Genomic DNA, 55,852 nt, shown 5'->3' on the forward strand with positions numbered 1-55,852 from the left:
GAAAACGAAAGCCTCCCTGAAAAGGGAGGCTTTTTTGTTTTTACCATTCAGCTCATCGAGATCTGTCTGGCATCGAGATAGAAGCGGGCCTGCCCGGAAGCCTCTATCTGAATGGCTGCGACCAGCTGTTCGTTCCGTCTGTACTCCCACTGTTCGTCGATCATGGTCAATGGGGGCTTGTTGATGCCCAGCGTCTGCAGATACTCGTGAAACAAGCCTGCGCTGCCGATCTCGGTCAATCCTGCACTCATCCCGGTCCACTCCCTTTATCGTTGCTCTCCTTCAATGATGTCAGTCTCATCTGCATTCTGTGTGAACGCTTTTCTATTAAATTGATCCGAGCTAAGTTGTGGATTGGCAAAGGCAATCAGCGTCTCTAAGGGGAAAGGTACATGTTGATAAAGAATGTGCGTCTGAGTGGCAGGGAGGGGCTGTGGCAGATCCTGTGTCAGGATGGTCTGATCAGGACCATAGCCCCCATGAGCCAGATCCTCCTCTCCACCCGGGAACTGGATGGGGAGGAGGGGATGGCGATGCCCCCCTTTATCGAGCCCCACATTCACCTCGATACTACCCAGACCGCCGGTGAGCCGAGCTGGAACCTCTCCGGTACCCTGTTCGAGGGGATAGAGCGCTGGGCCGAACGCAAGGCGCTGCTGACCCATGAAGATGTGAATCGGCGGGCCATACAGACGCTGAAGTGGCAGATCGCCAACGGCATCCAGTTCGTTCGCACCCATGTGGATGTCTCCGACCCCAACCTGGTGGCCCTGAAAGCCATGCTGGAGGTGCGGGAGGAGATGAAGGCGTGGGTCGAGCTGCAGATAGTGGCCTTCCCGCAGGAGGGGATCTTCTCCTATCCCAACGGCAAGGCCTTGCTGGAAGAGGCGCTCAGGTTGGGCGCCGACGTAATAGGCGCCATTCCCCATTTCGAGTTCACCAGGGAGTATGGGGTCGAAAGTCTGCATTACGTCTTCGATCTTGCCGAGAAGTATCAGGTTCTGGTGGATGTGCACTGCGACGAGATCGATGACGAGCAGTCCCGCTTCATCGAGACCCTGGCGACGCTCGCCTACGAGCGTGGTATCGGCCATCGCGTCACCGCCAGCCACACCACCGCCATGCACTCCTACAACGGGGCCTATGCCTCTCGCCTGTTCCGATTGCTCAAGATGGCGGACATCAACTTCGTCGCCAATCCGCTGGTGAACATTCACCTGCAGGGACGTTTCGATACCTACCCCAAGCGCCGTGGCATCACCCGGGTGAAGGAGATGCTGGAAGCGAACATCAACGTCTGCTTCGGCCACGACGATGTGTTCGATCCCTGGTATCCCATGGGAACGGCCAACATGTTGCAGGTGCTGCACATGGGGCTGCATGTCTGCCAGATCATGGGCTACGAGCAGATCAACGACGGCTTGAAGCTCATCAGCAGCCACAGTGCCCGCACCCTGAACGTGCAGGATCGCTATGGCGTCGAGGTGGGAAAACCGGCCAACCTGCTGATCCTGCCCGCCGAGAGCGGCTTCGATGCGGTGCGTCGTCAGGTGCCGGTGCGCTACTCCATCCGCCATGGCCGCGTGATTGCCGAGACCCGGCCAGCGCAGACCTCCCTGCATCTGGATCAGACAGAGCCGGTGGATTTTCGCCGATGAGGCGGCCAATCCCGCAGATTAATTGCCCCGCTATCCCCGCTTGCCGGCATTTTGCATAATGTCGGCCTGACACTTATGGAGCCCCCTCATGCAAACCTGGTTATTTGTCGCGGCCGGTGGTGCCATCGGCGCCTGCCTTCGTTTTGGTATCGCCGAGTTGATGGCGCTGCTGCTGGGACGCCACTTCCCCTACGGCACTCTGGTGGTCAACGTGGTGGGCTCCTTCATCATGGGCATCGCCTTTGCGCTGATCAGCCATGGCCATGTGGTGGAACACCCCATGAAGCCGCTGCTGATGGTGGGTATCCTCGGTGCCCTGACCACCTTCTCCTCTTTCGCCCTGGATACCGTGGTGCTGGCACAGCAAGGCGCCTATCTGAAGGCACTGCTCAACATAGGTCTCAATCTCTTCCTCTGTATGGCCATGGTGATGCTGGGGATGCAGTTGGTTGCCAGCCGGGTTTAAGGTGTCCGCAGGTCACCGGCTCTGGTAAACTGGCGGCCATTCTTTGCTCTATGGGTGTTTGAGGGATGTCGGAACAGACTAATACTACGCATTTTGGCTATAAAACCGTGGCGGCGACCGAGAAGGAAACTCTGGTGGCTGGCGTCTTCCATTCGGTGGCGGCCAAGTATGATCTGATGAACGATCTGATGTCATTCGGCATTCACCGCCTGTGGAAGCGCTTCACCATCGACTGTTCCGGTGTGCGCAAGGGTCAGAAGGTGCTGGATCTGGCCGGTGGCACCGGGGATCTGACCGCCAAGTTCTCCCGCATCGTCGGCGAGACGGGTCAGGTGGTGCTGGCGGACATCAACGACTCCATGCTCAAGGTGGGCCGCGACAAGCTGCGCAACCTGGGGGTGGCGAACAACGTCTCCTACGTGCAGGCCAATGCCGAGGCGCTCCCCTTCCCGGACAATCACTTCGACGTCATCACCATAGGCTTCGGCCTGCGCAACGTGACCGACAAGGACAAGGCGCTGGCCTCCATGTTCCGGGTGCTCAAGCCGGGTGGCCGTCTGCTGGTGCTGGAGTTCTCCAAGCCTTCGACCGAGGTGATCGCCAAGCTCTACGATCTCTACTCCTTCAAGCTGCTGCCGAAAATGGGCGAAATCGTCGCGAACGACGGGGAAAGCTACAAGTACCTGGCCGAATCCATTCGCATGCACCCGGATCAGCAGACCCTGGCGGGCATGATGGAGCAGGTCGGCTTCGAGCAGGTGGAGTTCTACAACCTGACTCAGGGTGTGGTCGCCCTGCACCGTGGTTACAAGTTTTAAGGTCGCCTATGCCGATGGATGCCATGGTCACCGCGGTGATCGAAACCAGCCTCAACCAGTTGCTGAGCCTCGACAAGCAGAGCCCGGCGCGGCTGCGCAAGCTCGTGGGCAAGGTGCTCAAGCTGGAGCTGCGCGAGCTCAAACCGCTCTGGTTTGTCTTCTCCGAGCGTCGACTTGACGTGCTGGCCCGCTATGAAGGGGAGCCAGACGCCGTGCTGAGCCTGTCGTTGACGGCGATCGGCCTGCTGAAGGATCCTTCCGCCCTGACTCGCTATATCCGCGAGGAGAAGCTGGACTTGAGCGGCGATCCCCAGCTGGTGCAGGCCTTCAGCGCCCTGCTGGGGGAGCTGGACATCGACTGGGAGGAGGAGCTGTCGCGCTATACCGGCGACGTGCTGGCTCATACCCTGTGTGGCGGCGCCCGTCAGGCCCGTCGCGTGGTGGGCCGCGAGTTGTGCCGCTCCCAGCGCCAGCTGGCCGAGTACCTCACCGAGGAGGCCCGCCTCGCCCCCGGCCCGCTGGAAGTGGCGAGCTTCAACGACGACGTCGAGCTGCTGGCACAGCACATGAAGGCGGTCGAGTTGCGGCTCGCCCGCCTCGAGCAGCAGGTGAGCTGATGACCCCCAAGGAGTTCAAACGCCTCTATCGCATCGTCAGCATCCTGCTGGAGCAGGGTATCGACGAGCTGGTTCCCGCCCGCTATCAACCCTGGCCCGGACGCCTGGTGCGCCGCAGCCTGTTCTGGCTCAAGAACAAACAGCCGGAGCTGTGCCGGGGCGCCCGCATTCGCCTCGCCTTCGAGGCCCTGGGCCCCATCTTCATCAAGTTCGGCCAGATGCTGTCGACCCGCCGGGATCTGCTGCCACCGGACATCGCCGAAGAGCTGGCTCTGCTGCAGGACAGGGTGCCCCCCTTCTGCGGGCAGGAGGCCAGGCGCCAGATAGAGGCGAGCCTGGGTTGCCCCATCGAGACGCTGTTCGATGACTTCGACGAGACGCCGCTGGCATCCGCCTCCATTGCCCAGGTCCATACCGCCCGCTTGAAGGAGAATGGCCGGGAGATCGTCATCAAGGTGATCCGTCCCGACATAGAGCCCGTCATCGAGGCCGATCTGCGGCTGATGCAGGCGCTGGCCCGTCTGGTGGCCCGTTTCGTGCCCCAGAGCGCACGGCTGCGCCCCGTCGAGGTGGTGGAGGAGTACCGCAAGACCATACTCGACGAGTTGAATCTCATGCGCGAAGCCGCCAACGCCATCCAGCTGAGGCGCAACTTCACCGGCTCGGAGGCGCTCTATGTGCCCGAGGTCTACACGGATCACTGCCGCGAGCAGGTGCTGGTGATGGAGCGCATCTACGGCATTCCCGTCTCCGACATCGCCGCGCTGGAGGCCAACGGCACCAACATGAAGCTGCTGGCGGAGCGCGGGGTCGAGGTCTTCTTCACCCAGGTGTTCCGTGACAGCTTCTTCCATGCGGACATGCACCCGGGCAACATCTTCGTCTCCTACGAGCATCCGGAGAATCCGCTCTGGATCGGCATCGACTGCGGCATAGTCGGCACCCTGAACCGGGAAGACAAGCGCTACCTGGCGGAGAACTTCCTCGCCTTCTTCAACCGCGACTATCAACGGGTGGCGCAGCTGCACGTGGAGTCCGGCTGGGTACCGCCCGACACCAAGGTGGACGAGTTCGAGTTCGCCATCCGTACCGTGCTGGAGCCCATCTTCGAGAAGCCGCTCTCCGAAATTTCGTTCGGCCACGTGCTGCTCAACCTGTTCAACACCGCCCGTCGCTTCAACATGCAGGTGCAGCCCCAGCTGGTGTTGCTGCAGAAGACCCTGCTCTATGTGGAAGGGCTGGGGCGCCAGCTCTATCCCCAGCTGGACCTGTGGCAGACCGCCAAGCCCTACCTGGAAAGCTGGATGCACGAGCAGGTGGGCCCCAAGGCGGTGCTCAACGCGATCCGCGAGAAGGCCCCCTTCTGGGCGGAGAAGCTGCCGGAGCTGCCGGAGCTGGTCTATGAGACCCTGCGCCAGGCGCGGCATCAGCAGCACCACTTCGAGCAGATGTTCGCCGATTTTCGCCTGCACAGCCGCCGTCAGGGACAGGCCCGCTACCTCTTAGGGGTGGGAGCCAGCCTACTGTTGGTGGGTGTATTCTTGCTGACCCAGAAACAACATATTGAGTGGGGACAAATCAGTCTCGCCGGCGCCGGGTTATGCTGGCTGCTGGGCTGGTTGAAGACCCGCATTCATTAATTAAACTGCGCCATCAGGCGCCTATCCTGGAGAGAAAGTCATGGGTGGTATCAGTATTTGGCAATTGTTGATCATCGCAGTCATCGTCGTGCTGCTGTTCGGTACCAAGAAGCTGCGCGGTATCGGCGGCGATCTGGGTGCCGCCGTGAAGGGGTTCAAGAAGGCGCTGTCGGATGATCCGGCCGATGCCAAGCCCGAGCAGAAGGATGCGGAGTTTCCGGCCAAGCAGCTGAACGAGACGGCCAGCAGTGCCGAGACCGCCAAGCAGAAAGACAAAGATCAGGCCTAAGCCATGTTCGACATCGGTTTTTGGGAGCTGGTCGTCATCGGTGTCGTCGCCCTGGTGGTGCTGGGTCCCGAGCGGTTGCCGGTCGCCATCCGTACCGCCAGCCACTGGATCAGGCTGATCCGCAGTACCGCCAACTCGGTCAAGACAGAGCTGGAGCAGGAGCTGAAGTTGCAAGAGCTGCACAATGATCTGAAGAAGGCCGAGCAGTTGCAGATGAACAACCTGAGCCCAGAGCTGCAGGAGTCCATCGAGCAGTTGAAGGCGGCGGCCCAGTCGGTGAACCGTCCCTACCAGCCACAGCAGGAAACGCAGAACGAGATCCGCCCGCCACGCTCCGAGCCGGTCGCCCAGGCTGAACCCGTCGCCCCGGTGGAGCCTGCCGTGCAGCTGACCGAGGTGCCGCCGGTCAACAGCCAGCGCGAGCCCGTCAGCGAGTCTGCCGGCAAGGGGGAGGTGAAGCCATGAGTCAGGCCGAACAACCCCTTATCAGCCACCTGGTGGAGCTGAGAACCCGTCTGCTGCGCTCCATCTCCGCCATCCTGCTGGCGTTTGTCGCGCTCATCTATTTCTCCAACGACATCTACGATTTCGTGGCCCGGCCGCTGCTCAGCCAGCTGCCTGAAGGGACCAGCATGATAGCGACGGACGTGGCGACTCCCTTCATCACGCCCATCAAGCTGACCCTGGTGGTCTCCTTCTTCGTGGCCATCCCCTATCTGCTCTATCAGGCCTGGGCCTTCATCGCCCCCGGCCTGTACCAGCACGAGCGGCGTCTCGTCATGCCGTTGGTGGCCTCCAGTGCCGTGCTCTTCTATGCCGGCATGGCGTTCGCCTACTACGTGGTGTTCCCCCTGGTGTTCGGCTTCTTCACCAGCACGGCCCCCGCCGGGGTGACGGTGGCGACCGACATTGCCAGCTATCTGGACTTCGTGCTGACCCTGTTCTTCGCGTTCGGGGTGGCGTTCGAGATACCTGTGGCCACCATATTGCTCTGCTGGACCGGGGTCACCACCCCCAAGAGCCTGAAGGAGAAGCGCCCCTACGTCATCGTCGGGGTCTTCGTGGTCGGCATGCTGCTGACCCCGCCCGATGTCTTCTCCCAGACCCTGCTGGCGATCCCCATGTGGGCCCTGTGGGAGATAGGTCTCTTCTTCGCCCGCTTCTATGTGAAGAAAGAGGACGAGGAAGAGCAGGAACAACCGGATGTGGAGAGCTGAGGCTCTGTTCGTCATCTGTTTGCCGGACGGTGAGAGGATGACGAAGTCCGCAGGAATAGCAGAACGAGGGGAGCTGAGGCTCCCTTCCTCTTTTCATGCATCCGTTCGAGGCGTATGGTGATGGCCCATCGAGTAGATGGTTTTCAAATACCTGATATGCATTCCTTTTGTTCGGAACCTCTGATCCCATGATCGACATTGGTCTCAACCTCACCAGCCCCCAGTTTGCCGGCGAACAGCCAGCACTGGTGGCCCGCGCCCGCGCCGCCGGGGTGGAGGCGCTGATCCTGACCGGTACCGATCTGGCCGGCAGCCGCGAGAGTGCGGCACTGGCCGCCGAGTGGCCCGGTTACTGCTTCTCCACCGCCGGGGTGCATCCCCACGATGCCAAGAGCGTGGATGAGCAGACCCTGCCCGCCTTGCGCGCGCTGGCGGCGCTGCCCCAGGTGGTGGCCATCGGCGAGTGCGGCCTCGACTACAACCGCGACTTCTCCCCCCGTCCGGTGCAGGATGCGGTGTTCGACACCCAGCTGGCGCTGGCCGCCGAGCTGGGGATGCCGGTGTTTCTCCACTGCCGCGATGCCCACACCCGCTTTGTCGAGATCCTGCGGCCCTGGTTGCCCAGATTGACGGGGGCCGTGCTGCACTGCTTCACAGGCTCCGACGAGGAGCTGGACGAGTGCCTGGCGCTGGGGCTGCATATCGGGGTGACCGGCTGGCTGTGCGACGAGCGGCGCGGCCAGTTGCTGCGCGAGCAGGTGGCGCGCATTCCCGCCGGTCGCCTGATGATCGAGACCGATGCTCCCTATCTGGTGCCGCGGGATTTGAAACCGCGTCCGAAACGCAACGAACCCGCTTTTTTGCCGCACATCGCCCAGGTGGTGGCGGCCTGCCGTGGTGAAGCGCCCGAGGCCTTGCTGGCCCATACCCGGGCCACCTCCGCCGCATTTTTCCAACTTCCTCTTCTGGAGTGATTCATGGCCATAACTCTTCCGGGCGCCTTTCCGGGTCGCCGCCTGCGCCGGGTGCGCAAACATGATTTCAGCCGTCGTCTGGTGCGCGAGAACCAGCTGACCGTCAACGATCTCATCTATCCGGTGTTCGTGCTGGAGGGGGAGGGTCAGCGTGAGGCCGTCGCCTCCATGCCGGGGGTGGACAGGCTCTCCATCGATCTGCTGCTGGCGGAGGCCGAAGAGCTGGTGGCCCTCGGCGTGCCCGCCATCGCCCTGTTCCCGGTGACGCCGCTGGCGCAGAAGAGCCTGCTGGCGGAAGAGGCCTACAACCCGGACGGGCTGGCCCAGCGGGCGACCCGTGCTCTCAAGGCCCGCTTCCCGGAGCTCGGTGTCATCACAGACGTGGCGCTGGACCCCTTCACCACCCACGGTCAGGACGGCATCATCGATGACGAAGGCTATGTGCAAAACGACATCACCACCGGGATCCTGGTGAAGCAGGCGCTCTCCCACGCCGCCGCCGGGGCCGACATAGTGGCGCCGTCCGACATGATGGATGGCCGCATCGGAGCGATTCGCGCCGCGCTGGAAGAGAACGGCTTCGTCAACGTCCAGATCATGGCCTACTCCGCCAAGTACGCCTCCAGCTACTACGGCCCGTTCCGTGATGCGGTGGGCTCCGCCGCCAACCTCGGCAAGAGCAACAAGGCCACTTATCAGATGGATCCGGCCAACGGCAACGAGGCCCTGCACGAGGTGGCGCTGGACATCGCCGAAGGGGCTGACAGCGTCATGGTCAAGCCGGGTATGCCCTATCTGGATGTGATCCGCCAGGTGAAGGATCAGTTCGGGGTGCCGACCTTCGCCTACCAGGTGAGCGGCGAGTACGCCATGCACATGGCGGCGATCCAGAACGGCTGGCTGAAGGAGAAAGAGTGCGTGCTGGAGTCCCTGCTCTGCTTCAAGCGGGCCGGTGCCGACGGCATCCTCACCTACTTCGCCAAACGGGTCGCCCAGTGGTTGAAAGAGGACGGCCAACGCTGAGACGGGTAGCGTCGATGCCCTCACAATGCCGGCCCTTTGGCCGGCATTGTCGTCTCTGGATGCAGGATCGCTGCATTAATGAGCAGCTTTTGGCGAAATCTGGGCAGCAGACCCGGCTCTGGGCGGCAAAGGCTTGATAAATGGGGTTTCTGCCTACATCTTAGATGGTCCAAGCAAGCTTCTGGACGGCAGGGGCTGCAGAGCATTTAGAGGTACCGCAGATGACTAACCCTTTGCTGACGATGGACTCGCTGCCCCCCTTCAGCCAGATCCAGCCCGATCAGGTGCAGCCTGCCGTGACGCAGGCCATCGCCGATTGCAAACAGAAGATTGCCGATGTGCTGGCGCAGAAGGAGCACCACACCTGGGACAGCCTGATCGCCCCGCTGGAAGAGGTCAATGACCGCCTGTCCCGGATCTGGTCGCCGGTCAGCCACCTCAACGCCGTACAGAACAGCGAGGCGCTGCGCGCGGCCCATGACGCCTGCCTGCCGCTGCTCTCCGAATTCCAGACCTATGTGGGCCAGCATGAAGGCCTCTATCAAGCCTATCTGGCCCTCTCCGAGAGCGACGACTTCCTCCTGCTGAGCGGCGCCCAGCGCAAGGAGATCCAGAATACCCTGCGCGACTTCCGCCTCTCCGGTATCGGTCTGCCCGCCGAGGCGCAGCAGCGCTATGGCGAGATCCAGTCTCGCCTCTCGGAGCTGGCCTCCCGCTTCAGCAACAACGTGCTGGATGCGACCCAGGGCTGGAGCAAGCTGGTGACCGACGAGGCTGAATTGGCCGGTCTGCCCGCGAGCGCGCAGGCGGCCGCCCGCCAGATGGCCGAACTCAAGGGCAAGGAGGGGTGGCTGTTCACCCTGGATATCCCCTCCTACCTGCCGGTGATGATGTATGCGGACAACCGTGCCCTGCGGGCCGAGCTGTATGAGGCCTTCACCACCCGTGCCTCCGACCAGGGCCCCAATGCGGGCAAGTGGGACAACTCCGCCATCATGAGCGAGCTGCTCACCCTGCGCCGCGAGCTGGCCCAGCTGCTGGGCTTTGCCAACTACGCCGAGCTCTCCCTGGCCACCAAGATGGCGGACAAGCCCGAGCAGGTGGTGAGTTTCCTCACCGATCTGGCGGCCAAGTCCCTGCCCCAAGGCAAGGCCGAGCTGGAGGAGATCCGCACCTTTGCCGCCGAGCAGCACGGCCAGAGCGAGCTGGCGGCCTGGGATCTCGCCTACTACGCCGAGAAGCTCAAGCAGCACAAGTTCTCCATCTCCGACGAGCAGCTGCGCCCCTACTTCCCCGCCAGCAAGGTGGTGAAGGGGCTGTTCGAGGTGGTGAAGCGGGTATTCGGCATGAAGGTGCGCGAGCGCCTCGGCATCGACACCTGGCACCCGGACGTGCGCTTCTACGACATCTTCGATGCCGAGGACGAGCTGCGCGGCAGCTTCTACCTCGATCTCTATGCCCGGGAACACAAGCAGGGCGGCGCCTGGATGGATGTCTGCCTCGGTCGTCGCTACCGTCAGGACGGCTCGCTGCAAAAGCCGGTGGCCTACCTGACCTGCAACTTCAACGGCCCGGTGGATGGCAAGCCGGCCCTGTTCACCCACAACGAAGTGGTCACCCTGTTCCACGAGTTCGGCCACGGCATTCACCACATGCTGACCCGGATCGACGTGGCCGGCGTGGCCGGCATCAATGGCGTGGCCTGGGATGCGGTGGAGCTGCCGAGCCAGTTCCTCGAGAACTGGTGCTGGGAGTCCGAGGCGCTGGCCTTCATCTCCGGCCATCATGAAACCGGCGAGCCGCTGCCCGCGGATCTGCTGGAGAAGATGCTGACCGCCCGCAACTTCCAGGCGGCGATGCAGATGCTGCGTCAGCTGGAGTTCGCCCTGTTCGACTTCCGTCTGCACCAGGAGTTTGACCCGGCCAATCCGGATCAGATCCCGGCCCTGCTGGCGGAGGTGCGCAGCCAGGTGGCCGTGATGACGCCGCCGGCGTTCAACCGCTTCCAGCACAGCTTCTCCCACATCTTCGCGGGTGGCTATGCGGCGGGCTACTACAGCTACAAGTGGGCCGAGGTGCTCTCCGCCGATGCCTTCTCCCGTTTCGAGGAGGAGGGGATCTTCAACCCGGCCACCGGCCAATCCTTCCTGCAGCACATTCTGGAGAAGGGGGGATCCAAGGAGCCGATGGAGCTGTTCCGCGCCTTCCGTGGTCGCGAGCCCAAGGTGGATGCCCTGCTACGTCACAGCGGGATAGCCGCCTGAGGCCCGGCGCCTTCGCCGGCGTGAGCTTCAAGCAGGTACAGATTTGCGACATAGTGGGATCACAGCGTGATTTTTGAGAGAAAAAGGGACCTTTTGGTCCCTTTTTCCAAGGCTTTTTAATATCTTGCGGAGTGCATGTTTGCACTGGCCCCGCCTCTTCAGTAGAGTCGGGTTCTACCTTCCAAGGAGAGAAAGAACCTTGCCATGAGGCGAGCACTCGAGTCTGTCTATCAAATCATCTCCAGCCTGTCTCATTCGAGTGGTCAGGGATATTTTGATACCTTTGTGAGTGAAATCGCCAACGCGGTCGGGGCTGACTTCGTCCTGGTTTCAGGCAAGGATCAGGCCGGGCTCTTCTTCACCGTGCATGCCGCCTATCCGGCCTCTCTCGACATCAATTCCTACAGCTTCCCCCTCGCGGACACCCCGGGCGAGATCGCCATGCAGCAGGGAGAAGCCTGGTTCAGCGATCGTACCCGGGAGCTGTTTCCCCATGCGGCCGTGCTGGAACGCTGCCAGGTCAGGGCCTATGCCGGCGTCGCACTGAAGAGTGCCGAGGGGGAGACCCTGGGGCTGTGCAGTGTCATGTTCAAGCGGGCCACCCCCAGAATGGACAAGATCATGGGGCTGCTGCGGCTGCTGGCGCCGCTCGCCGGCCGTGAACTGGCCCTGATGTATCAGCAGCAGCGTCAGTCGCCCCCAACCCAGCCGGAATGCCCCGACTTCCTGGACACCATGATGTCCCATGCACCGGTCGGCATCGGCAAGCTCGATCTCAACGGCACCATCCTCTGGGTCAACCCGGCCATCGAGAAGATGCTGGGCTACAGCCAGCAGGAGCTGCTGCGGCTCACCGTCGCCGAGCTCAACCACCCAGACGACTGGCTGACCAGCATCCCGCTCTACGACGCCCTCAAGCGGGGAGAGCGCCCCGCCTTCACCCAGGAGAAGCGCTACCTGCACCGGGACGGCTCTGTGCTGTGGGGCCGGTTGACTGTGACCCTGATCCGCAACGAGCAGATGCATCCGGACTACCTCATGGTGGTGCTGGAGAACATAGATCCCATGAAGCGCCATGCGGAGCAGCTCAAGCTCTCCCACCGGGTCTATGACAACCTCTCCGAGGCCATCCTGGTGTGCGATGCCGACAGTCGCATCATCTCGGTGAACCCGGCGTTCGAGAAGATCACCGGCTACAGCGAGGAGGAGGCCCGCGGCCAGCGTCCCAGCCTGCTCAAGTCCGGGCTGCACGATCAGACCTTCTACGCCGACATGTACCACGCCCTGGAGCGGGTGGGGATCTGGCGCGGCGAGGTGTGGAACAAGCGCAAGAACGGCAAGCTCTATCCCCAGCAGCTGATGATCAGCGCCCTGCGGGAAGGGGGCAGGATCAGCCAGTACATCGCTATCTTCAGCGATCTCTCCCAGACCAAGCTGGCGGAGCAGAAGATCGCCGCCCAGGCCAACTACGACAACCTCACCGGGCTGCCGAACCGCTGGCTGTTCGGCCGCTGTCTCGCCCGCTTCTGCGAGCGGGGGGAGCGCTTCGCGCTGATGGTGCTCGACCTCAACAACTTCAAGGCGGTCAACAACAGCATGGATCACCATGTGGGCGATGCCCTGCTGCGAGAGGTGTCGGATCGGCTGGTGAGCCGGGTGCGCACCGAGGATCTGGTGGCCCGCATCGGTGGCGACGAGTTCGCCTTCCTGGTGCCCGGCATCGTCAACCGCCGCCAGGCCGAGGTGTTTGCCAAGCAGGTGATCGGCGGCTTCGCCCGCCCCTTCATGCTGGCCAATCAGCACCTCTATGTGACCGCGACCCTCGGCATCACCCTCTGCCCCAACGACGGCGGCGACAGCGACGAGCTGCTGCGCAATGCGGAGCAGGCGCTGTTCGTCGCCAAGCGGCAGGGACGCTCCCTCGGTACCTACAGCGCCTCCATGCGCGAAGAGGTGAGCCAGCGCCACCAGATGCAGCAGGATCTGGCGGAGGCCATCAAGCTGGCGCAGCTGACCATGGCCTATCAGCCCATCTGGGACAATCGCAGCGGCCGGGTCGCCAAGCTGGAGGCTCTGGTGCGCTGGTATCACCCCCACTGGGGTCAGGTCTCGCCGGCAGACTTCATCCCGCTGGCGGAAGAGGCGGGGCTCATCCAGGGGCTGGGTGCCCTGGTACTCTGGCAGTCGTGCCGGGATCTGGCGAGGCTGCAGAAGTCCGGTTTCCCGGAGTTGCAGATGTCCATCAACCGCTCCACCCTGGAGTTCCAGACCATAGATCCCGAGGCGAACGAGTGGCTCAGGGTGATCCGCCACTTCGACCTGGACCCGGCGGACATCATCATAGAGATCACCGAGTCCCTGCTGATGGAGAGCAGCGATCAGCACAGGGTGCGGATCGATGCCCTGCGCGAGGCCGGCTGCAAGCTGGCCATCGACGACTTCGGCACCGGCTACTCGGCCCTCAACTACCTGCGCACCTTCCCGGTGGATCTGGTCAAGATAGACAGATCCTTCGTGCGCCACATCCCCTTCAACGAGCAGGACAGGCTGCTGCTGGACGGCATCATCAACATAGTGCACAACCTCGGCATGCAGGTGGTGATCGAGGGGGTGGAGACCCGGGAGCAGCTCAACTTCCTCTGCCAGAAGGGCTGTGCCTTCACCCAGGGCTATCTGCTCAGCCGCCCGCTGCCCTATGACGATCTGGTGGAATACCTGACCCTCAATCGCCAGGGGATGAACCTGGCCAACCTGACCACAGTGAGCTGATCCCCCGCTTCTGCTATCATGCTCGCTTCCGTGCCGCCATGAGTCTTCGTTATGCCCCATATCCAGGTTTTCAGTGAAGTGCCCGCCCGCGACGGCGAGCTGGACGCCCTGCGACTGCGTCTGGCCGAGGTGGAGTTTCCCGCCCCCTTTGCGCTGGTGCTGACTGACACCAGGCTGGAGCTGCGCAAGCTGGACGAACCCAAGCTGGGTGCTGTCTATGTGGACTTCGTGGAAGGGGCCGTGGCCCACAGGCGCAAGTTCGGTGGCGGCCGCGGCCAGTCCATCGCCAAGGCGGTGGGGTTGAAGTCCGGGGCCATGCCGACCGTGGTGGATGCCACCGCCGGGCTCGGCCGCGACGCCTTCGTGCTCGCCTCCCTCGGCTGCAAGGTGACCCTGATAGAGCGCAGCCCCGTGGTGGGGGCCCTGTTGCAGGACGGCCTGGTGCGGGCGGCGCAGGATCCCGAGATAGGCCCCTGGGTCAGCGAGCGCATGCATCTCCTGCAGGGGCCTGCGGTGGACAACCTGCTGGCGTTGCCGGAGCGGCCCGAGGTGATCTACCTGGACCCCATGTTCCCCCACAAGCAGAAGTCGGCGCTGGTGAAGAAGGAGATGCGGGTGTTCCAGTCCCTGGTGGGGCCGGATCTCGATGCGGATGCCCTGCTGCCGGCGGCGCTGCAGATGGCACAGAAGCGGGTGGTGGTGAAGCGCCCGGACTACGCGGGCTGGCTCAACGAGCACAAACCGAGCATGGCCATAGAGACCAAGAGCAACCGCTTCGACGTCTATGTGATGGCGGCGCTGGCGGGTTAAAGCCAGCCAGGGTAGGCGAGATAAAAAAAGGAGGGCCAACCTGTGTTGGCCCTCCTTTTTGCCTTGAGGTCAGCTGGCAGGGGCGAAGCGGATATGCCGCGCTTCCCCCTGCCAGACGAGATCCAGGGTCGCCAGGTCGGCGAGGCTGAGACGCTCGCCGCCCTCCAGCAGCAGATACTCGACGCCGTCACTGGCCTCTATGGTGCGGACCCTGTCATCCCACCGGCGACCGTCGCGGCTGGCGAGGGTCACAGGCAAGTGCCAATTGGCGGCGATCTCGAGCCAGTCGTAGAGGTCACAGCTGATGGGTTGATAGTCAGTCATGATGCTTCTCGCCCCTGAGCCCCTGGCCCCTTACTGGAAGTTGATGCTGGTGGTGGGGGCCACTACCGCCTGAGCCTTCAGCACCTGCTCCAGTTGCAGCGGGTCGCCGGCCAGTTCCGGATCATCTTCGTCGCCGTTGCAGACCAGCGTCATGTCGTAATTGCCGAGGTTCACGAAGCCCAGCTCGTAGCCGTAGCCACCACCAGCCAGGGGCAGTACGGGGGCGCTGGCATAGAAGCCGTTGTCGAGGTCTGCCATGTCCGGGTAAGCGTCGTCGCCCACCGGGCGCAACTCGTCATAGAAGTAGACGAAGGCCTTGTCGGTCAGCACGCCACCACAGAGCCCGCTGGCCACTGTGCCCTTGACGGTGGCCACCTCGGTGTTGTTCACCAGCCGCACGCCTCTTGGCTTGAGCTTGTAATACTCCTCATGACCCGGCAACACCATGGAGTGGCGCAGGTCGAACTCTGTGGTGAAGGCGCTGAGGCCGTTGGCGGCGATGGTGAAGGCATCCAGCTTGAGCTCGTTGCTGGGTACTTCCAGCGGCTTGATCACACCATCATCCTGCCTGACGTAGGAGTAGGGGGTGCCGTCCAAAAACTGGTTGCCCGCATCCCGGCCATCCAGGACCCGCAGCCGCATCTGGCTGTATTCGCCGGGTACCACGCTCTGGCTGGCCAGCAGGGGTCGGCTGGCGGAGCCCGGGTATTGCAGCAGATCGATGTAGGTGAACAGGGGGTGTCCCGCGCTGTCGAGGGGGATGAGTTCCCCTGCCGGCGTGCAGCCATCGTCCTGGGCCGAGGTCAGGAAGCTGGCGGTGCTCCATGCCTGCTCTGTACCCGAGACGGGATGGATGCTGATGTTGGAAACGGCGATGCAGACCTTGCTGACCGAATCCACCGGGGCGTCGGAGAAGGCCAGGGACATCTGGGCATTCTGTGGGTTGTCATTGCTGTCGCTGCCACCACCACAGGCGGTCAGCAGGGCGGTCAGGCCGATCAGGGTCAAATGTTTCATGGTTTCCGTTCCTATGGGAGAGACAATCCAACTCTAGCCGAGCTGGCGATAGAGGCTAGATGGCAGGAGGGAACGGAGATCCGGAGTTGGATAAAAAGTTAAATCAAATCAAAGGTAAGGCCTTGAATGGTGCCGAACCTGGCTGCGAAAGAGATTGTCGGAACAGATGGGAAAAGGAGCAGAGTGGGCGCGTGGCGCCCAATCAGGCTTCCTGCACCCGGGTGGGCCAGCCCATCTTCTGCTGGCGATCCACCTCGAGCCGCAGCTCGCTGGCGCGCAGGTAGTGTTCGTCCATCCACCCCTTGGGCAGGGTCAGGGTCAGCGACTCCTCCTCGGCCTGCAGGGTGAAGCTGGGCACAGTGCCCTGGGTGCGGCGCATACAGAGGATCAGCGAGATGCGCAGGATGCGGGCCAGCCGGATCGCCTGGCGACCGGTGACGGCGCCCTGCTTCTCCAGGGTGTCCAGCTTGAATTCGTCCCGCTGGTTGAACAGCAGGGCCGACAACAGCTTCTTCTGCGCCGGGGTGAAGCCCGGCATGTCGATGTTGTCGATGATGTAGGCGGCGTGTTGCGGCGCCTTCTTGTACTCGATGCAGAGGCCGATCTCGTGCAGCAGGGCGGCATAACGCAAGATCGGGCGACCGTAACGCTTGGAGAGACGCCAGGCCGGCTGCAGCTGGTTGAACGCCTCGACGGCGGTGTCACGCACCCGCTCGGCGTGCTCCTTGTCCAGCTGATAGCGGCTGATCAGGCTGTCGGCGGTTCTGTCCCGGGCATCACAGTCGTGATTGTTGCCGAGCAGGCCGTAGATCAGGCCCTCTCGCAGGGCGCCACCCGCCAGCGTCATGCTCTCTATGCTCAGGGTCTCGAAGATGGCGATCAGAATGGCGAGGCCGGAGGGGAACACGGTCAGCCGCTCGGCGGCCAGCCCTTCCAGCTGCAGCCGATCCAGCCTGCCACAGGCGATGGCCTGACCCATCAGCTCCTGCAGCTTGGGCAGGGTGACCCGCTCGCTCTTCCCTTGCGCCAGCATGATCTCCTGCAGCGCCTGGACGGTGCCGGAGGCGCCGACACAGGTGCGCCAGCCGAGGGTGCGGTAATCTTCCGCCACCTTCTCCAGCACCGTCCTGGCGGCGACAATGGCCTGCTGGAAACGGGCCTCGGAGAGCTCGCCGTCACCGAAGTGGTTGTTGAGCCAGGTGACGCAGCCCATGTGCAGGCTGTTGAGCAGCTTGGCCTCGCTGTGTTCGCCTATCACCAGCTCTGTGCTGGCGCCGCCGATGTCGATCACCAGCCGATTGCCTTCCCCGGCTGAGGTCCAGGAGACCCCCTCATAGATGGTCTTGGCCTCTTCCTCGCCCGAGATGATCTCGATGCTGTGGTTGAGCACCCGTTCCGCTTCGCTCAGGAATTCATCGACGTTGGTGGCGAGGCGCAAGGTGGCGGTACCCACCACCCGGATGTTGTCGGACGGAATATCCTGCAACTGCTCGGAGAACAGGCGCAGGCAGTCCCAGCCCCGCTCCATGGCGGCACGGTTGAGGCGAAACTCAGGGTCGAGACCGGCGGCGAGGCGAACCTTGCGCTTGACCTTGGTGACGGTGCGCAGGGCACCGGCGACCTCGCGCACCACCAGCATGTGAAAGCTGTTGGAGCCGAGGTCGATGGCGGCATAGAGCGGCGAGTTGTGCAACTGGGCCCGTCCCTCAGTTCTTGCGTGGCGGACGGCGGCGGTTGTTGCTGTTGCCACCACCCTGGCGATCCCGCATGTTGCGGTTCACCGGCTGACGGTTGCGGAACACCCGTTTCGGGGGGGTCACGTCATCCAGCAGGGAGTCGCGATCGTACTTGCTGACCGGGATGGGGTGATGGATGTACTCCTCGATGGCCGGCAGGTTGAAGGCATAGTCTTCACAGGCCAGGCTGATGGAGTGACCGCTCTTGCCGGCACGACCGGTACGACCGATACGGTGGACATAGTCTTCGGCGTCGTCGGGCAGGTCGTAGTTGAAGACGTGGGTCACGTCGGGGATGTGCAGACCACGGGCGGCCACGTCGGTGGCGACCAGGATGTCCAGGGTGCCCTTGGTGAAGTCTTCCAGGATCTTCATCCGTTTCTTCTGCGGCACGTCACCGGTCAGCAGGCCGACGCGGTGGCCGTCGTTCTCCAGCCACGCATGCACGTCTTCGCAGACATGCTTGGTGTTGGCGAAGACGATGGCTTTTTCCGGCCACTCCTCTTCCATCAGGGAGAGCAGCAGCAGCATCTTGTCTTCGTTGGAGGGGTAGAACAGCTCCTCCTTGATGCGCACGCCGGTCATCTGTTCCGGCTCGATCTGCACGTGTTCCGGGTGGTTCATGTGCTCGTACGCCAGCTCCTGCACCCGCAGGGAGAGGGTGGCGGAGAACAGCATGCTCAGACGCTCGGTGGCGGGCGGCATGCGGCGGAACAGGAAGCGGATGTCCTTGATGAAGCCGAGATCGAACATGCGATCCGCTTCGTCCAGCACCACCACCTGGATGTTGCCGAGATCGATGACCTTGGACTTGAAGTAGTCGATGATGCGGCCGGTGGTGCCGATCAGGATGTCGACACCCTGCTCCAGCACGGCCAGCTGCTTGTCATAGCCTTCGCCACCATAGGCGAGACCGAGCTTGAGCCCGGTGGAGGCGGACATGCCTTCTGCATCGTTGTAGATCTGGACCGCCAGCTCCCGGGTCGGGGCCATGATGATGGCGCGGGGCTGATTGACGAGGCGCGGCCTGGTCAGCGGATGGGTCAATAGATAGTTGAAGGTCGCGGCCAGGAAGGCAAGGGTCTTGCCGGTCCCCGTCTGGGCCTGACCGGCGAGGTCATGGCCTTCTACCAGCAGCGGCAGAGACAGTGCCTGGATGGGCGTACAATAGTGAAATCCCTTTGATTCCAGACCAGCCAGAACTTCGGGTTCGAGGCCCATTTGGGCGAATTTTTCGGTCGTTAAATGTGTTTTGCTCATGGCGGTAGGTTATCAGGTTAGGCTTGCAATAATAAACAGGATCATTTCAAATAGGGCAACTATTGCCTTTGTTGAACCATCAATAAAGCCTTAATTACTGACTGGAGTTGGAGATGAGTGACAAGATTGTTCAGCTGAGCGATGCCAGCTTCGAGGCCGATGTAATCAAAGCCGACAGCCCCGTTCTGGTCGATTTCTGGGCTGAATGGTGCGGTCCGTGCAAGATGATTGCCCCGATCCTGAACGAAGTCGCCCAAGAATATGCCGGTCGCGTGACCGTGGCGAAATTGAACATCGATCATAACGCCGACACTCCGCCCAAGTATGGCATTCGCGGTATCCCGACCCTCTTGCTGTTCAAGAATGGCGAAGTGGCAGCGACCAAGGTCGGCGCCCTGTCCAAGACTCAGCTGAAAGAGTTCCTGGACGGTAACCTGTAATAATCAAGAAGGAGCGCATTGCAATAATGCGCTCCTTGTGTTTTATCACCTAGACGCTCATCCCGATTGGTGCTAGTTTATCGCTCGTTTGCTAACCTTTTTGCCTGACTCTTTGCTTAACAGCAGCCTGGCAAGTCAAATCCGATCAGCATCAATCCAGCAGACTGTCTCCTCATTTCAATCCTTGCTTACAGACTTTCACCACTATGAATCTGACTGAATTAAAGAACACTCCTGTGTCCGAGCTGGTACAGCTTGGCGAATCCATGGGGTTGGAAAATCTGGCTCGGGCGCACAAGAAAGACATCATCTTCGCGATCCTCAAGGCGCACGCCAAGGGTGGCGAGGATATCTTTGGCGACGGTGTGCTGGAAATCCTGACCGACGGCTTTGGCTTCCTGCGCAGCGCAGACGGCTCCTATCTGGCAGGCCCGGATGACATCTATGTCTCCCCGAGCCAGATCCGCCGCTTCAACCTGCGTACCGGTGATACCATCTCCGGCAAGATCCGGCCGCCGAAAGAGGGTGAGCGCTACTTCGCCCTGCTCAAGGTCAACGACGTCAACTACGACCGTCCGGAAAACTCCCGCAACAAGATCCTGTTCGAAAACCTGACCCCCCTGCACGCCAACGAGCGCCTGCGCATGGAGCGTGGCAACGGCTCTACCGAAGACATCACCGCCCGCGTGCTGGATCTGGCGTCCCCGATCGGTAAAGGTCAGCGTGGCCTCATCGTCGCACCGCCCAAGGCCGGTAAGACCATGCTGCTGCAGAACATCGCCCAGAGCATCGCCTACAACCACCCGGACTGCGAACTGATCGTTCTGCTGATCGACGAGCGCCCGGAAGAAGTGACCGAGATGCAGCGCATGGTGAAGGGTGAAGTGATCGCTTCCACCTTCGACGAGCCTGCCTCCCGTCACGTCCAGGTTGCCGAGATGGTGATCGAGAAGGCCAAGCGCCTGGTCGAGCACAAGAAGGACGTGGTGATCCTGCTAGACTCCATCACCCGTCTGGCGCGCGCCTACAACACCGTCATCCCGTCATCCGGCAAGGTGCTGACCGGTGGTGTGGATGCCAACGCCCTGCATAGACCTAAGCGCTTCTTCGGTGCGGCCCGTAACGTCGAGGAAGGCGGCAGCCTGACCATCATCGCCACCGCGCTGATCGATACCGGCTCCAAGATGGATGAAGTCATCTACGAAGAGTTCAAGGGTACCGGCAACATGGAACTGCACCTCTCGCGCAAGATTGCCGAGAAGCGCGTCTACCCGGCCATCGACATCACCCGCTCCGGCACCCGCAAGGAAGAGCTGCTGACCGCGCCGGACGAGCTGCAGAAGATGTGGATACTGCGCAAGATCATTCACCCCATGGGCGAGATCGACAGCATCGAGTTCCTCATCGACAAGCTGGCAGCCACCAAGACCAACGACGAATTCTTCGACTCCATGAAGCGTCAGCAGAAATAACTGCATCTTGGAATGACAGAACCGCGGCCCAGGTCGCGGTTTTTGTTTATCTATTTCACGGCTGGCTTAGTAGTATGTAGCCTCGATGTCACAAGGAAAGGGACGTCATGAAGCTGGTATTTCTCATCGGACTCTGCTGGATGCTGGCTGCCCCTGTGCATGCCGATACCCCGCCGCAGCTGCAGGCACCTCTGGTGGCGGACGAGGGGTTGGAGGGGCACCGGGCGTACCTGGATAGCCGTATGGCATTGGGGCAGTTTGATGCCATGGACTCGCTGCTCGAGACCCTGTCGGTAGGGCAGCGGGAGTATTTGCTGCATCAGTTGCTGAGCGGGCTCAAGTCATCGGCCGCCCCCAGCCCCGCCCTGCTGGCCTGGGTACGGGTGCAGGCCGCCAAGGCGCCGCAATGGCTGGTGGAGGGGGAGGTGGACGGTTTCCTAGTGCAGCTGCCCGCCTATGATTTTGCCGCCGAGGCCCGGCTGGTGCTCAACCACTGGCAACAGCTGGCCTGGCAGGACAACTACCGCCAACTGCTGGAGCAGAACAGCTTCGACTACAAGCAGCTCTACTACAGCCGCAACCCTGAGCTGGCCCGGCAGCAACAGGCGCTGCTGGCCGTGCTCGATGACCAGCCCACCCCAGTGCTGCGACGCGAGGCCGACCGGCTCGCCTCCCTCAATATCTTCCTGCCTGACAACCAGTTGCTGCTGCACCTCATCGAACGGACGGGCGACACAGCGCTCTACCTGAAGCTGTGGCGCCAGCCTGTGGATCACGACAGCCTGGCTGCCCTGCACTCCATTTCCCGCTTCCATACCGGCCAGGAGGCGAGCGATCTGCTGATCGCCGCCAGCCGCAACGGGCGGTTGATGATCCCCGCCCTGCAGCAGCTCAGTCAGCTCTCGCCGCTGCCGGACGGTGCCCAGCAGTATCTGCTGGCGGAGCTCGGCAAGCACCAGTATGGCGGCCTGGTGGCCGGTCTCTTGCTGCAGATGGACGAGCCCAGGCTGCTGGGCCAGCTGGCGGACAGGCTCACCCGGCAGGAGCGGCGTCACGCCTCGTCCATCATGCTGCCCGATACGGGTACACCGGATGCGCGGCCAGGGTTATAATGCGGAACCTCCTGACCCCGCTAGGGTACCTGCATGAAATACAAGGACTTGCGTGATTTCATCGCGCAGCTGGAACAAACCGGACAGCTCAAGCGCATCAGCCGCGAGATAGACCCCTATCTGGAGATGACCGAGATCAGCGACCGTACCCTGCGTGCGGGCGGCCCGGCCCTGCTGTTCGAGAATCCCAAAGGCTATGCCATGCCGGTGCTGACCAATCTGTTCGGCACCCCGGATCGGGTCGCCATGGGCATGGGCCAACCCAATGTCGGTGCCCTGCGCCAGGTCGGGGTCTGGCTCTCCTACCTGAAGGAGCCAGAGCCGCCCCGCGGCCTCAAGGAGCTGATGGAGAAGCTGCCCATCTTCAAGCAGGTGCTCAACATGCCGACCAAGCGGCTCTCCTCCGCCCCCTGTCAGCAGGTGGTGCTGGAGGGGGATGCGGTGGATCTGGACCAGATCCCCATCCAGCACTGCTGGCCCGGCGATGTGGCGCCCCTGGTGACCTGGGGGCTGACCATCACCCGTGGCCCCTACAAGAAGCGTCAGAACCTCGGCATCTACCGCCAGCAGAAGATCGGCAAGAACAAGCTGATCATGCGCTGGCTGGATCACCGCGGCGGCGCCATCGATTTTCGCGAGTGGCAGGAGGCCCACCCGGGTGAGCGTTTCCCGGTGGCGGTGGCGCTCGGCGCCGATCCTGCGACCATACTCGGCGCTGTGACGCCGGTGCCGGACAGTCTCTCCGAGTACGCCTTCGCCGGCCTGCTGCGGGGCAGCCGTACCGAGGTGGTGAAGGCCCTGAGCTGCGAGCTGGAGGTGCCCGCCAGCGCCGAAATCGTGCTGGAAGGCTATCTGGAGCCGGGGGAGATGGCGCCCGAGGGCCCCTACGGGGATCACACCGGCTACTACAACGAGGTGGACGAGTTCCCGGTGTTCACCATCACCCACATGACCATGCGCCGTGATGCCATCTATCACAGCACCTACACCGGCCGTCCGCCCGATGAGCCTGCCGTGCTCGGAGTGGCATTGAACGAGGTGTTCGTGCCGCTGCTGCAGAAGCAGTTCCCCGAAATCGTGGACTTCTACCTGCCGCCGGAAGGCTGCTCCTACCGGATGGCGGTGGTGACCATCAAGAAGCGTTATCCCGGCCATGCCAAGCGGGTGATGCTGGGGGTCTGGTCCTTCCTGCGCCAGTTCATGTACACCAAGTTCGTGATCGTCTGCGACGACGACATCAACGCCCGGGACTGGAAGGACGTGATCTGGGCCATCACCACCCGGATGGACCCGGCGCGGGACACCACCCTGATCGAGCACACCCCCATCGACTACCTCGACTTCGCCTCGCCGGTCTCGGGGCTCGGCTCCAAGATGGGGCTGGATGCCACCAACAAGTGGCCGGGGGAGAGCAACCGTGAGTGGGGTCAGCCCATAGTCCAGGACGAGGCGGTGAAGCAGAAGATCGACGGGATCTGGGACGAGTTGAAGATCCTCGACTGAGCGACCCACCCGGGCTGGCGGCCATACCGACGCAAAAGTGCGGTATTGCCGTGCCGAATTGGGTATGCTCGACGGACTTGACCACCAACTGGTCGCCATAAAAACAGTGAAACCATGAGCGAAGCGGGCCGGGCAGGCCCCTCACAAGGACAAGAATGCAACGTATCAAGTGCCGCGTAGAGGAACTGCGCGAATATGTCGACACCATCTGGCACGTGGCCCTGACGCCGCAGCAAGCGGTGAGCTTCAAGCCTGGCCAGTATCTGCTGGTGGTGATGAGCGATTCGGACAAGCGCCCCTTCTCCATCGCCAACTCGCCGACCCGCTCCGGTGTGCTGGAGCTGCAGATCGGTGCCACCCCGGAAAACGCCTACGCCGGTCAGGTGCTGGCCCGCATGCGCGAGCAGGGGGAGATCGAGATCGAGCTGGCGGCGGGCAAGGCCTTCCTGCGCGACGAATCGCCGCGCCCCCTGATCCTGATGGCGGGCGGTACCGGCTTCTCTTACGCCCGTGCCATCCTGGAGTATCTGATCGATACCGGCAGCAAGCGCCCGGTGTTCCTCTACTGGGGCGTGCGCCAGGCGCACTGGCTCTATGAGCAGGGGCAGATGCAGCAGTGGGAGCGCGACTATGCGCCGCTCACCTTCATCCCCGTGGTGCAGGAGCCACAAGCGGACTGGACCGGCAAGACCGGCCTGGTGCACAAGGCCATCATGGATGACTTCGTCAGCCTGCATGACTACGACATCTATGTGGCCGGTCGCTTCGAGATGGCGGGTGCCGCCCGCGAGGAGTTCAAGGTGCTGGGTGCCGAGCCCGAGCGCATCTTCGGCGACGCCTACGAATTTATCTGATCACCGCCTTCCCGAGGAACGCCGATCCGCTCCCTGCTCCTTTCGCGGGAGAAGGGAGGATGAGAGGGTGAGCAACCTGGTTCGCCAGCCCGCATCGGCCCATCCCCCTCGGGCATCAGAAACAACAAACCCCAGCCTGGCTGGGGTTTGTCTTATGTGCCGACGGGACGTCGCGCCGGATTACTCGCCCTTGGCGGCGAGCTGCTGTTCCAGCTGGGCCAGCTTGGCCTCGAGGGCGGTCAGCTTCTCCCGGGTGCGCAGCAGCACCTTGGTCTGCACGTCAAACTCTTCACGGCTCACCAGATCCAGCTTGTTCAGCTGGGCCTGCAGCACCTGACGGGTCTTCTTCTCCACCTCTTCACCCATGCTGCGAATGCCGGGCGGCAGGGCGTTGTGTATCTGTTTGGCGATCTCTTCCAGTTTTTTCGGGTCGATCATGGGGTTCTCCTTAAGCAATGGCGCCATTCTACCGACAAATCCCCCCCTTTGCCGAGATCGGGGTGGCTTTTTGCGCCACTGGCGCGGAAAGGCTCTGGTCGGGTCTGGTGATAAGGGGAAGGCTGCTACCCTCTTTCGCCGGGGATCAATTCCAATTCCTTGATGCTGTACACAAAAAAATCAGATCAGATGACCGACCAGAGGCTTATTAATTGTTGCGTTGCTGTTAATATGACTCGGTCGGGTTTGGACCCTACCCCGTCAGGCTCATCATGGATAACAACATAAAAGAGATAAGGATATGAAAAAGAAGCTAATTTACGCGGCCGTCGTCAGTGCGCTGCTGAGCGGTTGTGGTGGCAGTGACGACAACAAAGGCGATACCTCAAGCTATCTCGATTATCTGCTGAGCGGCACTAATGCGGCGCGCCCCAGCGCCCTGGCCGCCCGTGCCAGTGACGGCACCCTGAAGTTCTCGACCGAAACGGCCGATCTCTCCAATCCAGTCTCCGCCCTCTCCACCCTGGATGGCTGGTCCACGACCCAGGCGATCCAGATAGTGCCCGTGACGGCCTCAGGCATCACGGTCAAAGCGCCGTCCGCCGCCGAATTCGGTGCCTCGGTGGCTCCGCTCTACCTGCTGGAGCTGGAGTTCGACAGCACCGCCCTGCGCCCGAGTGGCGTGAAGAAGGTGCTGGCCTACGGGGTGGACTTCGTGGTCGCCGAGTCGGCGGGCAAGCTGAACCTGGTGCCGCTCAAGCCGCTCAATCCGGCTTCCTACTACATGATAGTGGCGACCGATTCGCTCAAGGACAGCAGCGGCAACCCCCTGCGACCGGGTAGCGACTACAGCAACTACAAGACCAGCACCGGCAGCAATGCCCAGGAGCAGACCATCAGCGGCCTGATCGCGCTGCAGGAAGGGCTGTTCAAGGCTGCCACCGGCATCACCAGCGACCACGTGATCTTCTCCGACTGGTTCGGTACCCAGTCCGGCGCCGACGTGCTGGTGGCGGTGAAGGGTGCGGCCGCTTCCGTGCTCAAGAGCCCGACCCTGGACGCTGCCGCCCTGTGGAAGCAGGATGCCCTGGGCAACACCAGCCTGCCCGGTACCTACACCCTGGGGGTGACGGCAAACGCCGCCTTCCTGACCCAGCTGGAAGCCGAGCCATTCCTGCCCCAGGAGCAGAAGGATGCCATTGCCGCCGCCTTTGGCCCAGGCACCCCGCTCAACGGCCTGGCGCAGGCAGCCAAGGTTTATAGCGGCACCGTCAAGCTGCCCTACTTCCTCTCCTCTCCGGCCACCGCCGGCTCCTGGGACAAGGCCAGGACCCAGTCCTGGCACGGTGCCATCCCCAGCCTCTATGCCATCGCCAATGCGCTGAAGGCCCAGGATGCCGAGGTGATCGGTGGCCTGGTGGGCGCCGGTGTGGATCCGGCCCTGCTGGGCGAACTCATCGCCGATCCGAGCCGTCAGGCCGAGCTGCTGGCGGAAGCGAGCAAGCTGATCGGGGTGACCCTCACCTCCGGCGGCAAGGCGCTGGATCCCGAGCAGAACATAGGCCGCTTCAACCCGCTGCCGGCGCTGGAAGAGGTGCAGTCCGTCCCGATGCGGATCTTCGCCGCCGCGCCGCTGACAGCCATCACCGACGTGATCATCTATCAGCACGGCGTCACCTCGGTGAAGGAGAACGCCTACGCCCTGGCCCTGGGTCAGATCGGCGCCGGTGCCCAGGCGAGCAAGAACGTGGCCGTGGTGGTGATCGACCATCCGCTGCACGGTGAGCGCGGCTTCGCCCTGACCGGCAGCATGGACTCGGTGACCACCTCCGACAACCCGACCCCCTACCTGAACCTGAGCTACCTGACGGTGGCCCGTGACAACCTGAAACAGAGCGTGGCGGATCTGCTGGGTCTGCGTCTGGCGGTGGGGCTGGCCAATGCCAAGGGAGCCATCGGCACCGCTGGCAGCCTCAAGGTGCACTTCCTGGGTCACTCCCTGGGCGCCATCGCGGGGGCCAACCTGCTGGCGGTGGCCAACCAGTCCGTTGGCAATCCCCAGGCCGATGCCCTGTTCAAGTTCGACACCGGCGGCCTGGCCATGCCGGGTGGCGGCATAGCGCCGCTGCTGCTGAACTCGCCGACCTTCGGCCCGACGATCCAGATGAGCGTGCTGACCGCTGGCAGTGCCGCCCTGAAGGCGGCCTTCACCGCCTATGCGCCTAACTGCAAGACGGCGGTGCCGACCTGCTTCGTCAACGAGTTCCTGCCGAGCCAGGACGCCGCCACTCAGGCCACCGCGGCCGGTACCCTGCAGAGCTACAGCTTCGCAGCCCAGTCGGTACTGGACTCGGCTGATCCGATCAACCTGGGTCGCGGCATAGCGGCGGACTTCCCGCTGTTTGCCACTGAAGTCGTCGGCGACGGCGCCCTGAGCCTGTCGGATCGGGTGATCCCGAACAGCATTGCCACCGCCCCTCTGGGTGGCACCGAGCCGCTGTTCAAGGTACTGGCCCTGCAACCCCTGAGCGCGACCGGCGCGGCCAACCACCACGCCACCCGCTTCGTGGCCGGTGGTCACAGCTCGCTGCTGGCACCGGACGAGAACTTCGATCCGACCGGCGCCGTCACCACTGAGATGCAGACCCAGTTCGGCAGCTTCTTCGCAAGCGGTGGCACCGCGGTCAAGGTGACCGACCCCAGCCTGCTCAAGCAGTAAGCCGGCCGACTAATAACAACGCCGCCCCTGGGGGCGGCGTTTTCGTTTCTGGTGATGGTACCTGCGAGGAAGTGCGTCAGGCGGGCTTGTGGTGCCTGTCCAGCCAGCCTTGCGCCAGGCCGACCAGCAGACCCACCAGATGGGCCATGTTGGCGGTGGGGGTGCCTAGCATGTCGAAGAAGCCGAGCACCAGCCAGATCAGCATGAAGCCCATCAGGGCCGGCGGCATGGTGAGGCCGCAGGCGGGCTGCAGTCTGGCACGCATCCAGCTGTAGCCGAGCAGGGCATAGACCACCCCGGAGAGGCCGCCAAAGCGCGGGCCGCTCACGAAAAACTCGGCGATATTGGGCAGCGCGGCCCCGACCAGCAGCAGGATAAACAGCTTGCCGCTGCCGAGCCGCTGCTCGATCTGGCCGCCGAGATACCACCACCACAGCAGGTTGAACACCAGATGCAGCACCGAGAAGTGGATGAAGGCCGGGGTGACGTAGCGCCAGGCCTGCCAGTCGGTGAACTGGGCCAGGGTGGGGTGGAACGCCAGCTCGTCGAAGATGGGCAGGCCAATGGCATCCAGGGCATAGATGGCCAGGCAGGCGATGATGACCACCAGGGTCAGGGGGCCAGCCTGATGGAGGAAGTCGGTGACCGGATCCGTCATCCCCTTGCTGTAGTCGATGCGGGCATCCGCCCGGCCGGATTGCCAGGAGGCCTCCACGTAGCGGGGGTGATTGGGTTCGCTCAGGAAGCGCTTCACCTCCTGCTGGGCCTGGGCGAGGCGCTGCTCGTCCGCCAGCCAGACGGAGACGCCGAGCTCGGACTGGGTCAGCTCGCACGAGATGCCCAGGGTGGCGAGGTAATCCACCAGCGCCTGTGCCATGCGGGCGTCCCCCAGCACCAGCAGCTGGATCATGCCGGCCGGGGAGGAGTGCCCCGCCCCTGTCATGCGTCGCCTGCCTGGATCGGGAACTCCCTGCGCCAGGCCTCGAAGCCGCCGTCCAGGCTGTAGACCTCGTCATAGCCCTGTTGCAGCAGATACTGGGCCGCTCCCTGGCTGCTGTTGCCGTGATAGCACATCACTATGACCGGGGTGTCGAAGTCCACCTCGTTCATGAACCGCACCAGGGAACCGTTGGTGAGGTGGAAGGCGCCGACCGCGTGGGCCGTCTCGAAGGATTGGGGATCGCGAATGTCCACGAGACGGGCTTCGCCTGCGCTCAGCTTCTGGTGGGCATCCTGGGCGCTGATATGGGCAAACTGGTCCATTGAGATGTCCTGAAAATGGAGGATTGAGGGCCAGTTTACCGCAAGCCGTGGCTTGCGCTAAGTCCGCAATGTGCCTTGCCATGTGCCGCAGGATCGCAATTTCCTTCAATATCGGCTTGGGCGGGCCGGATAGGCTGGTGGCTCAATCCTTTGCGTGAGCATCATCCATGGAAATCAGTCTGTTGTTGTCCATGTCCGGGTTTGCCCTGGCCATGTCCATCTCCCCCGGTCCGGTCAACCTGGTCGCCCTCGGCACCGGCGCTCGTTATGGCTTTCCGGCCAGCCTGCGCCACGTGGTGGGGGCGACCCTGGGCTTCATCCTGCTGCTCCTGCTGATGGGGCTGGGTCTCGGCGGTGCCCTGTCCCGCTGGCCGGTGGCGGCGGGCGCCATCCACTGGGGCGGCGTGATCTTTCTCTGTTACATGGCCTGGCAACTGCTGGTGGACAGGGGGCAGCTGGAGCGGGTCGAGGGGGCGCCCCCCGCCTTCTGGTACGGGGCCCTGATGCAGTGGCTCAATCCCAAGGCCTGGCTGGCGGCCAGCATGGGAATGGGAGCCTATGGTGTCGCGGGCGGGGTGGGGCAGGTAGCCCTGTTTACCACTGTCTATCTGGTGATCTGCCTTGGCTCCATCGCCTGCTGGGCCTATGCCGGCAGTTGCATGCAGGGGCTGCTGCTCGTGCCTCGCCGGTTGCGCTGGTTCAACCGGGCCATGGCGCTCTTGTTGCTGCTCAGCGCCGCCTATCTGGTGCGTTCAGCCTGACGGGCGAGCTGGGTCCTGTACTGGCCCGGGGTGGCGGCGACCCGGCGCTTGAACTGGCGCTGGAAGTGGGCCTGATCGGCGAAGCCGCTGGCCAGGGCGACCTCGGCCAGGGGGTGTCCCTGCCTGAGCAGGCTGCGGGCGTGGCGGATCCGTCTATCCAGCAGATAGGCGTGAGGGGTCATGCCGTAGTGGTGGCTGAAGGCGCGCACGAAGTGGGAGGGGGTGAGCCCGGCCACGGCGCTCAGCTGTGACAGGCTGAGGGGGCTGGCGCTGTCGTCCTGCATCAGCTCGGCGGCCCGTTGCAGGTGCCGGGGCGGGCGATCGTCCCACCTGGCCGGGGTGAGCCTGGCCAGCAACTGGCGACTGAACAGGTGGCAGGCCACCTCGCGGGCCAGGGGATCCGGCGCTTCTACCAGCTGGTGATGGAGGTGCCGCAAGCCCTGGTAGAGCAGGGGATCCCGGCTCGCCGTCATGTCGAAGGGCCTGAACTCGCTGCCGAGGCCCGCCTCCTCCTGCTGGCTGCGCAGCCAGTCGGTATCGAGGTAGAACATCAGATAGGACCAGGGCTGGTCGGCGATGGGATTGCAGGCGTGCACCTCTTCCGGGTTCATCAGCACCAGGGAACCCGGGCCGACCTCCTGAAGGCTGCGCTGGTTGAGGTAGTGACTGTGGCCGCCTGTGATGGCGCCGATGGAGAAGTGGGGGTGGCTGTGCTTGTCGTAGCAGACGTGGCGGCCATCCTGCACCGCCCGCGCCTCGATGAAGGGCAGGGCAGGATCGTGCCAGAAGCTGTGTCTGTCCGGCCCTGCCTCTGCCCTGCTCATGATCAGCCGCCGAGATAGGCCTGGCGCACTGCCGGATTGGCGAGCAGGGCCGCCCCCGTGTCCTGCAGCACCACCCGGCCGTTTTCCAGCACATAGCCCCGATCCGCCAGCTTGAGCGCCTGGTTCGCGTTCTGCTCCACCAGGAAGATGGTCATCCCCTTCTGGCGCAGCTGCTCTATGGTGTCGAAGATCTGCTGGATGATGATGGGGGCCAACCCCAGGGAGGGCTCGTCCAGCAGCAGCAGACGCGGCTTGCTCATCAGGGCCCGGCCTATGGCCAGCATCTGCTGTTCGCCGCCGGACATGGTGCCCGCCCGCTGCTCCAGCCGCTCGTGCAGCCGGGGGAACAGGGTGAACACCTGATCCAGCAGGGCGGGTTGCTCGGCCTTGTCGACGAAGAAGGCCCCCATCAGCAGGTTCTCCTGCACCGTCAGGCGGGCGAAGATGCGGCGCCCCTCAGGCACCACTGCGATGTCCTTGCGCATGATGCGGGCCGTGCTGAGGGAGTCTATCTGCTCCCCCTCGAACCAGATGCTGCCGCTGCTGGGCTTGGGTTCGCCGCACAGCGTCATCAGCAATGTGGTCTTGCCGGCGCCGTTGGCGCCGATCAGGGTGACGATTTCCCCCTCTTTTATCTCGACGCTGACGTCGTGCAGCGCCTGGATCTTGCCGTAGTGGGTCGATACATTGCGAAGTTCTAACATCTTGATTTCCTTACGACTCGCCCAGATAGGCCTTGATCACGGCCGGATTGCTGCGGATCTCATCCGGCTTGCCGTGGGCCAGCGGGGTACCCTGGTTCACCACGAAGATGCGGTTGGAGATCTCCATCACCAGCTTCATGTCGTGCTCTATCAACAACACTGACACCCCAAACTCGTCCCTCAGGTTGGAGATGAGGTCGTTGAGCTCGTCGGTCTCGTGCGGGTTGAGGCCGGCGGCCGGCTCATCCAGCATCAGCAGCTCGGGCCGGGTCGCCATGCAGCGGGCGATTTCGAGGCGACGCTGCTGGCCATAGGCCAGGTTGCCGGCGGGGCGGTTGGCGAGATCCTTGAGGCCCACCTTCTCCAGCCAGAAGGCGGACTGCTCCAGCCCCTCTTTCTCGGCACGGCGGAAGGCCGGGGTCTTGAACAGGCCGGCGATGAAGCCGGTGTTGAGATGCCTGTGCTGGGCCACCAGCAGGTTCTCCACCGCCGTCATCTCCTTGAACAGGCGCACGTGCTGGAAGGTGCGCACTATCCCCTTGCGGGCGATGAGGTGGCCGGGCAGTCCCTGGATCTCCTCGCCACGGTAGCGGATGGTGCCGCCGGTCGGGCGGTAGAAACCGGTCAGGCAGTTGAAGATGGTGGTCTTGCCCGCCCCGTTGGGGCCTATGATGGAGATCACCTCCCCCTTGTCCACATCCAGCTTGACGCCGTTGACCGCCAGCAAGCCGCCGAAGCGCATCGACAGATCGGAGACATCGAGCAATTTGTTGTTGGTATCGTTCAGCTTGCTCATTTGCGCAGCTCCATATGGGGTCGGCTCATGGGCAGCAGTCCCTGCGGCCGCCAGATCATCATGAACACCATCAAGAGGCCGAACATCAGCATGCGGTACTCGTTGAACTCACGGGCCAGCTCCGGCAGCACCGTCATGACGATGGCGGCCAGCACCACCCCGATCTGGGAGCCCATGCCGCCCAGCACCACGATGGCGAGGACGATGGCCGACTCGATGAAGACGAAGGACTCCGGGCTGATGAAGCCCTGGCGCGAGGCGAAGAAGCTGCCGGCGAAGCCCGCGAAGCAGGCGCCTATGGTGAAGGCGGTCAGCTTGATGATGGTGGGGTTGAGCCCCAGGGATTTGCAGGCGATCTCGTCTTCCCGCAGCGCCTCCCAGGCACGGCCCAGCGGCATCCGCAGCAGGCGGTTGATGACGAACAGGGTCGCCACCACCAACACCAGGGCCATCAGGTAGAGGAAGATCACCTTGTGGTTGGCGTTGTAGGCGATGCCGAAGAAGTCGTGGAAGGTGCCAAAGCCCCCGTCCTTGACGGTGCGGTTGAACTCCAGGCCGCCCAGGGTCGGCTTGGGAATGCCGGAGATCCCGTTCGGGCCGCCTGTCAGGGTGGTCATGTTGTTGAGCAGGATGCGAATGATCTCGCCAAAGCCCAGGGTGACTATGGCCAGATAGTCACCCCGCAGCCGCAACACCGGGAAGCCGAGCAGGAAGCCGAAGGTGGCCGCCATCAGGCCGGCGATGGGCAGGCACTCCCAGAAGCTCAGGCCGAAGTAGGTGTTGAGCAGGGCGTAGCTGTAGGCGCCGACCGCGTAGAAGCCGACGTAACCGAGATCCAGCAGGCCGGCGAGGCCCACCACCACGTTGAGCCCCAGCCCCAGCATGATGTAGATCAGCGCCAGGGTGGCGAGATCGATGGCACCGCGGGACGCCATGAAGGGCCAGCTGACGGCAAACAACAGCACCAGTATGGCGGTGAGGTTATAGAGCTTGGGCGCCTCCTCCGGGCTCGGCAGCACCAGCTTGGTGAAGCCGACGGAGAAGCCGCTGATGGAGGCCTGGAACAGGCGACTGATCTGGCCGCGCAGCATCTGGAACCAGAAGACGATGGTGGCGCCCCCCAGCAGCCAGGCCAGGGAGACATCGAGCCGGCTCACCACCAGCAGGCTGGAGCCCTCGGTCTCCAGCTTGAAGCCGAGCAGCCAGAAGGAGAGCACCAGCAGCATCAGGCTGGCGATGCAGGCATGGATAAATTGCTTTTTCATACCTTCTCGACCTCCGGACGACCTAGGATGCCGGTGGGCATAAAGAGCAACACGAAGATGAGCAGGGCGAAGGCCATCACATCCTTGTACTCGGTGCTGAGGTAACCGGCGGTGAGCGCCTCGACCACGCCGAGCAGCAGGCCGCCGATCACGGCGCCAGGAATGCTGCCGATGCCGCCCAATACCGCTGCCGTAAACGCCTTGAGACCGGCCATAAAGCCGAGGTAGGGGTTGATGACGCCGTAATACATGCCGAGCAGCACGCCCGCGATGGCGGCCAGGGCGGCCCCCAGCACGAAGGTGATGGAGATGACCACGTGGGTGTCTATGCCCAGCAGGTTGGCCATCTTGATGTCTTCCGAACAGGCGCGACAGGCGCGGCCCATGCGGGAGCGGTTGATGAACTGGGTCAGCGCCAGCATGGTGATGAAGGTCACCACGAAGATGATGAGCTGCATGTAGGAGAGGCTGGCCTGGAAGCCGTCCTCACCGCCCAGGGTCCAGCCCCCGGAGATCAGGGTGGGCATGGCGATGTCGCGCGAGCCCTGTGCCATCCGCATCATGTTCTGCAAGAAGATAGACATGCCGATGGCGGAGATGAGGGGGATGAGGCGATTGCCGCCCCGCAGCGGGCGATAGGCGACCCGCTCTATGGTCCAGCCATAGCTGCCGGTGATGAGGATACTGATCAGAAAGGCGCCGCCCAGCAGCAACACTGTGCTGTCGATGCCCATCATCATGAGCCCCGCCATCACCATGAAGGCGACATAGGAGCCGATCATGTAGACCTCGCCGTGGGCGAAGTTGATCATGCCTATGATGCCGTAGACCATGGTGTAGCCGATGGCGATCAACGCATAGGTGCTGCCTATGGTCAATCCGTTCAGCAACTGCTGAACCAGATAAAGAAGGTGTTCGGACATACTGCGTTCCCTGTACTTGCCCGCAAAGAAAGGAGGGGGTGACGCTTGTCACCCCCGACCGGCAGATTATTTGACTTGGCTGGAGGTACCGTCGGCGTGCCACTGGAAGACACCGAACTCGAAGCCTTTGAGGTCACCGTTCGGTGCCCAGCTCAGGGGGCCCATGACGGTGTCGATCGGTGCGGCCTTCATGGCGGCAGCCACGGCAGCGGGATCATCCTCGCCCGCCTTGGCGATACCGGCTGCCAGAGCCTGCATGGCCGCGTAGGTGGTCCAGACGAAGGGACCGGAGGAGTCCTGACCCTTGGCCTTGAACGCTTCCACGATGGAGGCGTTGGCAGGCAGCAGATCGTACTTGTTCGGCAGGGTGACCAGCAGGCCTTCGGAGGCCGGGCCGCCGATGGCGGAGATGTCCTTGTTACCCACACCTTCCGGACCCATGAACTTGGCCTTCAGGCCCTTCTCGCCAGCCTGACGCAGGATCAGGCCCAGCTCCGGGTGGTAGCCGCCGTAGTAGACGAAGTCCACGTTCTCTTTCTGCAGCTTGGCGATCAGGGCGGAGAAGTCCTTGTCCCCGGCGGTGATGCCTTCAAAGGCCACTACCTTGACGCCCGCCTTGTCCAGGGCTGCCTTGACGCTGGAGGCGATGCCTTCACCGTACTGCTTCTTGTCGTGGATGACGGCCACGCGCTGGGGTTTGACCTGCTCGATGATGTACTTGGCGGCAGTCGGGCCCTGGTCGCTGTCCAGGCCTATGGTACGCATGGTCAGCTGGTAGCCACGCTCGGTGATCTTGGGGTTGGTGGAGGCCGGAGTGACCATCAGCACCCCTTCATCTTCATAGATGTCGGAGGCGGGCAGGGTGTTGTCTGAGCAGAGGTGGCCGACCACGAACTTGACGCCGTCGTTGATCACCTTGTTGGCGATGGCCACGGCCTGCTTGGGATCGCAGGCGTCGTCATAGATGACGGCTTCGATCTGCTTGCCCTTGATGCCGCCGGCCTTGTTGATCTGTTCGACCGCCATCTTGCCACCGGTGAACTGCATGTCACCGTACTGGGCGACCGGGCCGGTCAGGGGGCCGGCGATGCCGATCTTGATGGTATCGGCCGCATTGGCCATGGAGACTGATCCAAACAGAGCCAAAGAAACCGCTGCCCTGACTGCCATTTTGCTCAAGTTATTCATTGATTCGTCCCTTAATCAGTGGATTGTTTCATTTTCCGTGTGTCATTCCGAGCCTGTGTCCCGCCAGCCCGGCAATAGATAAGGTTCTATCATTCCTCACCGTGCAATAACAAGATGTTAAAGATACTATCCGGAACGGGTTGGGTAGGGCTTTTATGAAACAAATGCCCTGCTTAAAATTATATTTTGGAGTTTAATATCGTGTATGTCGATTAACATACTGACAACAAATTGTCACGGTGACAATTTTCAGAGTAAAAAACTGACGATATTTCATTCTGCGTCCGCTCTCATTTTGACCAAATTCCGTTTGCGCAAAAAGAAATGACCGCCTAGATTAGCCAAGATTGACAATTCGCTGGCAGCTCTCGTTAAAACCAAGCCTTTATTCGGGAAATCTGCTACTGTTCCGCCTTTGTTATTCAGGAGACAGAGATGGCCACCATCAAGGATGTCGCCTCCAGGGCAGGCGTATCCATCTCCACCGTCTCACATGTACTCAATCACACCCGTCGGGTCAGCGAAGATGCAACCCAGAAAGTGCTTGAGGCGGTGGCAGAACTCAACTACGCGCCCAATTCGGTAGCGCGCAGCCTCAAGATCAACTCGACCAAGACCATCGGCATGCTGGTCACCACCAGTGCCAACCCCTTCTTCGCGGAAGTGGTGCAAGGGGTGGAAGCCTACTGCTTCGAACAGGGTTACAGCCTGATCCTGTGCAACACCGAGAACCAGCCCCCCCGTCAGCAGCACTATCTGCGCATGCTGATGGAGAAGCGGGTCGACGGCTTGCTGGTGCTGGGGACCGACATCGACACCCCGCTGCGGGACATGCTGCGGATCCACAAGAACGTGCCTCAAGTGGTACTGGACTGGGGAACCGAGTGCGACTTTGCCAACGTGATCAACGACAACGCCCGCATAGGTGCGCGCCTGGCCGTGCGTCATCTGCTGGAGCAGGGTCACACCGAGATCGTCTGCATCACGGGCCAGATCGACAAGCCGACCACCCAGCAGCGGCTGGACGGGGTGCGTGACGCCCTGGGCGAGCATGGCCTGACCCTGAAGGACGAGCAGATCTTCGAAGGGGATTACGAGAGCCAGAGCGGCTACGACGCCATGCAGCGGATCCTGGCCCTGACGCCGCGGCCGACCGCTGTCTTCGCCTTCGACGATCCCATGGCGATCGGCGCCATCTGCGCCGCCTGGGAAGCCGGGGTCAAGGTGCCGGACGATATCTCCATGATCGGCTATGACGACATAGAGATGGCGCGCTTCTCCAGCCCGCCGCTCACCACCATCCGTCACCCCAAGGCCGAGCTGGGTCTGCTGGCGGTGCAGCAGCTGGTGAGCCGGATCCGCAACAAGGAGCTGGAAGTCGAGTCCATGACGGTCCAGCCCGAGCTGATCGTCCGCCGCTCGGTCAAGTCCCTGCGCTGATCGCCCGGCCTCGGGCACCACGAAAAACCCCCTCCCTCGCGAGGGGGTTTTTGTTTTTGGGGTCTCAGGCCTTGAGGCCGAGCCGTCTGGCGAGTCGGTGCAGGTTGCCGCCGTCCAGCTCAAGCGCCCGGGCGGTGGCGGCCCAGTTGCCGTCATGGGCGGCCAGGGTCTGCTCTATCAGCGCGAGCTGGAAGGCGTCGGTGGCGGCGCGCAGGCCGAGGCCAGCGGCGACGGGCGGGGCAGGGGTGGCCGTGCTGGCGGCAGGCGGCGGCGAGACCGCCGCCCCCAGATTGAAGTGATGGGCATCCAGGGCCGGGGACTGGCTGCCCTGCTCGGCCCGGGCCAGCACGGCGGCTCTGTGGATGGCATGCTCGAGTTCCCGCACGTTGCCGGGCCAGTCGTGACCCTCGAGCAGTGCCAGCGCCCCGGGCAGGATGCGCAGCCGCTCCAGCCCCAGGCTGAGCCGGCAGCGTTCGCAAAAATAACCGGCCAGCAGGGGAATGTCCCCGGGACGTTCCCGCAGCGCCGGGGCCTGGATCGGGAAGACGCTCAAGCGGTGGTAGAGATCGGCCCGGAACTGCCCCTCGACCACAGCCTGCTTCAGATCCCGGTTGGTGGCCGCCAGGATGCGCACATTGACCTTGAGCGGGGTGTCGTCGCCGATGCGCTGCAGATCCCCGTATTGCAGCACCCGCAACAGCTTCGCCTGCAGCGCCAGCGACAGCTCGCCAATCTCGTCGAGAAACAATGTGCCCTTGTCCGCCAGTTCGAACTTGCCCGCCCTGTTGTGGATGGCGCCGGTGAAGGCCCCCTTCACGTGGCCGAACAGCTCGCTCTCGGCCACCGATTCCGGCAGGGCGGCGCAGTTGAGGTAGACCAGGGGGGCGCTGGCGCGGGGTGAGCCCTGATGCACCGCCTTGGCGATCAGCTCCTTGCCCACCCCCGTCTCCCCCAGGATCAGCACGTTCAGCTCCGAGCTGGCGACTACCTCTATCTCGTGGCGCAGGCGGGCCATGGCGGGGGAGCGGCCTATCATCTCCGGCTGGCCCTCGGCATGGGGGACTGAGGCGAGCGGCTCGCTGCTCTGGCGGGCGAGCCGCTCCAGCAGCAGGGCGTTGCTGAGGGCGGCGGCGGCCAGGGCCCCCACCAGCCGCAGCTCCTCGTCGCTGATGCCGTCGAACTGGGTGGGGTTCATGCCGTCTATGGTCAGGGCGCCGATCAGCGCCTGATCCGAGAAGAGCGGCAGGCCGACGCAGGCGTGCACCTTGAAGTCGTCGTGATCCGGGATCAGGCCGTCATAAGGGTCAGGCAGGGCGCTGTCGGCAGGGAAGCGCACCACGTCACCGGCGCGGGCGATGGCCTCCATGCGCGGGTGATCCTTGAGGGCGAAGCGGCGCCCCAGCACGTCCTGCATCAGGCCGTCGATGGCCAGCGGGATGAACTGGCCTCCCTCGAAGCGCAGCAGGGCCGAGGCGTCCGAGTGCAGCAGGCTGCGCACGCTCTGGATCAGGCGATGGAATCTGTCCTGATGGGAGATGCCGAGTTGCAGGTCGAGGGCGATGCGCGCCAGGCTGTCGGTCGAGATCACGATGATTGTCCAAATGACAGTGTGTTTGTGATTTTGACTATATTCCGTGATTGTCTTAATGACAACATCTGAGGTTTGCGTCCAATAAAAACAATGAGTTACAAGTTGGCACGTCCGCTGCAATAGCTGGTTCAGTCGAACATACACTATTGCATTCGAGGAACTGCCTGATGAGCATTCACGTCAAGAACAACATCCACTGGGTCGGCCAACGGGACTGGGAGGTGCGCGACTTCCACGGCACCGAGTACAAGACCCACAAGGGCACCAGCTACAACAGCTATCTCATCCGCGAAGGGAAGAACGTGCTGATCGACACCGTCGATCACAAGTTCAGCCGGGAGTTCGTGCAGAACCTGGCGGCCGAGATCGATCTCGCTTCCATCGACTATGTGGTGATCAACCACGCCGAGGAGGATCACGCCGGTGCCCTGACCGAGCTGATGGCCCGCATCCCGGGCACCCCCATCTACTGCACCCACAACGCCATCGACTCCATCACAGGCCACCATCATCACCCGGAGTGGAACTTCCACCCGGTCAAGACCGGTGACAGCCTGGATATCGGCAACGGCAAGCAGCTGGTATTCATCGAGACCCCCATGCTGCACTGGCCCGACAGCATGATGACCTATATGACCGAGGACGCCGTGCTGTTCTCCAACGACGCCTTCGGGCAGCACTACTGCGACGAGCACCTGTTCAACGACGAGGTGGATCAGACCGAGCTGATGGAGCAGTGCCAGCGCTACTACGCCAACATCCTCACCCCCTTCAGCCCGCTGGTGACCGCCAAGATCAAGGAAGTGCTCGGCTTCAACCTGCCGGTAAGCATGGTGGCCACCTCTCACGGCATCGTCTGGCGCGAGGACCCCACCCAGATCATCCTGAAATACCTGGAGTGGGCCGACCACTATCAGGAAGACCGCATCACCTTGTTTTACGACTCCATGTCCAACAACACCCGCATGATGGCCGATGCCATCGCCCAGGGCATCCACGAGGTGGACCCGGGGGTGGCGGTGAAGATCTACAACGTGGCCCGCCACGACAAGAACGAGATCCTGACCCAGGTGTTCCGCTCCAAGGGGATACTGGTGGGCTCCTCCACCATGAACAACGTCATAATGCCCAAGGTGGCGGGCATGCTCGAAGAGATCACCGGCCTGCGTTTTCGCAACAAACGTGCCTCGGCCTTCGGCAGCTACGGCTGGACCGGTGGCGCGGTGGACCGGATCCAGACCCGCCTGATGGATGCGGGCTTCGATATCAGTATCTCTCTCAAGGCCAAGTGGCGCCCGGATGGTTCGGCGCTGGCGGAATGCCGCGAGCATGGCCGCCAGCTCGCCCGCCAGTGGGCGCTGCATCCGCTGGACGCGCCCCGCCCGATCACCACAACCCAGACAACCGTGACACCTGCCCCCCTGATGCCCGCTGCTGAGCCGAAAGCCGCAGCGGCTGCCGCCGAATGGGATGACGACCAGGCCATGCTCTGCACCGTCTGCCAGTGGGTCTACGACCCGGCCCAGGGCGAGCCGGATCAGGGGGTGGCGCCGGGCACCCCCTGGGCCCAGGTACCTGACAGCTTCCTCTGCCCGGGTTGTGGCATCGGCAAGGAGGTATTCGAACCCTGCGCCGTGGAGGCCTGTGTATGAATGCAGCCATGAACCCCACCCCCCATAGCGACGAGATTGTGGTGATCGGCAGCGGCTTCGCCGCCCAGCAGCTGGTCAAGAGCCTGCGCAAGCTGGATGGGGAGCAGCCCATCCGCCTCATCACGGCCGACAGCGGCGACGAGTACAACAAGCCGGACTTGAGCCACGTGGTGAGTAGGGGCTGCCCTGCCGCGGCCATGACCCGCCTTAGCGGCAGCGACTTTGCCGAGCAGCAGCGCATTGCGCTGCTGCCCCACTGCCCGGTGCTCGGCATCGACCCAGCCCGGCGGTTGGTGCTGACCGCCCAGGGGGAATTCCCCTACGGCCAGCTGGTGCTGGCCACCGGTGCCAGTGCGGTACGCCCCGAGCTGCCGGGCAGCGAACATCTGGTGACCCTCAACAGCCAGCAGGAGTACGCCGCCGCCGAGGGGCTAATCCAGCAGGCCCGCCGCATTCTGGTGCTGGGGGCCGGCCTCATCGGCTGCGAGCTGGCGATGGACATGGCGAGCGATGGCCGCGAGGTCACCCTGCTGGATCTGGCCGATAGCCCCCTCAGCGCCCTGCTGCCCGCCACTCTGACCCAGCCGCTGCAACAGGCCCTGCGCAGCCAGGGGGTCAGCCTGCAGTTCGGGACAGGTCTCGCCAGGATAGATGCCCAGCCGGGCGATGGCTGGCGCGTCACCCTGAGTGACGGGCGCGTCAGCGAGCAGGATCTGGTGATCGCCGCGATCGGCCTGCGGCCGAATCTGGCCCTGGCCCGCGGGGCCGGGCTGGCCGTGGAGCGTGGCATCCTGGTCGACGATCGGCTGCAGACCAGCGACCCCCATATCTTCGCGCTGGGGGATTGTGTGCAGTGGCAGGGTCAGCTGCTCCCCTTCCTGCAACCCATTGTGCTGGGGGCCAATGCGCTGGCGCGCACCCTGCTCGGCACGCCGACCCCGCTGGCCCTGCCGCCCATGCTGGTGAAGGTGAAGACGCCGCGCTACCCGCTGCAATTGGCGGGCCGCACCCGGGGTGAAGATCTCGCCTGGCAGTGCCGCTGGAACAGCCACGGTATGGTGGCCGAGGCTTGCGACCAAGCCGGCGAGCTGTGCGGCTTCGTGGTGGGTGGGGATCAGATGAGCGCCGCCTTCCCGCTGCTGCGCCAGTTGCCCCGTTAACCCCTTTCATTGCACTGGCCGGATCGACCCGGCCACTCGAGGAGAACTGATATGGCCATGCAACCGATACCGTCTCACTGGGTAGTGCGTCGCTCCACCCCCTTCTTCACCCGTCAGAACGTGCCCCAGGCCCTGCTCAGCCACCACAACACCGCGGCCGGGGTATTCGGCCAGCTCTGCGTGATGGAGGGCACCGTCACCTACCACGGCTTTGCCGACGAACAGGCCGAGGAGCCTGAGCTGAGCCTGGTGATCCGGGCCGGGGAGTTTGCTACCAGCCCGCCCCAGTACTGGCACAGGGTCGAGCTGTCGGAGGATGCCCGCTTCAATATCCACTTCTGGGCCGAGCAGGCCGAATCCGACCAGCCGCTGTTCAACAGCCGCAAGGCATAAGGTTCAACCATGGGGAGGGGCATTGGGCGCCAATGTCCCCCTCTGCCCATGCAGATCAAAATAATCAACTCAGATGTTCGTTATCCTGCCCCCATATCCGCATGAGTGCTATGAGGGAGATGCATGAGCCTGATCGAAGCGATGACCATGGCCGCCGGCCTGGCCTATCTGGTGCTGCTGGCGTGGCAGGCGCGATCGGGCTGGCAGTGGCGCCTCGCCCTCGGCCTGCTGCTCATGCTCTGGTTGCTGGCGGCAGACAGCCTGCTCTGGCTCGGCTTGGGGCTGGTGGCCGGGGCGCTTGCCCTCTGGCACCAGCGGCGGCCGCTGCCCGCCCTTGAGGCGCTCGACAGCCAGTGGCTGCGGGCCCGCACGCGGCACTTGCTGCTGCTCTGCTGGGGGCTGGTGACGGTGCAGTATGGCCTGCACATCTGGCAGCTGGGGCAGGGGATACCCCCCTGGCTGGTGCGTCCTGACGTGGTGGACGGCTTCCTGCCCATCGCAGGCGGCCTCGGGCTGCGGGCCTGGCTCGGGCAGGGGCTGGTGGATCCGCACCATCCGGCGGCCACCGTCACCGTGCTGGTGCTCTCGCTGTCGGCCCTGCTGCTGGGGCGGGCGTTCTGTGCCTGGTTCTGCCCGCTCGGGCTGGTGGGTGAGTGGCTGCACGGCCTGCGCAGCCGGTGGATAGCGGGGGAGTGGACGCCGCCCCGCTGGCTCGATGTCATGTTGCGCGGCCAGAAGTTTGTGGTGCTCGGCTTCTTGCTCTTCATCATCTTGCTGGCGGTGCCCGCCGCCGCCCTGCCCGGCTACCTCGCCAGCCCCTACCATCAGGCGGCGGACATGAAGATGGGGGCCTTCTTCTTCAACCTGACCCTGATCTCGGGTCTGTGCCTTGGCTGGGTGCTGCTGCTCACCGCCACCTTCCGGCAAGGGTTCTGCCGCTACCTCTGTCCCTATGGCGCCTGGCTGGCCCTGCTCGGCCTGCTGACCCCATGGCGCATTCGCCGTGACCCGGCCCGTTGCCTGCGAAGTGCGGGCCACGACTGCGACAAGTGCAGCCGGGCCTGCCCGTCGCGTATTCAGGTGCACCAGCTCATCGCGGTGCGCAGTCTCGAGTGCACCAGCTGCCTGAGCTGCGTGGCCGCCTGCCCCAAGCGGGCAGATGCGCTGCACCTGGGCACGCAGGGGCGCCGGCTCGCCCCCCGCCAGTTGCTGGGGCTGCTCTGCCTGTTGCTGCTGGTGTTGCCGCTGCTCTCTTACGGCCTGCTGGAGGTCTGGGTCAGCCAGACACCGCTGGCGGATCGCTACGAGTTGCTGCAACGGCTGCCCTGGTTGAGCCATTGAGTCGCCGTGTGCGTCGGGGTGGGACAGTGTCCACCCCGTTGCGACGGCGACCTGTATAAATTTCCCCCGGCAAATTGTTAGCGCCATCCCACTTTGCTCATATTGGAATTGATCATATGCAAGGGCCCACCATAATGGACCCTGTTAATTGGCGTTGTTAATTCCAACCAGATGAGCAACAACATGAATATCAAGGTCAGCTATCCCAAGTGGTTTACCCTGGACCATAAAATCGCGTTCTTCTTCCCGCTGTAATTCCCCGCGGCGGCGCGGCATGCCTGCCATGCCACTAGCCCGCCTCCATTCCTGAACTGAAATAGCTGCACCCGTCTTCGCCTGTTTATTCCGGTGAGGCGATGTTGTGCACCCATTCTCAATATTCCCCACCTGCCGGATATTCTATTTTCGGCGGGGGAAGAGACACATTCTGAATATTTAAATCTGGGGTGTTTATATTATGGAAAACTTCAAGCATCTGCCCGAACCCTTCCGTATTCGTGTCATCGAGCCGGTCAAGCGCACCACCCGCGCCTACCGGGAGGAGGCCATCGTCCGCGCCGGCATGAACCCCTTCCTGCTGGACAGCGAAGATGTCTTCATCGATCTGCTGACCGACAGCGGCACCGGCGCCATCACCCAGGACATGCAGGCCGCCATGCTGCGCGGTGACGAGGCCTACAGCGGCAGCCGCAGCTACTACGCCCTGCAGCAGGCGGTGCAGGAGATCTTCGGCTATTCACTCACCATCCCCACCCACCAGGGGCGCGGCGCCGAGCAGATCTACATCCCTGTGCTGATCAAGAAGCGGGAGCAGAAGAAGGGGCTGGATCGCAAGAAGATGGTGGCGCTCTCCAACTACTTCTTCGACACCACCCAGGGCCACACCCAGATCAACTGCTGCGTGGCGAAGAACGTCTACACCAGGGAGGCGTTCGATACCTCTGTCACCGCCGACTTCAAGGGCAACTTCGATCTGGTGAAGCTGGAGGAGGCCATCCTGGAGGCGGGCCCCGCCAACGTGCCCTACATCGTCAGCACCATCACCTGCAACTCCGCCGGGGGGCAGCCGGTCTCCATTGCCAACCTGAAGGCGGTCTACGAGATCGCCAAAAAGTACGACATCCCCGTCATCATGGACTCCGCCCGCTTCGCCGAGAATGCCTACTTCATTCAGCAGCGGGAGCCCGGCTACGCGAACTGGTCAATAGAAGAGATCACCAAGGAGTCCTACAAGTACGCGGACGGCCTCGCCATGTCGGCGAAGAAGGATGCCATGGTGCAGATGGGAGGCCTGCTCTGCTTCAAGGACGACGGCATGCTGGACGTCTACACCGAGTGCCGCACCCTGTGCGTGGTGCAGGAGGGCTTCCCGACCTATGGCGGTCTGGAAGGGGGCGCCATGGAGCGCCTCGCGGTGGGCTTGCGGGACGGCATGCGCCAGGACTGGCTGGCCTATCGCATCGGCCAGGTGCAGTACCTGGTGGACGGCCTCGAGGCCATCGGCGTGGTGTGCCAGCAGGCGGGTGGTCACGCGGCCTTCGTGGATGCGGGCAAGCTGCTGCCCCACATCCCGGCGGATCAGTTCCCGGCCCACGCCCTGGCGTGCGAGCTCTACAAGGTGGCGGGCATCCGCGCGGTGGAGATAGGCTCATTGCTGCTGGGGCGCGACCCCGCTACCGGCAAGCAGCACCCCTGCCCGGCGGAGCTGCTGCGCCTCACCATACCGCGCGCCACCTATACCCAGACCCACATGGACTTTGTCATCGAGGCCTTCGGCGAGGTGAAGAAGAATGCCAGGAACGTGAAGGGTCTGGACTTCATCTATGAGCCGGCGGTGCTGCGCCACTTCACCGCCAGATTGAAGGAGGTCGAGCCTCAGGGCCAGGTGGTCAGCAAGAAGAGTGACAAATTAATAGAAGCATAACGAGTCAGGGGCACTTAATCAGGTGCCCCATTTTTTTCACAGCTCTGTGAAATTTCGGGAGTGACAACACATGACATCGAAACCATCCGTGACGGGAGGGGCCTGCATCATTGCCAGCGTCTGTGTCGGCGCCGGCATGCTGGGGTTGCCGAGTGCGGGGGCGGGCGCCTGGACCAGCTGGTCCTCGCTCGCCATTATTCTCACCATGATCGTCATGACGGTCTCCGGCTGGATGTTGCTGGAAGCCTTCAAACCCTATGAATTGACCGCCTCCTTCAATTCGGTGACCAAGGATCTGCTCGGTCACAAGATCAATGTCTTCAACAACCTGACCGTCTATTTCGTGGGCGGCATCCTGCTCTATGCCTATATCACCTCCTCCGGTCTGATCCTGAGCGGCCTGCTCGGCATCAACAGCCAGCTGGCCTCCGTGCTGTTCGTGCTGGTCTTCTCCTGCTTCGTCTGGCATTCGACCCGGGCGGTGGATCGCATCTCTGTGGTGCTGATCGCCTTTATGGTGCTGAGCTTCGTGTTCGGGGTGTCGGGCCTTGCCGCCAACATAGACGCGACCATGCTGTTCCACTCCCTCAGCGAGGAGCTGGGTCAGGCCCCCTATGCCCTGGCCATGCTGCCGGTGGCGCTCACCTCCTTCGGCTACCACCACTCGGTGGCGTCGATGCGGGCCTATTACGGCGAGGAGCAGAAGGCGAAGCAGGCGATCCTGGGGGGCACCCTGATCGCCCTGGCGCTCTACCTGCTGTGGCTGCTCAGCATCTTCGGCAACCTGCCTCGCAATGCCTTCGGCCCCATCATCGCCAAGGGGGGCGACGTCGATGTGCTGCTCGGTGCGCTGGCCTCGGTGATCGAGTCGAAGCGGGTATCCAACGCCATCAACCTCTTCTCCATGGCGGCCATCCTCTCCTCCTTCATCGGGGTGGGCCTGGGGGTGTTCGACTATCTGGCGGATCTGTTCAAGTTCGACAACAGCCGTCAGGGCCGCGCCAAGTCCTGGGGCGTCACCTTCCTGCCGCCCCTGCTGCTCTCCTTGTTGTTCCCGTTCGGCTTCGTGGTGGCCATCGGCTATGCCGGGGCGGCGGCGACCGTCTGGGCCTGCATCATCCCCGCCCTGCTGGCGAAGAAGTCCCGGGAGCTGGCGCCACAGGGGGGCGGCTTCAAGGCCCCCGGCGGTCAGCCCATGGTGGTGGCCGTCATCGTCTTCGGGGTGCTGACGGCCGTCTTCCACCTGATGGCCATGGCGGGCATGCTGCCCATCTATACCGGATGACCTCAACCTTCCGGCGAGCCGACACGGGGCGCCTGCGGGCGCCCCGTGTGGTGTCTGGCGTCTGAACCGCCCCGAACAGATGGCAACGGCCGGATATCACCCCCTGTTTCCCCCCATTTTCCCTCCGGATTTGATACCCGAAGGCATGCAGGGTAAAGTCCCCCGGCGCCAGCACTGGCGAACGCAGGAGAAGCACGGCGGCGCGCCGTGACCAGTCAACAATCCGTTTGGGGGAGTAATGGAACAGAAACCATCGTTGGTGGGCGGGGCATGCATCATTGCCGGCGTCTGTGTGGGAGCCGGCATGTTGGGACTGCCGAGTGCGGGCGCGGGCGCCTGGAGCCTCTGGTCCATGCTCGCGGTGGCGCTGACCATGGTGGTGATGACGGTTTCCGGCTGGATGCTGCTGGAATCCTATCGGGGTTATCCTCTGCGCGTCTCCTTCGATACCGTGACCCGGGATCTGCTGGGGGAGAAGGTCAACGCCCTCAACAACCTGAGCGTCTACTTCGTCGGCGGTATCCTGCTCTACGCCTACATCACCTCGGCCGGTCTCATCATAGATGGCATGACGGGGATGGGCAGCCAGCTGGGCTCCATCCTCTTTACCCTGCTCTTCTCCCTGCTGGTGTGGCACTCCACCCGGGCGGTGGACCGCATCTCAGTGCTGCTGGTGATCCTGATGGGGCTGAGCTTTGCCTTCGGCATCTCTGGCCTGTCGATGAACGTTCGCCTCGACCTGCTGCTCGACCGGGTCGGCAGCGAGACCCACTACGCCCCCTATGCCCTGGTGATGCTGCCGGTGGCGCTCACCTCCTTCGGCTATCACCACTCGGTGTCGTCCATGCGGGCCTACTACGGCGAGGAGCGCCGCGCCAGCCGCGCCATCATGGGGGGCACCGTCATCGCGCTGACCTTCTACCTCATCTGGCTGGTGAGCGTGTTCGGCAACCTGCCCCGCAGCGAGTTCGGCCCGGTGATCGAACAAGGGGGCAACGTGGATGCTCTGCTCAAGGCGCTCGGTTCGGTGATCGAATCCAGGGCGGTGGCCAATGCCCTCAACGCCTTCTCCATGGCGGCCATTCTCTCCTCCTTCATCGGGGTGGGGCTGGGGGTGTTCGACTATCTGGCGGATCTGTTCAAGTTCGACAACAGCCGCGCCGGTCGTGCCAAGTCCTGGGGCGTTACCTTCCTGCCGCCTCTGGTGCTCTCCCTGCTGTTCCCGTTCGGCTTCCTGGTGGCCATCGGCTATGCGGGCGCCGTGGCCACCCTGTGGACCTGCATCATACCGCCGCTGCTGGCCTGGAAGGTGCGCAAGGCGGCGCCTGATGGCAGCGCGGGCTTTCGCGCCCCCGGCGGTATCCTGATGATAGGGCTGGTGATCCTGTTCGGGGTGCTGACCGCCGCCTTCCATCTGCTCAACATGGCGGGGCTACTGCCTGTCTATACCGGCTGATCGGCATTCCTTGCGATCCTATGTAGAAAAAGCGGCGCCTTCGGGCGCCGTTTTGCCGTGACTAGTATGAGCAGCTGAGGGCCGACACTTCGCCCGCCATCGAAGCATTGCCCGGGCTATGCCACTACTCTGGAGTCTCTTGTCACCAAGGAGAGTCTGGGATGTACGATATTCACGTGATGCTGCCCGATAACCCGGGCACACTGGGGTTGTTCGGGAGCTTGATGGGGCGGGCCGGTGTCAGTCTGGAAGGGGGCGGCATGTTCACCCTGGGGGGCGCAGGCCATGCCCACTTTCTGGTGGAGGATGGTGCCGCTGCGGCCCGGGCCGCCGAACAAGGGGGGCTGGAGGTGGTGGCGGTGCGCGAGGTGCTGGTACGCCGCCTCAAGCAGGAGGTGCCGGGGCAGCTGGGGGCCATCTGCAGCGCCCTGGGGGAGGCCTCGGTCAACATCATCACCCTGTACAGCGACCATGCCAACCAGCTGATCCTGGTCACCGACGACATCGACAAGGCCCGCAGGGTCACGGCAGAGTGGCATTGACAGGGGCAAGCAGAGAGTAGCGAGATGAGCAAGCAGGAGAGCCTGGAACAAGGTCTGGCACAGGTGGCGGCCGCCATCGCCGATGGCAGCCGTGCCCGCATGCTGTGCGCCCTGATGGATGGGCGCGCCTGGACGGCCACCGAGCTGAGTCTGGTGGCCGAGGTGTCGGCGTCAACCGCCAGCAGTCACCTGGCCCGGCTCCAGCAGCAGGGGCTGACGGCCTGTGTCAGGCAGGGCAAGCATCGCTACTACCGCATCGCGAGCCATGACGTGGCGCTGGTGGTGGAACAGCTGATGGGGCTGGTGGACATGGGCACGGGGGCGCTCAGGAGCAAGACCCCGGAGCGGCTGCGCTTTGCCCGTAGCTGTTATGACCATCTGGCGGGGGAGCTGGGGGTAAGGCTCCATGACGGCCTGATGAGCCAAGGCTGGCTGGAAGTGGAAGGCTATGGACTGACCCCGCAGGGGGAGCAGCATCTGGCTCAGCTTGGCATCGACTGCGTGGCGACCGGCAAGCGCCCCTTCGCCTGCCACTGTCTCGACTGGAGCGAGCGACGCATGCATCTTGGCGGCCAGCTGGGTGCCCGCCTGCTCAATCATATGCTGGACAAGGGGTGGCTGGTGCGCGGGCTTGATAGCCGTGAGCTGACCCTGACCCTCAAGGGGCAACGGCAGTTGCAACGGCAGCTCGGCGTCGTGCTGTGAGGAGTCATGGCCTGCCGGGGAGGCAACGGCGAGGTGAGAGTCGGGATCTCGGCTGTAGCTTGATTGATAACGGATTTTTCATTGCCGCCGCAGGATAGAAAGCCCAGGCATGGTCATCATGCGGGGCTTTTGATTTTGGACAGATATTGCTTCAGGCGGTCATGGTGGGTTATTCCACCGGGGTCAGACGGAAGCCTTTGCCTTGCATGCACAGGTTGATCAGCTCGGCCTGCTCTTCGTCCTCGATCTTGTTGAGTTTGACCTGATATTGGCACTCGGATAAGGCATCTGTTCTCTGGGCTTCAGAGGCACCCGCTTTCGTATATTCACTGCTGGGAGTGGAAGAGCAAGCGCTCAGTACCAGAATGGCGCCAAGAAGGATAAGGTGACGTTTCATGAAAATGCCCTTTGCAGTGATGCATATTGAAATGCAGCCAATATATTGATCTGTCAATTGCCCGTCAGCTATTCCGGCCAATCCAATGGCAGATATTTCAACATTATATAGACCCCTGGCCTGAAGATATTAACCGGGGCTGAATGACGACGCAGAAAGCCATATTCCTTTGCCATCCAATCCATTACCTCCAAGGCAAAACCCCACCGAAAGACAGCGGAAGATTGGCATCTGCTCCTCCCTGAATTGGGAGGAAATGAATTGAATGAATTGGGACACCCACCTGATGGGAAATGGCGGATAACTTGAAAGCTCCGCTCATGTGCAGACTGATTCGAAGGTATGAAACGGTGGCGGTAGTGCTAGCTGTGAGCTTGAACGAGCGTCAGTGGCTGCCAGTGGGCAATCAGGGCCCGTGCAACGCCAACGAGGGCCGCTGTCATCGATTGATTGGTAGTGAAGTCGCGAGTTTTTAAGATATCAAGGGTTGGGTTGGTAACATCGCGTCTGGCCACAATGGACCGCGTAGCGCTGGCAGCAAAGCTTGTCACCAATCGCCCGGATACCGTGACGCCGAAACAGGGTGACTTGCCCCAACCATTGTCCCTCTTCTATGCCCAGGCGCTGGAGTACAGGTGCGAGATGATGCGGGATATGGCCATGCTTATCGAGGCGAATGGCTCGTCCTGTCCAATCCACCAGCGCCAGATAATCGGAAAAATAGCAGAGGAGTGCCTCTGGCTTACCTTCTCTTGCAAAGGGCAGCAGCAAGGGGAGCTTTGTGGCTAGCTCAGCGGTTTGCTCGATACGTTGCTGGACGCTGGTAAAGTCGCTCCCCTCCAGAGTGGTTGCGATGCCAGCCCGAATAGGATTGAGGTCGACATAGGTCATGCAGGCCAGCAGTGCCGACTCGGTGAGCAGGGCCTGGCTTTTGAAGCGCCCCTCCCAGAAGTGGCCCTTGCAGCCATCTTCCTGATTGGCCTGGCGGGCCAGCGACTCGTTCAGCAAACGCACCAGCCAGCTGATGGAATGGAGACGCTCACGCCACTGGGCGATCAGCTGGTGCACGACGTCCAGCTCGGGTGCTATCAGTTCCTCCCCCTGATACCATCGCCGCACCAGCAAGGGCCATTGAAACAGGCGTGACCAGCGTTCAGCCACCTCATGTTCACTCCATTCATGGGCCATGTTGGCCTGTACCTTGAGTACCAGGTGATAGTGATTGCTCATCACGGCATAGGCGCAGATGCCGATGGCAAAGACCTGCGACAGCTGGCCCAGCTTGTCGGCAACCCATTGGCGCCTGTGCTCGTAGCTTTGGCCTGAGTGATCATCCTGGCCGCAGAGAAAGGCACGCCGGACACAGCGGCTCACCACGTGGTAGTAGGGCGTATCGGCGAGGCTGATCTGGCGTGAACGGGCGATGGTCATGGAAACCTCCTCGGCAGTGATGCATCAAGCCAAGCAGCCAGCTATGTCGTTGTCAAAAGGTGGGTGTCCCAGCTTTTGGCTATGTCGTTGTCAAAAAGGTGGGTGTCCTAGCTTTTACTAGTTGTCAAAAAGGTGGGTGTCCCAGCTTTTGTCCCAGCTTTTGTTTTGCAGGTTTTTGAGGCTTCCGACTCTCTATCGACAAGGCGCCCGGGTGGCGCCTTGTTTTTGTGCCGCCCGGCTCAGGGACCTGGAGGGGCTATAGTCAGACAGATGGCGCCCGCGAGTCACTGTCTCCGGCTGCCAGCTTTCGATCACCCCGTCCATCCACCAGACAGCTGCGCCCGGCAGCACGGCCGCCATGGTAGTCAGGCCGTGCGTGATCCTGTTTTGCATCGTATTCACCCAATTGGGAGAGAGATGTTATGTGCAAACACCTATTGGCCCTGGGCGTGCTCGCGGCCATCACCATGACCACGCCGGTTCAGGCCGAAGAGAAGGCCGGTATGCCAGCCATGACAGACGAGGCAATGATCGCCAGTGCCATGGCGGCTGCCCCCGTCAAGGTCGGAGCCGGCGCCACCATAGTGGCCATGGGGGCGGACGGCAAGATGCGCACCCTGCGCGAGGGCGGCAATGGCTTCACCTGCATGCCAGACAACCCGGCCACGCCGGGGCCGGATCCCATGTGCATGGACGCGGCGGCGATGGCCTGGGCCCATGCCTGGATCAGCCACGAGATGCCGCCCAAGGGCAAGATCGGCTTCATGTACATGCTTAAGGGCGGCACCGATGCCAGCAACACCGACCCCTACGCGACCCAGCCCACCACCAGCAACAACTGGTTGCAGACCGGGCCCCACGTGATGATCGTCGGGGCGGATGATGCCTTCTACGACATGTATCCGAAGGGTGCAGATCCAGATACCTCGGCCCCCTACATCATGTGGTCTGGCACCCCTTATCAGCACCTGATGGCGCCAGTGGAGTAAGACATTCTGTGCAACAGGTCGGTGGTGTCGCTGCCGATCATCAGAAGGCGCCCGTCGGGCGCCTTCTGTATTGGGCTCGTTGGCGGTATGCCTGTGAGACGCGCTTGGTGGCGGGCTCTCATTCCCGATAACGGGCCGAGGTGATGAACTGTCCGAAGGTTTCACACCAGACAATCACGGTGTCGTAACGGGCCGGGTCGACTCCGGCGGGGAGCGGCACGATAAAGTTGTCGAAGGTCTTCACCGACCCGACATGCACCATCTGCGGCTTCAGGCGGGCGAAGTCCGCCTCGGTCTCGACGAAGGCGGGCGACAGATAGAGCTGGTAATCGGGGCCCGGCGCCAGCTTGCCCATCAGGCTGATGGCGTCCGGTCCTATGCTCACCTTGCCTTCCCCCCAGTGCAGCCGATCGCTGTCTTTCAGATCCCGGCGAAAGGTGCCGTTAAAGGTCGCCTGTTGCTGACTGGCTGTCACCTGTTCACTGCTCGGTGCGGCAGGCGCTATCAGGATGGGCAGCAGATAGATGCCGGTGGCAAAGCCGGCCGCTCCCGCCAGCAGATGGGTGGCCAGCAACAGAGCCAGAGTCTTGCGTTGCATAACGCCTCGGTCGTCGATTAATTGATGGTCATACCCTAACAGCGGCAGCTTCCCATGCCCATACCCGAACGCCGCAGGGGTCACTCGGTGGGGCGCCGGGCAGCGGAAAAAGCACCATAGCGCGAGCCCTGGCCAAGCGATTGGGCGCCGTCCATCTGCGCATTGATACCATAGAGCAGGCCATTCGTGCCGCTGAGCAGGCGGATAACGAGATGGGGCCTGCCGGTTATGTCGTCGCCTATGGGCTGGCCAGAGAAAACCTGACACTCGGCTCGACCGTCATCACGGATTCCGTTAACCCCATACAGCTCACCCGGGATGCTTACCACGCCATCGCCCTCTCGGTCGGGGTGCCCTGTCTCGATGTCGAGGTCGTCTGCTCCAATCCGAAGCTGCGCCGCGAACGGGTCGAAAACCGGACGGTGGATATCGAGGGGCTGGCGTTGCCGGATTGGCAGGCGGTGATCACACGCGATTATGAACCCTGTGACAGGGAGCGCCTGATACTGGATAGCGCCATCCTGTCGGTCACCCAGAGCGTGGAGCAGGTTATTGCCGCGTTGACAAAGGATCTGTAGGTTCGATTAGCGCAGCGTAATCGGACGATCGAGGTGCATTTGTCCCGGCTATTGCCGCGAGTCAGGGTTGGTCAGCCGGAGGGGGGAATTCGGCTGGCCATTATGGCGGGAGAATCCATCATCTGCTGGGATGAGATGGGTGTCCCAGCTTTTGCCTGTTGCTGACTGGCTGTCACCTGTTCACTGCTCGGTGCGGCAGGCGCTATCAGGATCGGCAGGGTATAGATGCCGACGGCAAAGCCGGCCGCTCCCACCAGCAGATGGGTGGCCAGCAACATAGCCAGAGTCTTGCGTTGCATAGCGCCTCGGTCGTCGATTAATTGATGGTCATACCCTAACAGCGGCAGCTTCCCATGCCCATACCCGAACGCGGCAGGGGTCACTCGGTGGGGCGCCGCGCAGCGGAAAAAGCACCATAGCGCGAGCCTTGGCCAAGCGACTGGGCGCCGTCTATCTGCGTATTGATACCATAGAGCAGGCCATTCGCGCCGCTGAACGGACGGGTGAAGAGATGGGGCCCGCCGGTTATTTTGTCGCCTATGAGCTGGCCAGAGAGAACCTGACACTTGGCTCGACCGTCATCACGGATTCCGTTAACCCCATACAGCTCACCCGAGATGCTTACCACGACGTTGCCCTCTCGGTCGGGGTGCCTTGTCTCGATGTCGAGGTCGTCTGCTCCAATCCGAAGCTGCACAGCGAGCGGGTCGAGAACAGGACCGTGGATATCGAGGGGCTGGCGTTGCCGGATTGGCAGGCGGTGTCAACCGCGACTATCAGCCCTGGGAGAGTGAGCGTCTGGTACTGGATAGCGCCATCCTGTCGGTCACCCAGAGTGTGGAGCAGGTTATTGCCGCGTTGACAAAGGATCTGTAGGTTCGATTAGCGCAGCGTAATCGGACGATCGAGGTGCATTTGTCCCGGCTATTGCCGCGAGTCAGGGTTGGCCAGCCGGAGGGGGAAATTCGGCTGGCCATTATGGCGGGAGAATCCATCATCTGCTGGGATGAGGTGGGTGTCCCAGCTTTTTGTCCCAGCTTTTTTCCCAGCTTTTTGAGGGAGAAATTCGGGTGGCCGTGATAGCGGGAGAATAGATTTACGCGACGTCCGATTACGCCTGACGGCTAATCGAACCTACGGGCTGCTCGGATGAGAGAAAAATTGGTGGGTGTCACATTTTTTAATTGTGTTAATGTGTTTTTATTAAATCTATTCAGGGATGTGAGTAGTAATTATGGATATTGTAGAATTTATAAGGCAGTTCTTTGTTGAGTTATCAGAGCAATTAAAAACATCAAACTTATACCTCACGATCTTTGCTGCTTTATTAGGTGCGTTGGTCGGAGCAATACTTACGATATTTGTATCGCTTCTCTCGGGATTTTTTAATAAATTAAGCTATAACAAATCGACTAGAATGCAAATCCATCATCTAACTGAATCTAATATAATGCGATGTCAAGTTAATATAGGTGTTCTAAATAATGAAATTGATGGGTTATCTTCTCGGGGGAAATTCACATTGAATGGTCTTGCTTTGCTTCAAGATTACGAAAATACGTTACTTTATACACCAGCAAAATTTAGACCTACAGAGCTTTTTTTAATCCGAATGCAAACCACTGCATTGAACTCGCATCATGCGCAACTTGCGTCAATGCTAGAACAAAGAGCCAGGCTAGATATAGAGATTAGAAAAGCCTCCCAAGGTGAGCAGGAGTGGGAATTAACAGGGCTAAGGCTCGAATATGATAGGCACCTTAAAAATAAGTTTTCTGAGATACAAGAGTTTACAAAAGCCCTTAGAGATTATATTGACCTTGGATGTTTCAAACGATTCGTTATGAATTTCATTCCCCTAAGAGTGATGAAAAGCCAGTCAATGGAAGTTGTCATGGAGACACCAACTCAGACCAACTAACTGGCAATCTACATCACATTGGAGGACCAATTAGGTAGATCTATTAATTATTTCTTCACCATTAAACCGCTTTTTTATTAGTGAATGTTAAATGTATTTGTAAGGACTCAATAAAAACGGCGCCTTAACGGCGCCGTTTTTAATATCACTAACTCAACCAACATCACTGCAGCAGTGAAATATCCGCTACTTGCAGGAACAGGTTGCGCAGGTTGTTCAGCAGCGCCAGACGGTTGGCCTTGAGGGCCTCGTCGTCGGCCATCACCATCACTTCGTTGAAGAAGGTATCGACCGGCTCGCGCAGGGCGGCCAGACGGGTGAGGGCAGCCTGATAGTCACCGGCAGCGAACAGCGGGGCCAGTTCGGCTTGCAGTTCGGCAACCTGGGTGGCCAGCGCCTTCTCGGCGGCATCGACCAGCAGTTCCGGTTTGACGGCAGTCGGCAGTTCGCCTTCGACCTTGGCCAGGATGTTGCTCACGCGCTTGTTGGCGGCAGCCAGGGCCAGGGCGGCATCCAGGCTGCGGAAGTGGCTGACGGCCTTGACGCGGCGATCGAAGTCGAGCGGACGGGTCGGGCGGCGGGCCAGCACGGCCAGCACCACATCGGCACCTATGCCTTCGTCCTGATAGGCGGCGCGGAAGCGCCCCAGCATAAAGTCGACCACGTCGGTGACGACGGTGTTGTTGGTCAGCTTGTCGCCGTAGACGCGTACCGCTTCTTCAACCAGTTCAACCAGATCCAGATCCAGCTGCTTCTCGGTCATGATGCGCAGGGCACCGATGGCGGCGCGACGCAGGGCGAATGGATCCTTGTCGCCTTTGGGCAGCATGCCGATGCCGAAGATACCGGCCAGGGTGTCGAGCTTGTCGGCCAGCGCCACGGCGCAGGCTTCCAGAGCGGACGGCAGGGCATCACCGGCGAAGCGCGGCATGTACTGCTCGTTGAGGGCCACGGCCACCACTTCGTCTTCGCCGTCGTGACGGGCGTAGTGCATCCCCATGACACCCTGGGTGCTGGCGAACTCGCCGACCATGTTGGTCATCAGATCACACTTGGAGAGCAGACCGGCACGCTTGGCCTGAGCCACGTTGGCACCGATACGTTCGGCGATAAAGCCGGCGACGGTCTCGATGCGCTCGACCTTGGCCTTGACGGTGCCCAGCTGTTGCTGGAACAGCACGGTTTCGAGGCGCGGCAGGCGGGAGGCCAGGGTCTGCTTGAGGTCGGTCTTGAAGAAGAACTCGGCGTCAGAGAGACGAGGGCGCACCACCTTCTCGTTGCCGCTGATGATCTGGCTCGGGTCCT

52 protein-coding genes and 3 pseudogenes (1 of these 55 cut by a window edge) are annotated in these 55,852 nt (G+C 62.4%); 35 read left to right on the plus strand and 20 right to left on the minus strand.

Features of this window, described 5'->3' with window-relative positions; genetic code table 11:
* Nucleotides 1-47: 47 nt before the first annotated feature.
* Entirely contained in the window at nt 48-251 is a 204-nt protein-coding gene (locus AAHB08_RS18700) for a hypothetical protein (protein ID WP_202048062.1), read from the minus strand.
* 141 nt (nt 252-392) lie between these two features.
* On the opposite strand from AAHB08_RS18700, the gene AAHB08_RS18705 reads away from it, so the two are divergent.
* From AAHB08_RS18705 to AAHB08_RS18765, 13 genes are all read left to right on the plus strand, one after another.
* Nucleotides 393-1,658, plus strand: coding sequence for a cytosine deaminase (locus tag AAHB08_RS18705; protein WP_342059745.1), 1,266 nt, complete (start codon nt 393-395; stop codon nt 1,656-1,658).
* A gap of 88 nt (nt 1,659-1,746) precedes the next feature.
* The gene (gene crcB / locus AAHB08_RS18710; RefSeq protein WP_139438501.1) at nt 1,747-2,124 is read left to right on the plus strand and encodes a fluoride efflux transporter CrcB; all 378 of its coding nucleotides are present in this window, start codon (nt 1,747-1,749) and stop codon (nt 2,122-2,124) included.
* A 65-nt stretch (nt 2,125-2,189) separates the two neighbouring features.
* The gene (gene ubiE / locus AAHB08_RS18715) at nt 2,190-2,942 is read left to right on the plus strand and encodes a bifunctional demethylmenaquinone methyltransferase/2-methoxy-6-polyprenyl-1,4-benzoquinol methylase UbiE (protein ID WP_139438504.1); all 753 of its coding nucleotides are present in this window, start codon (nt 2,190-2,192) and stop codon (nt 2,940-2,942) included.
* Nucleotides 2,943-2,950: 8 nt separating this feature from the next.
* Nucleotides 2,951-3,559, plus strand: a complete 609-nt coding sequence (locus AAHB08_RS18720; RefSeq protein ID WP_342059746.1) for a ubiquinone biosynthesis accessory factor UbiJ — start codon at nt 2,951-2,953, stop codon at nt 3,557-3,559.
* A complete protein-coding gene (ubiB, locus tag AAHB08_RS18725; protein WP_139438510.1) occupies nt 3,559-5,199 on the plus strand; it encodes a ubiquinone biosynthesis regulatory protein kinase UbiB in 1,641 nt (546 codons plus the stop codon). Before AAHB08_RS18720 ends, ubiB begins: the two co-directional genes overlap by 1 nt.
* Before the next feature lie 40 nt (nt 5,200-5,239).
* On the plus strand, nt 5,240-5,488 hold the full coding sequence (gene tatA, locus AAHB08_RS18730) for a Sec-independent protein translocase subunit TatA (RefSeq protein WP_025328841.1): 249 nt from the start codon (nt 5,240-5,242) through the stop codon (nt 5,486-5,488).
* A 3-nt stretch (nt 5,489-5,491) separates the two neighbouring features.
* Nucleotides 5,492-5,953 (plus strand): Sec-independent protein translocase protein TatB, encoded by a 462-nt coding sequence (gene tatB, locus AAHB08_RS18735; RefSeq protein ID WP_342059747.1) that lies wholly within the window; start codon nt 5,492-5,494, stop codon nt 5,951-5,953.
* Nucleotides 5,950-6,705, plus strand: a complete 756-nt coding sequence (gene tatC / locus AAHB08_RS18740) for a twin-arginine translocase subunit TatC (RefSeq protein WP_342059748.1) — start codon at nt 5,950-5,952, stop codon at nt 6,703-6,705. The genes tatB and tatC overlap by 4 nt, the downstream gene beginning before the upstream one ends.
* 188 nt (nt 6,706-6,893) lie before the next feature.
* Complete coding sequence (locus tag AAHB08_RS18745; RefSeq protein WP_342059749.1) at nt 6,894-7,679, plus strand: TatD family hydrolase; 786 nt, start codon at nt 6,894-6,896, stop codon at nt 7,677-7,679.
* Between the two features lie 3 nt (nt 7,680-7,682).
* A complete protein-coding gene (gene hemB, locus AAHB08_RS18750) occupies nt 7,683-8,702 on the plus strand; it encodes a porphobilinogen synthase (RefSeq protein ID WP_342059750.1) in 1,020 nt (339 codons plus the stop codon).
* A gap of 221 nt (nt 8,703-8,923) precedes the next feature.
* Nucleotides 8,924-10,966 carry an oligopeptidase A gene (gene prlC / locus AAHB08_RS18755; protein ID WP_342059751.1) on the plus strand — a complete coding sequence of 681 codons (2,043 nt, stop codon included), beginning with the start codon at nt 8,924-8,926 and terminating at the stop codon, nt 10,964-10,966.
* 204 nt (nt 10,967-11,170) lie between these two features.
* Complete coding sequence (locus AAHB08_RS18760) at nt 11,171-13,735, plus strand: sensor domain-containing phosphodiesterase (protein ID WP_342059752.1); 2,565 nt, start codon at nt 11,171-11,173, stop codon at nt 13,733-13,735.
* A gap of 51 nt (nt 13,736-13,786) precedes the next feature.
* Nucleotides 13,787-14,545, plus strand: a complete 759-nt coding sequence (locus tag AAHB08_RS18765) for a class I SAM-dependent methyltransferase (RefSeq protein WP_446699547.1) — start codon at nt 13,787-13,789, stop codon at nt 14,543-14,545.
* Nucleotides 14,546-14,614: 69 nt separating this feature from the next.
* Here the strand turns inward: AAHB08_RS18765 and AAHB08_RS18770 are convergent, their stop codons facing one another.
* The 4 genes from AAHB08_RS18770 to rhlB form a co-directional block, all read right to left on the minus strand.
* Complete coding sequence (locus tag AAHB08_RS18770; RefSeq protein WP_342059753.1) at nt 14,615-14,869, minus strand: Rho-binding antiterminator; 255 nt, start codon at nt 14,867-14,869, stop codon at nt 14,615-14,617.
* A 30-nt stretch (nt 14,870-14,899) separates the two neighbouring features.
* Entirely contained in the window at nt 14,900-15,886 is a 987-nt protein-coding gene (locus AAHB08_RS18775; protein WP_202048052.1) for a DUF4382 domain-containing protein, read from the minus strand.
* A gap of 202 nt (nt 15,887-16,088) precedes the next feature.
* Entirely contained in the window at nt 16,089-17,579 is a 1,491-nt protein-coding gene (gene gppA, locus AAHB08_RS18780; RefSeq protein WP_342059783.1) for a guanosine-5'-triphosphate,3'-diphosphate diphosphatase, read from the minus strand.
* Nucleotides 17,580-17,592: 13 nt separating this feature from the next.
* Nucleotides 17,593-18,882, minus strand: a complete 1,290-nt coding sequence (rhlB, locus tag AAHB08_RS18785; protein ID WP_025328830.1) for an ATP-dependent RNA helicase RhlB — start codon at nt 18,880-18,882, stop codon at nt 17,593-17,595.
* A 113-nt stretch (nt 18,883-18,995) separates the two neighbouring features.
* Between rhlB and trxA the strand changes: the two genes are divergently transcribed.
* The 5 genes from trxA (at nt 18,996) to fre (ending at nt 24,263) form a co-directional block, all read left to right on the plus strand.
* Nucleotides 18,996-19,322 (plus strand): thioredoxin TrxA, encoded by a 327-nt coding sequence (trxA, locus tag AAHB08_RS18790; protein ID WP_025328829.1) that lies wholly within the window; start codon nt 18,996-18,998, stop codon nt 19,320-19,322.
* A 206-nt stretch (nt 19,323-19,528) separates the two neighbouring features.
* A complete protein-coding gene (rho, locus tag AAHB08_RS18795; RefSeq protein WP_010672370.1) occupies nt 19,529-20,794 on the plus strand; it encodes a transcription termination factor Rho in 1,266 nt (421 codons plus the stop codon).
* 107 nt (nt 20,795-20,901) lie between these two features.
* Nucleotides 20,902-21,906 (plus strand): hypothetical protein, encoded by a 1,005-nt coding sequence (locus AAHB08_RS18800; RefSeq protein ID WP_342059754.1) that lies wholly within the window; start codon nt 20,902-20,904, stop codon nt 21,904-21,906.
* A 33-nt stretch (nt 21,907-21,939) separates the two neighbouring features.
* Entirely contained in the window at nt 21,940-23,409 is a 1,470-nt protein-coding gene (gene ubiD / locus AAHB08_RS18805) for a 4-hydroxy-3-polyprenylbenzoate decarboxylase (RefSeq protein WP_268435806.1), read from the plus strand.
* 155 nt (nt 23,410-23,564) lie between these two features.
* On the plus strand, nt 23,565-24,263 hold the full coding sequence (gene fre / locus AAHB08_RS18810) for an NAD(P)H-flavin reductase (RefSeq protein ID WP_042648685.1): 699 nt from the start codon (nt 23,565-23,567) through the stop codon (nt 24,261-24,263).
* 180 nt (nt 24,264-24,443) lie between these two features.
* Here the strand turns inward: fre and ubiK are convergent, their stop codons facing one another.
* Entirely contained in the window at nt 24,444-24,701 is a 258-nt protein-coding gene (gene ubiK / locus AAHB08_RS18815; RefSeq protein WP_010672374.1) for a ubiquinone biosynthesis accessory factor UbiK, read from the minus strand.
* A gap of 301 nt (nt 24,702-25,002) precedes the next feature.
* Here ubiK and AAHB08_RS18820 point away from each other — a divergent pair, with 301 nt between their 5' ends.
* Complete coding sequence (locus AAHB08_RS18820) at nt 25,003-27,420, plus strand: VolA/Pla-1 family phospholipase (RefSeq protein WP_342059755.1); 2,418 nt, start codon at nt 25,003-25,005, stop codon at nt 27,418-27,420.
* Between the two features lie 76 nt (nt 27,421-27,496).
* Here AAHB08_RS18820 and glpG read toward each other — a convergent pair whose 3' ends face one another.
* Both glpG and glpE read right to left on the minus strand, forming a co-directional pair.
* A complete protein-coding gene (gene glpG, locus AAHB08_RS18825; RefSeq protein ID WP_342059784.1) occupies nt 27,497-28,330 on the minus strand; it encodes a rhomboid family intramembrane serine protease GlpG in 834 nt (277 codons plus the stop codon).
* 29 nt (nt 28,331-28,359) lie between these two features.
* Entirely contained in the window at nt 28,360-28,683 is a 324-nt protein-coding gene (gene glpE, locus AAHB08_RS18830; RefSeq protein WP_342059756.1) for a thiosulfate sulfurtransferase GlpE, read from the minus strand.
* A gap of 167 nt (nt 28,684-28,850) precedes the next feature.
* Between glpE and AAHB08_RS18835 the strand changes: the two genes are divergently transcribed.
* The gene (locus AAHB08_RS18835; RefSeq protein ID WP_342059757.1) at nt 28,851-29,444 is read left to right on the plus strand and encodes a LysE family translocator; all 594 of its coding nucleotides are present in this window, start codon (nt 28,851-28,853) and stop codon (nt 29,442-29,444) included.
* Here the strand turns inward: AAHB08_RS18835 and AAHB08_RS18840 are convergent.
* The 6 genes from AAHB08_RS18840 to AAHB08_RS18865 form a co-directional block, all read right to left on the minus strand.
* Nucleotides 29,423-30,268: an AraC family transcriptional regulator gene (locus AAHB08_RS18840; RefSeq protein ID WP_342059758.1), complete on the minus strand. Its 846-nt coding sequence runs from the start codon at nt 30,266-30,268 to the stop codon at nt 29,423-29,425. The two genes, AAHB08_RS18835 and AAHB08_RS18840, sit on opposite strands and share 22 nt — an antisense overlap.
* 2 nt (nt 30,269-30,270) lie before the next feature.
* The gene (locus AAHB08_RS18845) at nt 30,271-30,972 is read right to left on the minus strand and encodes an ABC transporter ATP-binding protein (RefSeq protein ID WP_025328819.1); all 702 of its coding nucleotides are present in this window, start codon (nt 30,970-30,972) and stop codon (nt 30,271-30,273) included.
* 10 nt (nt 30,973-30,982) lie between these two features.
* Nucleotides 30,983-31,768, minus strand: a complete 786-nt coding sequence (gene livG / locus AAHB08_RS18850; RefSeq protein WP_139438547.1) for a high-affinity branched-chain amino acid ABC transporter ATP-binding protein LivG — start codon at nt 31,766-31,768, stop codon at nt 30,983-30,985.
* Nucleotides 31,765-33,033 (minus strand): high-affinity branched-chain amino acid ABC transporter permease LivM, encoded by a 1,269-nt coding sequence (locus tag AAHB08_RS18855; RefSeq protein ID WP_342059759.1) that lies wholly within the window; start codon nt 33,031-33,033, stop codon nt 31,765-31,767. The genes livG and AAHB08_RS18855 overlap by 4 nt, the downstream gene beginning before the upstream one ends.
* Complete coding sequence (gene livH, locus AAHB08_RS18860) at nt 33,030-33,956, minus strand: high-affinity branched-chain amino acid ABC transporter permease LivH (RefSeq protein ID WP_025328816.1); 927 nt, start codon at nt 33,954-33,956, stop codon at nt 33,030-33,032. Before livH ends, AAHB08_RS18855 begins: the two co-directional genes overlap by 4 nt.
* Nucleotides 33,957-34,022: 66 nt before the next feature.
* Complete coding sequence (locus AAHB08_RS18865; RefSeq protein WP_162519276.1) at nt 34,023-35,144, minus strand: branched-chain amino acid ABC transporter substrate-binding protein; 1,122 nt, start codon at nt 35,142-35,144, stop codon at nt 34,023-34,025.
* Nucleotides 35,145-35,579: 435 nt separating this feature from the next.
* Here AAHB08_RS18865 and AAHB08_RS18870 point away from each other — a divergent pair, with 435 nt between their 5' ends.
* Complete coding sequence (locus AAHB08_RS18870) at nt 35,580-36,584, plus strand: substrate-binding domain-containing protein (RefSeq protein ID WP_025328814.1); 1,005 nt, start codon at nt 35,580-35,582, stop codon at nt 36,582-36,584.
* Nucleotides 36,585-36,648: 64 nt separating this feature from the next.
* Here the strand turns inward: AAHB08_RS18870 and norR are convergent, their stop codons facing one another.
* The gene (gene norR / locus AAHB08_RS18875) at nt 36,649-38,172 is read right to left on the minus strand and encodes a nitric oxide reductase transcriptional regulator NorR (RefSeq protein WP_342059760.1); all 1,524 of its coding nucleotides are present in this window, start codon (nt 38,170-38,172) and stop codon (nt 36,649-36,651) included.
* Between the two features lie 170 nt (nt 38,173-38,342).
* On the opposite strand from norR, the gene norV reads away from it, so the two are divergent.
* From norV to AAHB08_RS18920, 10 genes are all read left to right on the plus strand, one after another.
* Nucleotides 38,343-39,827: an anaerobic nitric oxide reductase flavorubredoxin gene (norV, locus tag AAHB08_RS18880; RefSeq protein WP_342059761.1), complete on the plus strand. Its 1,485-nt coding sequence runs from the start codon at nt 38,343-38,345 to the stop codon at nt 39,825-39,827.
* An 8-nt stretch (nt 39,828-39,835) separates the two neighbouring features.
* On the plus strand, nt 39,836-40,987 hold the full coding sequence (norW, locus tag AAHB08_RS18885) for an NADH:flavorubredoxin reductase NorW (RefSeq protein WP_446699549.1): 1,152 nt from the start codon (nt 39,836-39,838) through the stop codon (nt 40,985-40,987).
* A gap of 51 nt (nt 40,988-41,038) precedes the next feature.
* Nucleotides 41,039-41,380 carry a DUF1971 domain-containing protein gene (locus AAHB08_RS18890; RefSeq protein WP_342059763.1) on the plus strand — a complete coding sequence of 114 codons (342 nt, stop codon included), beginning with the start codon at nt 41,039-41,041 and terminating at the stop codon, nt 41,378-41,380.
* Nucleotides 41,381-41,503: 123 nt separating this feature from the next.
* Complete coding sequence (locus tag AAHB08_RS18895; RefSeq protein ID WP_342059764.1) at nt 41,504-42,721, plus strand: 4Fe-4S binding protein; 1,218 nt, start codon at nt 41,504-41,506, stop codon at nt 42,719-42,721.
* Between the two features lie 183 nt (nt 42,722-42,904).
* Entirely contained in the window at nt 42,905-42,976 is a 72-nt protein-coding gene (gene tnaC, locus AAHB08_RS21185) for a tryptophanase leader peptide (protein ID WP_223302601.1), read from the plus strand.
* 202 nt (nt 42,977-43,178) lie between these two features.
* Entirely contained in the window at nt 43,179-44,645 is a 1,467-nt protein-coding gene (gene tnaA / locus AAHB08_RS18900; protein ID WP_342059765.1) for a tryptophanase, read from the plus strand.
* 70 nt (nt 44,646-44,715) lie between these two features.
* Nucleotides 44,716-45,930 (plus strand): aromatic amino acid transporter, encoded by a 1,215-nt coding sequence (locus AAHB08_RS18905; RefSeq protein WP_342059766.1) that lies wholly within the window; start codon nt 44,716-44,718, stop codon nt 45,928-45,930.
* 238 nt (nt 45,931-46,168) lie between these two features.
* Complete coding sequence (locus AAHB08_RS18910; protein ID WP_139438601.1) at nt 46,169-47,386, plus strand: aromatic amino acid transporter; 1,218 nt, start codon at nt 46,169-46,171, stop codon at nt 47,384-47,386.
* A 161-nt stretch (nt 47,387-47,547) separates the two neighbouring features.
* Complete coding sequence (locus AAHB08_RS18915; RefSeq protein WP_342059767.1) at nt 47,548-47,928, plus strand: amino acid-binding protein; 381 nt, start codon at nt 47,548-47,550, stop codon at nt 47,926-47,928.
* A 24-nt stretch (nt 47,929-47,952) separates the two neighbouring features.
* Nucleotides 47,953-48,633 carry an ArsR/SmtB family transcription factor gene (locus tag AAHB08_RS18920; RefSeq protein ID WP_342059768.1) on the plus strand — a complete coding sequence of 227 codons (681 nt, stop codon included), beginning with the start codon at nt 47,953-47,955 and terminating at the stop codon, nt 48,631-48,633.
* Nucleotides 48,634-48,802: 169 nt separating this feature from the next.
* Here the strand turns inward: AAHB08_RS18920 and AAHB08_RS18925 are convergent, their stop codons facing one another.
* On the minus strand, nt 48,803-49,030 hold the full coding sequence (locus AAHB08_RS18925) for a lipoprotein (protein ID WP_159392280.1): 228 nt from the start codon (nt 49,028-49,030) through the stop codon (nt 48,803-48,805).
* Between the two features lie 480 nt (nt 49,031-49,510).
* Nucleotides 49,511-50,461 (minus strand): alpha-amylase family glycosyl hydrolase, encoded by a 951-nt coding sequence (locus tag AAHB08_RS18930; protein WP_342059769.1) that lies wholly within the window; start codon nt 50,459-50,461, stop codon nt 49,511-49,513.
* 422 nt (nt 50,462-50,883) lie between these two features.
* Between AAHB08_RS18930 and AAHB08_RS18935 the strand changes: the two genes are divergently transcribed.
* Complete coding sequence (locus AAHB08_RS18935) at nt 50,884-51,450, plus strand: hypothetical protein (RefSeq protein WP_236661812.1); 567 nt, start codon at nt 50,884-50,886, stop codon at nt 51,448-51,450.
* A gap of 118 nt (nt 51,451-51,568) precedes the next feature.
* Here AAHB08_RS18935 and AAHB08_RS18940 read toward each other — a convergent pair whose 3' ends face one another.
* Nucleotides 51,569-52,048 carry a DM13 domain-containing protein gene (locus AAHB08_RS18940; protein ID WP_342059770.1) on the minus strand — a complete coding sequence of 160 codons (480 nt, stop codon included), beginning with the start codon at nt 52,046-52,048 and terminating at the stop codon, nt 51,569-51,571.
* An 89-nt stretch (nt 52,049-52,137) separates the two neighbouring features.
* Between AAHB08_RS18940 and AAHB08_RS18945 the strand changes: the two are divergent.
* Nucleotides 52,138-52,626, plus strand: a pseudogene (locus AAHB08_RS18945) (AAA family ATPase); the annotation flags it as partial.
* A 152-nt stretch (nt 52,627-52,778) separates the two neighbouring features.
* Here AAHB08_RS18945 and AAHB08_RS21190 read toward each other — a convergent pair.
* Nucleotides 52,779-52,925: pseudogene (locus AAHB08_RS21190) on the minus strand (DM13 domain-containing protein); the annotation flags it as partial.
* A gap of 116 nt (nt 52,926-53,041) precedes the next feature.
* On the opposite strand from AAHB08_RS21190, the pseudogene AAHB08_RS18955 reads away from it, so the two are divergent.
* Together AAHB08_RS18955 and AAHB08_RS18960 are read left to right on the plus strand one after the other, a co-directional pair.
* Nucleotides 53,042-53,502: pseudogene (locus AAHB08_RS18955) on the plus strand (AAA family ATPase).
* Nucleotides 53,503-53,860: 358 nt separating this feature from the next.
* Nucleotides 53,861-54,547, plus strand: a complete 687-nt coding sequence (locus tag AAHB08_RS18960; RefSeq protein ID WP_342059771.1) for a hypothetical protein — start codon at nt 53,861-53,863, stop codon at nt 54,545-54,547.
* A gap of 163 nt (nt 54,548-54,710) precedes the next feature.
* Here the strand turns inward: AAHB08_RS18960 and glyS are convergent, their stop codons facing one another.
* Nucleotides 54,711-55,852 carry the 3' portion of a glycine--tRNA ligase subunit beta gene (glyS, locus tag AAHB08_RS18965; RefSeq protein WP_342059772.1) on the minus strand. Its footprint extends 928 nt past the window's final position, so only the last 1,142 of its 2,070 coding nucleotides appear in the window; its start codon lies off the right edge, out of view; its stop codon occupies nt 54,711-54,713.

The sequence above is a fragment of the Aeromonas sp. OTU364 genome (assembly GCF_038440395.1).
Classification (GTDB): Bacteria; Pseudomonadota; Gammaproteobacteria; order Enterobacterales; family Aeromonadaceae; genus Aeromonas.

What these genes read in the sequence shown, in the direction of transcription:
- AAHB08_RS18700 (WP_202048062.1), bottom strand. Translation starts at nt 251, where the DNA reads ATGAGTGCAGGATTGACCGAGATCGGCAGCGCAGGCTTGTTTCACGAG.
- AAHB08_RS18705 (WP_342059745.1), top strand. Translation starts at nt 393, where the DNA reads ATGTTGATAAAGAATGTGCGTCTGAGTGGCAGGGAGGGGCTGTGGCAG.
- crcB (WP_139438501.1), top strand. Translation starts at nt 1,747, where the DNA reads ATGCAAACCTGGTTATTTGTCGCGGCCGGTGGTGCCATCGGCGCCTGC.
- ubiE (WP_139438504.1), top strand. Translation starts at nt 2,190, where the DNA reads ATGTCGGAACAGACTAATACTACGCATTTTGGCTATAAAACCGTGGCG.
- AAHB08_RS18720 (WP_342059746.1), top strand. Translation starts at nt 2,951, where the DNA reads ATGCCGATGGATGCCATGGTCACCGCGGTGATCGAAACCAGCCTCAAC.
- ubiB (WP_139438510.1), top strand. Translation starts at nt 3,559, where the DNA reads ATGACCCCCAAGGAGTTCAAACGCCTCTATCGCATCGTCAGCATCCTG.
- tatA (WP_025328841.1), top strand. Translation starts at nt 5,240, where the DNA reads ATGGGTGGTATCAGTATTTGGCAATTGTTGATCATCGCAGTCATCGTC.
- tatB (WP_342059747.1), top strand. Translation starts at nt 5,492, where the DNA reads ATGTTCGACATCGGTTTTTGGGAGCTGGTCGTCATCGGTGTCGTCGCC.
- tatC (WP_342059748.1), top strand. Translation starts at nt 5,950, where the DNA reads ATGAGTCAGGCCGAACAACCCCTTATCAGCCACCTGGTGGAGCTGAGA.
- AAHB08_RS18745 (WP_342059749.1), top strand. Translation starts at nt 6,894, where the DNA reads ATGATCGACATTGGTCTCAACCTCACCAGCCCCCAGTTTGCCGGCGAA.
- hemB (WP_342059750.1), top strand. Translation starts at nt 7,683, where the DNA reads ATGGCCATAACTCTTCCGGGCGCCTTTCCGGGTCGCCGCCTGCGCCGG.
- prlC (WP_342059751.1), top strand. Translation starts at nt 8,924, where the DNA reads ATGACTAACCCTTTGCTGACGATGGACTCGCTGCCCCCCTTCAGCCAG.
- AAHB08_RS18760 (WP_342059752.1), top strand. Translation starts at nt 11,171, where the DNA reads ATGAGGCGAGCACTCGAGTCTGTCTATCAAATCATCTCCAGCCTGTCT.
- AAHB08_RS18765 (WP_446699547.1), top strand. Translation starts at nt 13,787, where the DNA reads ATGCCCCATATCCAGGTTTTCAGTGAAGTGCCCGCCCGCGACGGCGAG.
- AAHB08_RS18770 (WP_342059753.1), bottom strand. Translation starts at nt 14,869, where the DNA reads ATGACTGACTATCAACCCATCAGCTGTGACCTCTACGACTGGCTCGAG.
- AAHB08_RS18775 (WP_202048052.1), bottom strand. Translation starts at nt 15,886, where the DNA reads ATGAAACATTTGACCCTGATCGGCCTGACCGCCCTGCTGACCGCCTGT.
- rhlB (WP_025328830.1), bottom strand. Translation starts at nt 18,882, where the DNA reads ATGAGCAAAACACATTTAACGACCGAAAAATTCGCCCAAATGGGCCTC.
- trxA (WP_025328829.1), top strand. Translation starts at nt 18,996, where the DNA reads ATGAGTGACAAGATTGTTCAGCTGAGCGATGCCAGCTTCGAGGCCGAT.
- rho (WP_010672370.1), top strand. Translation starts at nt 19,529, where the DNA reads ATGAATCTGACTGAATTAAAGAACACTCCTGTGTCCGAGCTGGTACAG.
- AAHB08_RS18800 (WP_342059754.1), top strand. Translation starts at nt 20,902, where the DNA reads ATGAAGCTGGTATTTCTCATCGGACTCTGCTGGATGCTGGCTGCCCCT.
- ubiD (WP_268435806.1), top strand. Translation starts at nt 21,940, where the DNA reads ATGAAATACAAGGACTTGCGTGATTTCATCGCGCAGCTGGAACAAACC.
- fre (WP_042648685.1), top strand. Translation starts at nt 23,565, where the DNA reads ATGCAACGTATCAAGTGCCGCGTAGAGGAACTGCGCGAATATGTCGAC.
- ubiK (WP_010672374.1), bottom strand. Translation starts at nt 24,701, where the DNA reads ATGATCGACCCGAAAAAACTGGAAGAGATCGCCAAACAGATACACAAC.
- AAHB08_RS18820 (WP_342059755.1), top strand. Translation starts at nt 25,003, where the DNA reads ATGAAAAAGAAGCTAATTTACGCGGCCGTCGTCAGTGCGCTGCTGAGC.
- glpG (WP_342059784.1), bottom strand. Translation starts at nt 28,330, where the DNA reads ATGATCCAGCTGCTGGTGCTGGGGGACGCCCGCATGGCACAGGCGCTG.
- glpE (WP_342059756.1), bottom strand. Translation starts at nt 28,683, where the DNA reads ATGGACCAGTTTGCCCATATCAGCGCCCAGGATGCCCACCAGAAGCTG.
- AAHB08_RS18835 (WP_342059757.1), top strand. Translation starts at nt 28,851, where the DNA reads ATGGAAATCAGTCTGTTGTTGTCCATGTCCGGGTTTGCCCTGGCCATG.
- AAHB08_RS18840 (WP_342059758.1), bottom strand. Translation starts at nt 30,268, where the DNA reads ATGAGCAGGGCAGAGGCAGGGCCGGACAGACACAGCTTCTGGCACGAT.
- AAHB08_RS18845 (WP_025328819.1), bottom strand. Translation starts at nt 30,972, where the DNA reads ATGTTAGAACTTCGCAATGTATCGACCCACTACGGCAAGATCCAGGCG.
- livG (WP_139438547.1), bottom strand. Translation starts at nt 31,768, where the DNA reads ATGAGCAAGCTGAACGATACCAACAACAAATTGCTCGATGTCTCCGAT.
- AAHB08_RS18855 (WP_342059759.1), bottom strand. Translation starts at nt 33,033, where the DNA reads ATGAAAAAGCAATTTATCCATGCCTGCATCGCCAGCCTGATGCTGCTG.
- livH (WP_025328816.1), bottom strand. Translation starts at nt 33,956, where the DNA reads ATGTCCGAACACCTTCTTTATCTGGTTCAGCAGTTGCTGAACGGATTG.
- AAHB08_RS18865 (WP_162519276.1), bottom strand. Translation starts at nt 35,144, where the DNA reads ATGAATAACTTGAGCAAAATGGCAGTCAGGGCAGCGGTTTCTTTGGCT.
- AAHB08_RS18870 (WP_025328814.1), top strand. Translation starts at nt 35,580, where the DNA reads ATGGCCACCATCAAGGATGTCGCCTCCAGGGCAGGCGTATCCATCTCC.
- norV (WP_342059761.1), top strand. Translation starts at nt 38,343, where the DNA reads ATGAGCATTCACGTCAAGAACAACATCCACTGGGTCGGCCAACGGGAC.
- norW (WP_446699549.1), top strand. Translation starts at nt 39,836, where the DNA reads ATGAACCCCACCCCCCATAGCGACGAGATTGTGGTGATCGGCAGCGGC.
- AAHB08_RS18890 (WP_342059763.1), top strand. Translation starts at nt 41,039, where the DNA reads ATGGCCATGCAACCGATACCGTCTCACTGGGTAGTGCGTCGCTCCACC.
- AAHB08_RS18895 (WP_342059764.1), top strand. Translation starts at nt 41,504, where the DNA reads ATGAGCCTGATCGAAGCGATGACCATGGCCGCCGGCCTGGCCTATCTG.
- tnaA (WP_342059765.1), top strand. Translation starts at nt 43,179, where the DNA reads ATGGAAAACTTCAAGCATCTGCCCGAACCCTTCCGTATTCGTGTCATC.
- AAHB08_RS18905 (WP_342059766.1), top strand. Translation starts at nt 44,716, where the DNA reads ATGACATCGAAACCATCCGTGACGGGAGGGGCCTGCATCATTGCCAGC.
- AAHB08_RS18910 (WP_139438601.1), top strand. Translation starts at nt 46,169, where the DNA reads ATGGAACAGAAACCATCGTTGGTGGGCGGGGCATGCATCATTGCCGGC.
- AAHB08_RS18915 (WP_342059767.1), top strand. Translation starts at nt 47,548, where the DNA reads ATGTACGATATTCACGTGATGCTGCCCGATAACCCGGGCACACTGGGG.
- AAHB08_RS18920 (WP_342059768.1), top strand. Translation starts at nt 47,953, where the DNA reads ATGAGCAAGCAGGAGAGCCTGGAACAAGGTCTGGCACAGGTGGCGGCC.
- AAHB08_RS18925 (WP_159392280.1), bottom strand. Translation starts at nt 49,030, where the DNA reads ATGAAACGTCACCTTATCCTTCTTGGCGCCATTCTGGTACTGAGCGCT.
- AAHB08_RS18930 (WP_342059769.1), bottom strand. Translation starts at nt 50,461, where the DNA reads ATGACCATCGCCCGTTCACGCCAGATCAGCCTCGCCGATACGCCCTAC.
- AAHB08_RS18935 (WP_236661812.1), top strand. Translation starts at nt 50,884, where the DNA reads ATGTGCAAACACCTATTGGCCCTGGGCGTGCTCGCGGCCATCACCATG.
- AAHB08_RS18940 (WP_342059770.1), bottom strand. Translation starts at nt 52,048, where the DNA reads ATGCAACGCAAGACTCTGGCTCTGTTGCTGGCCACCCATCTGCTGGCG.
- AAHB08_RS18960 (WP_342059771.1), top strand. Translation starts at nt 53,861, where the DNA reads ATGGATATTGTAGAATTTATAAGGCAGTTCTTTGTTGAGTTATCAGAG.